Raw genomic sequence first — 55,191 nt, 5'->3', positions numbered from 1 at the left:
GTCGCCTCTCCGGTGGACTGCCCGCCGACGGCTGCGTCGGCGTTCGCGATCGACGCGGACACGTCGGGGTCGTCGACGCTCGCCGACACACCTGTTACGTCCATGTCGAGGTCGCCGGTGTTCTCGAAGGTCACCCGCGTCTCGGTGGTCTGGGTGTCGGCCTGCGACCGCGGCGTGTCGAAGACGTTCTCGGCGCCCTCACCCGACAGCGACTCGAGGTTCGGCGGGTAGAACACCTCGCCGGTGACGTCGATCGACTCGGTCGGGCTGTACTGGTCCTGCGGCGTCAACTCGACCTGCCAGTCGAGGTCGGCGTTCTGCACCCCGTCGGAGTCCGCTGAGACCTGGACCTCGATCGTGTCGCTCCCCCCGGGACCGGTACTCGCGAACCCGGCGCCCTCGACGGTGACGGCGCCATCGTCGCTGGTCCCGATGACGTTCACCTTCACGCCATCGACGCCGGAGAACCCGGCGACCTCCTCGATCGTGACATCGACGGTGTTGGACTCGCCGATGAGGACGCCGCCGACGTCGACGTCGTCGGCGGAGATGACGGGTGGTTTTCGGACCTCTATCTCCGCGTTGAACGACTCGGTGTTCCCGAGGCTGTCGGTGATGGTCCCCGAGATGGTGTAGTCACCCGCGCTGACCGACGGGTCCACGGAGACATCGAGCACGGCCGTCCCCGACCCCCCGCCGTCGACCTGGTTCGACAGCGAGGCGACCGAGACGTCGATCCCACTGGGCGTGCTATCGAGGTTGACCGAATCGAGCACCATCACGCCCGGCCCGTCGTTGTCGAACCCGATGTCGAGTTCCGTAGACGCGTCGTTGGTATCGGTGAAGATCAGCGTCTCGGTTGGGCTGTCGGTGGCGCCGAACCGGGGTTGGAGGTAGTCAACGTTGAGGTTGAGCGTCTCCGAGGCGCTTGTGGAACCGCCGCTGACCGTTGCGGTCCAGCTCTCGTCGTTGGCACCCGACGACACCTGCGCCTGATACGTGACTTCGTACTCGTTTCCGTTCTGTACGTCCCAACTGGGTGACGACCCCGACGCGCCGCTGTCGAGGTCGTCCCACCCCTCGAACTCGAAGTTCACGTTGCCGCCCTGGAAGCTCGGTCCGCTGTCGGCGGTCACGGTGTCGTTGCCGCTCGCGGTGAAGGTGAACGTGAACTCCGTGGCGCGCTGCTGGTCGTTGAGCGCCTCGTCGAGCTCGACGGTCTGTGTCGCCGCTGCTGCCGGCCCCGCAAACGCCGAAAGCGCCACCACCGCGGCCACGATGACCACCCCGACACGGCTCACAGTACGCTCACTCGCCGCCATCGGTGTACACCTCCCGTGGCATCGCCGAGAGGACTGACCCCACCGACGCGGCCCGCCTGTCGCGCGCCCACGCCGACATCCGGCTGGCGACGATCATCGTCGGGATCGCGAGCACGAACGCGTACGCGAACAGAAGCAGCGCCGACCCGATCGCCAGCGACAGCAGCGTGTCGGAGGCGTCGCTGGCGACTGTTTGCAGCTCCGTGGTGCGGTCGCCCAGGTTGTTCGCCTCTGCGATCCGGACCGCGTCGCTGCTCGCTGAACTCGCCGCCCGGGCGTCGGTGTACAGCCCGAACACGCCGAGCGTGTGGGTCGACACCGCGTTCACCGGGCTCCCGCAGGTGGCCCCACACCGGTCGAGGAACGACTGTGTGGCCGCCATCGACTCGTTGATCTCCTGGCTGTCGCGCGCCCACGCGCTCTCGAGCTGTTCGGCCTCGACCGACACTTCAGCGAACCGCTCGCTGGACCCGCCGAGGCGGTACGCCTCCCCGGCCCGCTGGAGCGCGTCGATCTGCTCGGGCGTGCTGATTCCGTCCGCCCGGGAGCGCTGCTCGAAGCGCTCGCCCAGCGACCGGAAGAACCGATCCAAGGCGACGCTCGCGAGCGAACTGTAGACGGTGCTCCCGGACGAATCGAGCCCCGAGACCGCTTCTCGGGTCGCTGTCGCCGACTCGAAACTCGTCGTCAGGCTGTCGTTCTGTGCGGCGGCGTACGCCGCGTCGAACCGAACCAGCGTGCGCAACACTCCGCGCATCCGCTCGCGGTCGGCGTCATCGAACGACCCCGACTGGACCGCGACGACCGCCTGGGTCCGGATCACCTCCAACTCGCTGTACGCCGACAGCGACTCCTGTCCCGATAGCCGCCGGAACGCCGCGAGGAAATCGTCGCCGGTCTGTGGCTCCTCGACGTCGATATCGACGTCTGCGTGCGCCGACGCCGCATCGAGGTCCGCCGGTGGCGTCCCGTCGGGCGCGTCCGCTGTGCTCCCCTGTGCCCCGCTCGTCGCCGCCGCGACGCCCGCGGTGGACGTCACCACGCAGACGACGACGACCATCCTGAGTAGTGTCCCCTTCATGTTCTGTCAGTAGCTCCCGCTGTTGAGCCGATCCACCAGACTGTCGTGGTCGAAGACCCCCTCGACCGCGTCCAACAGACAGACTCCGACGTACGTCCGTGCGACAAGTGTGAGTTCGTCGTCGATATCGCGGGTCTCCCGCGCCAGGTCTCCCACCCGGTCGTGGAGTTTTCGGGCCGGAGCGATCTCGTTGACCTCGCCCCATTTCCCGTCCAGGGTCTCGTCGACCGCCCTGAGCCGGTCGCGGAGCGCGCGCCGCTCGTGATCTCCGCCGTCGGCCACCCCGCCGAGGAACTCCTCCAAGGTCGCTGTCCCGGTCCACTCGACCGTCGCGGCGGGCAGCGCCTCACACGCGTCGAACAGCTTCACGTTCCGGCGTTCCGACATCGCCCCGTCGACCGCTCTGATTCCGGCTTCGGTCGCATCGAGCAGCGCATCCACCGTCGCATCGGGAGAGATCCCCGTCTCGACGGCGCGTTCCGGTGCCGACTCCACGCCCGCTGCGAGTTCGAGCACCGAGGTGAGCACTGTCCCGTAGTACCGCGGGATCGCCACGTCGCGGTTCGACGCCGCCGCCAACCCCTCGATCCGGTCTTCCAGCTCTCCGACCCTGTCGCGCTGTGCGGTCGACATCGTATACGAGATGCCAACCGGAAGCTCTACGCCGACGGTCCCGCCGTCCTCGACTGTGACGCGCTCGACCGCTGCGGTGGTCTCGACCGACTCGACCTGCGGGTGGGCGGTCACTTCGTACTCCCCGGTTGGGAGTCCCTCGATCGTCTGGTGCCCGTTCGACGTCGTTGTGACCGTCCCCTCCTCGGTGTACGCCTTGGCGTCCGCGCTGATCGGCGTGATCCCGACTTCGACGTTGGGCCACGCCCGGTCGCCGACCGTCGTCTCAACCCGCATCGACCCGCTCCCGTCGGCGATCCGCAGGCTCACGCCCTGCTCGGCCGCCTTCTCGACCCGGCGTTCCGACTCCGCCGGCGGGAGGGGTTCGTGTGTGGCGGTGAACGAGACGGTCGACGCCGACCGCGGCACCTCGAACCGGACTCTGCCCTCCGGATCGGTGGGCTTCTGTTGCGTCCACCTCCCGGCGTCCGCTGTCGCCTCAACGACCGTCCCCGACAACGGCTCCCGGTCGGGGCCGCCGGTCACCACCGCTTCCACGGCGTGTGGGTCGACTGAGAGTCCGATGTGATCGCTCTCGAAGCCGTACCCGACTTCGTGTTTCCGTTGTCCGATGGTCTCTCCCCGCCGTTTGATCTCGAAAATCCAGGTCCCGTACTCGAGTTCGATCTCGCCCTCGCCGGCCGTCAGATCGATTGAGTCGGCCCGGGTGGTGTTGACCCCGTCGAGCCCGGCGGCTGCAGTCCGGCCGGCAGATCCGGGGTGTCCAGTCGGCCCGGAGCGTCCGCTACTGCCCACCGCTCCGGCCGCTTGCGCCGAGCCGCTGCGGTTCTCCGGGCGCACGACCACCTCGTTCGCGTGGGGGTAGGTCGTGCCGATGGTCTCGTCGACCACCTCCACGGACACCTCGGCGGTCTCGCTCCCGGGTGACTCCCCGACCGGTGTCGACTTCGAGGAACCGAACGGGATGCTGAGGTTCGTGGTGCCGGACCCGAACCGATCGAGGAGTAAGAAGACCACGACAACACCGACAACGAACAGCAGCACCACAGCCACGGCGAACAGGATCGTCGTGAAGTCGATCGCGAGCCCGGTTTCGTCCCCGTTGCTGGGCTGTTCGGCGGCCGCTCCATCGCTGTCGGACTGCAGCGACACGGTGGCGTGCAGCGGCGTCGCGCCCTCGAACTGCACGAGGATGTCGGCCTCGTTCGTGTCCGCCCGCGGCAGCGATTCCGCGTTCGACAGTGTCAGCGTCCCCGTGGTGGCGTTCAGCCCGGCCTCGTACCGCTCAACGCCGCCTTGGGTTTCGACCCACACCGCGCTCACGTTGGCCCCGCTCCCGTCGGCTCCGCTGATTCCTCCGGGCAGGCTGTCGAACGTGATCGTCGCGCCGTCGACGGTCCCGTTCACCGTCCGGGTCTCGAATTCGACCGTCTGTCCGTTGAGAATCGTGTTCTCGTTCCGCTCGACGGTGAGGCTCACGCTCGACTCCGCGGCCACCGCCGCACTGTCGACTTCGACCGCGCGGTCGCCGGCCTCGATCGTCTGCAGGTACTGGGCTCCACCCGTGGCGACGTCGATCTCGTACGTCCCGCCGGCCTCGAACAGCGGGCTCTCGAACCGGACGGTGTCGTCGGACAGGCGCTCGCCGGTCGTCAGTGCCGCGCCCTTGCTGGCGACATCGACCGATACGGACCCACCGACGAACTGTTCCTGTCCGAAGATCGTGACCTCCTGCGGCCGTTCGAGCACCCCGAGGTCACTCAGGGTGGCACGATCCACCACCAGATACGACTCGTTGGTCGCTCCGTCCTGTCGATACGCGGCAGAGACGTCCTGCTCCTCGCTTCCGACCTCGACCCGAACTGCCACCGATCCGTCGGTCGCGATGCCGAAGCTCTGTACGATGCCAAACCGAAACGCCCCGTCGCCGGTGAACGTCCCGTCGCCGCCGAGCACGACGTGCTGGATGTCGACGGTCTCGTTGAAGCTCCCCGCCTCGCTGTGGGTGACTGTGACGGTCGTTCCCGCGCCGTCCTGCCCGTCGAGGCTGTCGAGACCGGCCAACTCGTCCGGCCCGACCATGTAGTTGTACGTCGAGGCGTTCCCGGGATCGGTGCGCTTCTGCACCGTCGCACCCCCGATATCGATCGTCACGTCCTCCGGGCTGCCGGTGAAGCTCCCGTTGGCCGCGTTCCGTCGGTCCACTGCGACTGTCAGTTCGCCGTTGTCCCCGTCGAACGCGACGTCGCCGTCGGGTTGCTGTTGCTGCGCGCCGACCGCTCCCGGCGCGACCGCGAGCCCCGAAACAACAACGACTAGACACGCCAGAACGGCAATCGTCGCGGTGCCGCGTCCGGGGGTATCCTGTCCCACAGTCACCCCTCCAGGTTATTCCGGTACTGCCGTAGGTTCTCTTCCAACTGACGGATTCGCTTCCCCCGATCGCCGGTACTGTTCTGTTCGCGGCGATCCCGCTCGCTCTCGTAGCGCTCCCACGAGCGCGACTCCTCCAAAAGCGGCGTGAGGTCGAACCCGGCGAGGAACACGAGCACGTCGAACGTGTTGCCGCCGCCGGGCTGTTTCGAGAGCGTATGCATTCCCACCACGCCACTGAGGTCCTGTTTCTCCCGCCAGTCGGCGAAGGCGCCCCGGACATCCCCTCCGGTGATCTTTCCGGCGTTGACCTTCCGCTGTGGCGCGCGCACGACCACGTACGCCGCCTCCGCGGTCGACGGGTCCAAGGGAACGAACGTGTTCCCGACGGCCTTTTCGATCGCCACCTCCAGCCCCAACCCGAGCGGCTTCTCGAGCGCGGTGCCGAACGTGCCGTGGTACGCCCCGCGGCTCTGCGGCTGGCGGGCGTAGTCTCTCACGTCGATCGTATCGCTGGCGGTTCGCCCGGCGCTGATGAACAGATCGAGCGCGGAGATGATCCGCCGGTTCACGAGGTCTTCCTCCCTGACGGCTTCCGCGCCGGCCACCGCCTCGGTGTCGTTGTTTTCCTCCGGGAGTTGCTTCAGCCGCGCGTTCGACGCGAGGAGCGTTATGTCGGCGTTGGGAGACCCTTCCTCCCGCATCAGAAGCCGCGAGAGGCCACACACGGCGTTGAAATACCGCTGGTCCAGTTCGCCCCTGAACGGCCACGCCGCGAGCACGAACTGCGGGATGTCGTTGAGCCACGTCGCTTCGCTGCTTGACCCCGCAACCGCGCCCCCCTCCGGCGCCTGTCTGAACTGGTCGATGATGTAGGGTGTCGACCCGTTTCCGGTCCCCCCACCGAGCGCAACCGTGTACATGAGGGCGTCGGACCGGGCGGTGTTGTTGATCGGCTGGTAGATCTCGTCGAACCCCTCCTCCGCGAACCGCTCCCCATCGAAGAAGTCGTTTCCGGTGCCGTCGGCAGGCCCGAAGAGCGCGACGTGCTCCCGGGAGATCATCTCCCGATCCATCGTCAACTGCGCGTCCACCCGATCAAGGCTCTCTTTGATGTCCGTGTCGTTGGTGTTGATGAGGACGATCCGGTCGTCGACCCCGGGATTGTCCGTCCGGGTGAAAAGCTGCGACGCGATCCGGCAGCCGCCCTGGCCAGACGCGATGATACCCCACCGTGTGGCGTCGCGGTCCGCCCCCGGTCCGGCCGCCATCACGCACTCACCACCTTGTCGTCAGTGAGTTCCACGTCGATACTCAACTCCGCCTGCGCGAGGATGTCGCGTATCAGTGCGTCGCTCGCCGGCGGTTTCAGGAACCGCTCGCGCATCGTCTCGTAGGCGAGCTCGCCGGCGTCGCCCACGCGCTGTTCTGTCAGATCTACCAACTGGTTCTGCATGCGCTGTCTGTCGTACACTAGTACTGAATCGGTTTCCACCTGAACGGACAGCCCGGCGTTGTCGGCCCACAGCGCGAGCACGCACTGTGTGTACTCGTCTTGGACACCGAGGTCCATGCCGTCGGTGAGATACTGTTCGGACTCGTAGCGTGCGGTTATGTCGTCTTCGACCTCCGTGAGGAGGAGTTCGGCGTTGGTCTCGACGCCTGCACACAGCCGTTCGATCGCGGTCTCCTCCGACAGTTGGAGGTTGACCGTTCGGTCGCGGTCGAGCGTCAGTTCGGTCTCACGGCTTCCGAACCGGTCGTCGTCGGCGCTGGCGGCCACCGTCGCCTGACCGCCCAGGATGCCGTCGAACCCGATTCGGCCCGACCCTTCGAGCGTCCGCGTCCGGCGGTGGGTCTCGTCTCTGATCGTCACCGCAACCGTGACGTCGCGGGTCTCTGGGGGGTCGAGCTGTACGTCGACTGCGAGGCCGAACTGCTGGCCGATCACCTCGGTGTCCTGTGTGAGGGCGGGACGCCCCGGCATGAACCCGACCTCGGGGTTCCGGTGGGCGTACAGCCGCATGATCGGCTCTGCGGGATCGTACGGCACGTCCGATTCCGTCACCTCCCCATCGGTTGCGAGGGCCCGCTCGACGATGTTGACCACGTCGTCGTACGCCCGGAGGGCGCCATCGCGCTCGCCGGCCGTGTCCAGGGCCGCCGCGAGGTCGTCGGCCATTCCGGTCCACAGCGTCCGGAACGCATCCAGATCTGACGCGCCGCGGAGTTCCGATTCGAGCGAGCGATCGAGCACCCCCGGCCGCTCGAAGAAGCCATCCGGGACGTTCGACCGGCTGAACTGCTCGATATACCCGGTCAGCTCCTCGCGCATATCGGTCAGGACCTCCGCGGACGCCCGGAGCGCACGCGGTCGCAGCCGCTCGTCGAGTTCGTCCACCTCATACGCCGAGTCGATCGCTTCGATCTCCCCCCGCACCTCCCCGAGCGTCTCGAACCGCGCGGGGTCGGCGTACTGCGCCGCGACCGACGACTCGACAGTGTCGATGAGCTCGAGCAGTTCCGCCTTCTTCGGCCCGGGATCTGGGGGTGTCGCACCGTCCGGGTCCAACACGTGTTCGGCGGCCGCCTCGTACTGCCCGGCGGCGATCCGCCCTTCGACCGCCGACCACTCGACGACCCGTTCGCCGGTCACGCTGTGAACCTTGCTCTCGGCGTCGTCGAGAAGGTCCTGAAACGTCTTCCGGCGGTCTCCAAGCACACCGGCCAGGCGTCCGGGGTCGGCCCCAACAGCGGGCGCGTCCGCGACCGCACCGGCGGCCGACGGATCGAGCAGGTTCCCGTCGATCAGCCGATCGATCTGATCGCTCATCGCTTCGATCTGGGCGTCGATGTCCGCCCGGTATTCCGACTCGAGGGCGTCGCGCGCGTCCCGGACGGCTGTCCGATGTTGTGAGAGCGCGCCCATCCCCATCGGGTAGTCGGTCACGGTCACGTCGACGGTGTCGCCCCCGGTGGTGATCTCGAACCCGCGGTTTTCGAGGTCCCGTTTGATCCCCTGGACCGAGTCCGCGTGCGCGGACGGATCCCAGGGGGTTTCGGTCTCAAGCCGCCGGTAGGTCACGAACAGTTCCTCGACGTCGTCAGCGAGGTCGTCGGTCATCGATTCGATCCGCGGCGACGTGGTCCCCGACGAACGCGTCTCCCGGCGGTGCCACGCGACCCCGCCGAGGATCAACACCACCGGCACCCCGGCGATGAAAAACAGGACCGCGTCACTCGACCCCGAAAACAGGAACACGGCGACGCCGGCGGCCGCAAGCGCGGTGACGACCCCACCGGCGGTGAGGGCATCGCGTCGTGTCGAGTTCATACGCCGATCACCGCCCGGATGACCGCGACAAGCGGGTCGAGCAGTCCCTGCGTCACCACGAGCGCGACGGCCCCGGCCACCAACACGACCGCGACCCCGAGTTGGACCGCGAGGTGTTTGGGCCGGAAGTCGACCGCAGAACTCCGCCGGCGGTCGATTTCCACCTGCGAGAGGATCCGATCCGTGAGCACGCGGCCGCCGATTCCGCCGACGACCGCACCGGCGAGCGCAACCCCGAGGAGGTCCCCGAGCACGCCGAGCGCAGTGGATCTGGCCTGCCGTTCGATCGCCCGGTTCGCGGTCTCGAGGCTGTCGCGAGTTTCGCCGAGCGCATCGTTGTGCTGCCGTTCGTACGCGTCGAGCGCGGCGACGGCCCCGGTGTCTCCGTTTGCGGCGGCATTGAACAGTCGCGACTGGATGGTGGAGTAGTTGGTTGTCACGGCTCGTGTCCGGTTGATCTGTGGCAGCCGCCGGTCGTCCGGTATGTCGGGGGCGGGGTCGAGCCGCCCAGCGTTCTCAGCGAGATCCGCGGCTGCCGTGCGCATCCCGTTGCGCGTCTCGGTGTAGGAGTTGTTCGCCCGTCGGAGTCGGTCGCGGTTGTCGGCTGCGACGGCGACACGGTACGTGCTACCGCCGACGCCGATCGTTGTCACGTTCCCCGGTGCGGCGGTCACAGTCGGGGTGGCCACGTCGCCCCGCTGGCCGATCGCCGGCGCGAACTCGACAGGGGTCGGTCCCTCGACGGCCTCGACCGTGACGGGGTAGCTGAACCGCTCGGACTCGCCCACAGTGACCCCGTTGATACCGCCGTCGACCGGCCACGCGGTGGTGCTGACCACCCCGCCATCGGAACAGAGCGCGATCTCGGCCTCGGTCCCGGGCAGCAGCGTCGCGTCGCCACCCGGACGCACGTAGGTGTCGCCGGGGAGCACCACGACAAGGCTGTCTCCCGACGTTCCGGGACAGATCTCGGCCTCGTCGGCCGGGTCGACCGTCTGTGCGGCCGCCGGTCCCGCTGCAACGACCGCGAGGAGCACCGACGCCACGACGATCCCGGCGCCGAGGTGGGGTCCCCGCATTCTACCGCCTCCACCGGACGTACGTCGCGACCGAACCGACCGCGATCCCGAGTCCGACCCCGGCGAGGCCGCCCACGCCCCGGACGACGTTCAGATTCGAGTCCCCGGCGGCGACCTGTACCGCGGCCAGCCGGCCCAGTCCGCGTTGCGTCCCGTCGACGAGCGCTGCGAGGGATGCGGCGTCACCCTGTGCGCCCACGCTTCCGACGGCCGCGAGCGCCGCGCCGACGGCGATGGCGGCGAGGAGAGGCTTCCTCACGCTGTCCCCTCCCGCTCGGCGATCCGTTCGATCTGGGCGATCCGGTCGATGTCCTCGCGGTCAAACCCGAACGCGGTCGTGACCGACGCGAGGTTCCGTTTGGTGACGGCCCACCCGGCGTTCACGTTCTTGCAGTAGTAGCCGAGTTCGCTCTCGACCGACCCGACCGAGACCTCCTTGTCGTCCCAGCACCACCCCGGTGCCTGTGCGACGGCGACCGCGCTCGTGGCGTCGCTCGGGGAGAACTCGTCGATTGTCTGCTTGTCGATGGAGTCGGCGATCAACCCGGTCTCTTGGATCGGCTGACGGCCGAACGGTCCGGGGAGGAGGTAGCCGAGAAGCGACTCCGTCTGCCGGACACCGCGGCCGAGCGTAGCGTACCCCGCGCGGAACCCGTCGCCGTCGATGTACCGGATAAGGTCTTGGAGGTCGACGTCCATCATCTGGACGTCGAGCGCGTCGTCCGTGCGCTCGCGCTCGGCCCCCAAGACGATATCCAAGAACGCGTCGGCGACGTACCGGTTGTAGTCGCTGTACTCGTTGCTCTCCGCGACGTCCAACGCGAGCCGCTGGTTGTCGACGAGCATGATGCTCTCGACTTCCTGTTCCAAGTTGTCCAGCCCGAACACCGTGTTCTCACACTGCTGGATCTGCTTTTCCACCGGGTTGTCCTCGTCGTTGTCCATCTGGGCGCCTTGGTTCACCAGCTTGGTATTGGGGAGCACGCCAACTGAGACGATGTCCATCTCCGAACTGGCGTACGACCGGATCTCCCGGGCGAGGTGCGGCGCGATCCCGCATCCCGTGCCGCCGCCGAACCCGAGGAAGACGAACGCGTATTGCAGCGTCGAGGGATCCGCTTCCAACCCCTCGTACACCTCATCGAGCACGCGGTGGACTTCTCCCTCGTTCCGGCGCATTACCCGGTCGGCTTTCGTCGGGGTCTGGCCGAAGCCACCCGTGACCCGTTCTTCGAACCCGCGGACGGTCCCGCTGACGAGCCCGTCGCTCTCGGAAACCCCATACCACCGGTCCTGCGGGATGTTGTCCAGGCGTTCGAGGTCCTGGATCGTGGAGTTGAACGCCAGCGCCTCCGCCCGAAGGTCGATGTTGTCGTGTGCGAAGATCTGGTCGACGATCTGCGTCCCTGCCTGGCCGGCCCCCACAAAGAGATATTGCATATGATAGCTGTTCTACCCTTTCCGAACCGGGCTAATATATTTGACGCCGTACGCCGCCGCGTCAGGCGCCGTGCTGTCGGGTGATTGTCAGCTGATACTCGTGACCGATCCCAGGCCCCCAACGGCCACCGGAGCGGTGGCGGTCCTCTACAGAATATCGAGGCGAGTGCCTCGGGGACTCCGAAGCAGTTCACCCAGCCGCGGGCGACCGGTCGTGCTTCGTTACTCGATTGCTGGCGAAAAAACGGCCGTCGGGCGGAAGTCCCGCGAGTGAATCGAGCGGGACATCGATGGACGCAGCCCTCTCGTGAACACGAACGACGCGCAGCGTCTTTCGAACGACAGCGAGCCCATCGGGTCGAGACCGCGGGGGTTTCGGAGGGTCTCACTCTCCGGTTTCCGCCGATTTCGCTCCCAACTACACAGCACTGGGCAACTATACACAAGATTTTTATTGGTTTCGTGAAAATCCGGCATACGGTTGCGAGCGGTCGTTCGGACGGGCGTCTCGGGTAGGGGTACACGAACGCACGGCCGGACGACCGCTGGACATTTTTCGAGCGCCACCCCGGTAGCGACGCACCCGTCGCCCGCTGCGGCTACTCCAGAGACCGAGGGCGGGACCGGCCACCGCCGCGACGGCTAGCGAGTGGGTCATCGACCGGTGGACGGCGTTTGCGGCGTTCCAGAACACGTCCGGTCGGACCGACCCACCGCCGAGGAACCGGCCGCCGTCGACCGCGATCACGGCGTAGGCCACGTCGACGTCGGGCAGCGCCGCGATCAGCCCCGCCGCTCCGCGGCGAGCACCGCGAGAGCGAACACCAACAGTCCGTGGCCCACAAACGCGTCTATGCTTCTCGCTCCCGTCGGGCATAGGCTCGCGCTCCGGCTTGCGCCGCAACCGGCGCACGCAGCACGCCTCTGTCCCCGTCTGAACGACGCTGTTGGCGCCCATCGGACGTTCTATATATTTCGGCACCGCACTCTGATACGATGCCCACGCCAGCAGACATCAGGGACTCCGTCCCGGTGTTCGAGGACGTCAGATACCTCAACACGGGCGCGAGCGGCCCCAGCCCTCGGTGGATCGTCGAAGCGGCCCAACGTGAGATCGAGGCCCACGAGTGGGGCGCAGCGAGCGACCCGGGACCGTACCCGCACGCGTTCGGATTCTACGAGGATGTGCGCGCGGACATCGCTGACTTTCTCGGCGCCGACGCCGGGGAGATCGCACTGACCCAGAGCACCGCCGACGGCATCACCCGGATCGCCGGCGGGATCGAGTGGGAATCCGGAGATACCATCGTCCGGACCGACCTCGAACACCCCGCGGGCGTCCTGCCCTGGAAGCGGTTGGAGCGACAGGGGTGTGCGGTGCGGGTTGTCCCGACCACCGACGGCCGGCTTGACCGCGAGGCGTACCGTGACGCCGTTGCCGACGCGAAACTCGTCTGCCTGAGCGCGCTGACCTGGAACTACGGGACCTATCTCCCGGTCTCCGAACTGGTCGCGGAGGCACACGACGCCGGCGCGTACGTCCTGGTTGACGCCGTCCAAGTTCCCGGGCAGACCCCGCTCGACGTGACCGAGTGGGGGGCGGACGCGGTCGCGATGGCCAGCCACAAGTGGTTGCTCGGCGTCTGGGGCGCGGGGTTTCTCTACGTCGACGGCGACGTGATCGACGAGTTCCACCCCGGGCGGATCGGCTACCGGAGCGTCCCGGACCCGGAAGCCGACGAGTACGACCTGAAACCCGGCGCGGCTCGGTTCGAGGTCGGCACCACGAACCTCGCGCCGTACGCCGCGCTCTCGGCGTCGATCGACCTACTGGAGGATGTCGGTCTCGACACCGTCGACGCGCATATCAACGACCTCGCGGAGCGGTTCGTCGATGGGGCCCCAGCGGATCGGCTATACAGCCCCGCAACGCCCGAGTCGGGGCTGGTGACCGTCCGCGTCGACGATGCCGAGTCGACGGTCGAACGTCTCCGCGAGGAGTACGGCGTCGTGGTCCGGTCGCTACCCGATCCCGCCGGCGCAGTTCGGGCTTCGTTACACGTCTACAACACCGCCGAGGATGTCGACCGGCTCCTGACCGGCCTCCGCGAGACCGGGTGGTGAGCGTCCCCGTCACGGCCGCGATCCGATTTTGTATATCGGAATATCATTTACGAGTTGCTCCCCCCGGCCTATGCCGGAGAAGTCATACGTTCCCCGGGTGTAGATCTTGGGAACGATGGCAGACTCACCCGACACCGCTCGGATCCCGCTGGAACCGCTCCGGAAGCGGGTCGCGGACGCGACCGGCCGCTCGACATCGTACGTCGATATCCAGGAGGTGGCTGTCGACGGAACGGCTCTGGAAGTCACGTTCTCAACACCCGACGGTGACGTCCCGGTGATCGAGATCGTCGTCGAAGGCCCGACGGGCCGAATCGACACGACTCCCGCCCGGCTTGACTCGCCGTTCGGACTCAACGTCTACGGGGAACTCCTCCGCGTGGAGTACGCGGGCCGCGACGCTGAGACTGACGAGATCATGGTGTCTGTCTCCAGACGCGACGGCGAGGAGTGGCGGACGGTGCTGGGGTGCGGTCGGATGTGGGCGATCGAGACCACCTACGACGGCGACCCGGTCACGATCACGTGCCACGCCAAGACGCCGTCCGCTCCGGAGGACGAAGCGGACGACGCCGAAGAGGAAGAGGAACCGGACACCGAGTCCGAAAGCGGCGGGCTCCTGGGCGGATTCGGCGGGTAGGGGCAGTTGTCCGTTTCGGCGGTATCTGGCAAATATAAACTAATACGCGCTATACAGAACGGCTGCCCGGGCGAGATCGGCCTTTTTTGCCGCGGACCACGAGTCACCGGTGCGCTACTCGCCGTCCACACGCTGGCCCCAGAATCCCGGATGTTTCGTCACCGCGATGTCGCCGTAGACGCGTGTCCGACACGCGAGCCTGAGCCCCGACTCGGGATCGTGTGGCGGAATCGACAGTCGCCCACGTTCCACGGTTCCGACGTCGGTCACTGGGGGTTCCGCGTCGTCGTCCTCACCGTTCGCCCGGATCTCGACCGCACAGGTCCCGCACGTCCCGTGGCCGCGGCAGTTGAGTGTGTCGGCGCTCCCGTTGTGTGGTGACACTCCGGCATCGAGCAGGACGCCCCGCAGGGTCGCACCCGCCTCGCAGTCGACCTCGTTCTCCCCGAACGTAACGGTCGGCATAGCCCGAGAGACGTCGGCCCCGGTAAAAGGCGTGACGGCCGTGCTCACCCGATCGCGTCCCGCAACCGCTCCTCGTACTCGGCGAACGCCTCGTCGGTCCGGGCCCGCGGGCGATCCAGGTCGACGTCGACAACCTCGTGGACGGAGCCGGGCGACCCGGTCAGAACGACCACCCGGTCGGCCAGGGTCACCGCCTCGTCGACGTCATGTGTGACGAACATCACGGTCTTGCCCGTCTCCCGCCAGATGTCGAGGAGTTCGGCGTGGAGCCGCTGTTTCGTCTGGGCGTCGACGCTCCCGAACGGCTCGTCCATGAGCAGGATCTCCGGGTTGACCGCGAGCGCGCGAGCGATCCCGACCCGCTGTTTCATGCCGCCGGATAGCTCCTTGGGGTAGCTGTCGACGAACTCCCCGAGCCCGACGAGGTCGATCATCCTCTCGGCGCGCTCCCGACGGGCCGGCTTGCTCATCTCCCGCTGTTCCAGCCCGAACGCGACGTTCCCGAGCACGGTCCGCCACGGGAACAGCCCGTACTCCTGAAACACCATCCCGCGGTCGGTCCCCGGGCCCTCGATGGGTTCGCCGTCGAGCCACACGGTTCCGTCGGTCGCCTCCTCCAGCCCGGCGATGATCCGGAACAGGGTGGTCTTCCCGGCGCCCGAGGAGCCGATGATGCAGACGAACTCTCCCTCCTGGACGCTGAAGTTCACGCCCCGGAGCGCCTCGACCGTCCCGGATCCCGACTGAAACCGCTTGCCGACCCCGTCGACGACGATTTTCCCGTCCACCGGTTGGGCGTCGGTCACTCCCGCCACACCAGTACCCTCCGTTCGACCCGGCGGAAGACCCCGTCGCTCACCAGGAACACCAGGCTGATCACGAACATGTACGCCACGCTCACGTCGAGCGAGAGGTTCTGGGCGGCGTTGATGATCTGGAAGCCGATCCCGGGGGCGCCGAACAGTTCGGCCGCGACCACGATCATCCACCCTTGACCGATACTGGTTCGGATCCCGGTCATGATCTCGGGGGTGGCGCTCGGGATCACCACCTTCCGGATCATGGTGAGGTCGTCGTCGACCCCAAGCGACGCGGCGACCTCCTTGGAGCTCTGGGTGACGCCCTCCACGCCCGCGTAGGCGTTGTAGAAGTTGACCCAGAACGCGCCGATCCCGACGATGAACGCCGCGCCGCTGTGGTTGACGCCCAGCCACACGATGGCGAACGCGATCCACGCCAGCGGCGGGATCGGGCGGAGCACCCGCTGGACCGGCGTTACGGCCTCGTTGAGTAGGTCGCTCCACCCCATGGCGATCCCGACGGCGATCCCGGCGGTGCCGCCGACGACGAGCCCCGGGATGTAGTGATACAGGCTGTCGATGAGGTTCACGAGCAGCCGCGTCAGCGGGATCTCCGCGCCGGTCAGCGGGACCTCGAAGGTCGCGGGCGCGGTCAGTTCGACCACGAACGCCCGCGCGACCTCGATCGGAGTCGGAAGCAGGAACGTCGGGACCGGCATCGCCGCGACCTGCCAGATCACAAGGAACGCCGCGGTCCCGACCGCGCCGCGGAGCCACCGTCTGGCCGCCCGATCGTCGTCGAGGAGGGTGTCGGCGACGAGTCCGGTCTCGGAGTCGGTGCTGGTGTCGACGCTCATGTCACGCGGTGTTGTCCCAGTGGCTGAACTCGAACAGCTGGTCGTTGGTCAGGGTCTGGTCGGTCCGGCCGAGCCTGTTGGCCCACTCCGCGAAGATCGGGGTGCCTTCCTCGATCTCGTGAGGGTTCGACACGAAGTTCGCAGCCCGGGAGTCCAGTGCGGCCCGCGCGTCCTCCACCGACAGCGACTCGGTCCCGATCACATTGCTCGTCGCCCGCGCCGCGCCGTCGGGGTCGTCGGCGACGAACTGGGTGGCCCGGCGGTGCTGCTCGACGAACGCCTCCGCCACGTCGGGGGCGCCGTCGTAGATCCGCTCGTGCATCAGCGCGACCGCCCCGGGTTGGCCGCCCGGGAAGAAGTCCCCGCTCCAGTCGAGGTCGGTGTACCCGGCGTCCCGCCGCTTCGCGATCGTCGGCACGGGCTCGATCATGCTCGTCCCGTCGATCTGACCGGACAAAAGCGCCTGCCGAACCGGGCCGGCGCCACCCAGCGAGGTGACGGTCACGTCGCTTCCGGGGTCCAGTCCCAGTTCCTCGATCAGCCAGTACCGGAGGGTGATGTCCGGCACCGACCCCGGCGGGAACGTGCCGAACTCGAACCGTTCGCCGGTCTCTTCCTCGAAGGCCGCGAAGGCCTCGGCGCCCTGTGAGTCGTACTGCGCAGCGAACTCCTCGGTCCCCATGATCAGCATCGGGTCGACGATGTTGGCGTTGGTGATCTTCGCGGGGATCCCTCGGTCGACGACGATCATGGCGGGGATGATCCCGAACAGCATCACGTCGAAGTCGCCGGTCGCCGACGCCTGGACGATGCTCGGACCGTCGGAGAAGAGCTTGGTCTCGACCTTGACCGGCAGCTCGTCGAAGTACCCCTCCTCCAGCATGATGTGCGACTGGATGTCGGGGTAGATGGGCATGTGCGCAACCCGCAACGTATCGATGTTCGGGCCGCTGAGCCCCGAACACCCCGCGAGTCCGGCGGCACTCGCCGCCGCGAAGCCACTGAGGTACCCGCGCCGCGTGACGTTCGAATCGGTGTCACTCATTAACTTCTGTACGCCTGCCACCCGCTTCACCCGCCTGCTACGAGCGATCGCTGCCGTCATCGCGGATCGTCACATCTGTCTCTTACCCACAAACCGAGTCGGTGCTAGGATCGATGAATCCGAACGAAAATCCTGTATCTACCCATCTGATACCTCTATGCGACGGTTTTTACCCATCTCGGTTATCCGAATTCAGTAACCCCCCACCGCAGATATCACCGCCCGAATCACTCATCACCTCGATCTTCCGATGACAGATTGGGTTCGACAGCGTCTAAAACGTCCGTTTGGGACTCGATTAACTTATGGGTAAGAGACAGATCGTCACATTCGGGCTGTGTTCCCGGATTCGGGAGGGACAGCCGATCACGTTCGGTTCCCCGCAACAAGCTGGATCGGAGATACAAGCAATATTGTCTTGTTCTCTGCGGTGGCGACTCCGGTCGCTCCCGAGCGGTCCGCGTCAGGACTCGGTGTCCACCGCACAGTCGCACTGCCCCCGCCGGATCAGGTCGGTGATCGGGTAGCTCGCGCCGCAGTCCTCACACAGCACCTGCACCTCAAGCAGAACGGTGAACTCCCCGATGGAGAGCTCGCCCGCCGTTCGGAGGTGGTCGAGGTTGTTCTCCGCGACTGCGACCAGTCGGCTCCGGAGCCGCTGGATCGTCTGTCGGGCGTTTCCGGGCCGGTCGATCACGGACCGCTCCTTCGAGGCATCCCGGAACTCCGTCAGGTAGGTGTGGATCGCTTGGTGGGAGACGAACTCCCGCCGAAGAGTCTCGGTGTCGATCCCGTACTCCTCAACTGTCGCTTCCGCGTCGACGCGGCTCCCCGCAGTGACATCGTCCTCGGAGAGCAGCCGGTAGAGGTTGGACACCTCGCCGTCGAGCGGGTCGTAGCCGGCCGTGACGAGCCGCCGGTGGAGGAGGCGTTCGTTGAACCAGTCGGCCAGCGACCGGAGGCTCTGTTCCTCGTGCCCGCGGCCGAGCCACCGGTCTTCGAGTTCCTGTCCGAGCCCCACCGTTCCGTGTTCGTCGATCAGCCGCCCGACCTTGCTCCGGGTCGGATCGGGTTTGTCGGCCATACCCGACGTTGACCGGTAACTCGGTTAACATCAGCGACTCCGAGCGTCACACCGGCAACGGGAGGCCCGCCCCGACGAACGGCGTGACCACGACCGCAAGGACCGCGCTGCCGACGAGCACGTACCGCGCCATCCGCCGGAGTGCGTCGGTGACCGGGATGTCGAGGTCGTCCGCGTCGCGCCTCCCGGGAAGCGTCGGCGCGTACGCCGTGAGCCACACGAGCCCCGCCGCCAGGAACTCCACAACGTTCGCGAACCCGTCGGCCACGACGCCCGATTCGAGGCCGAACCACACCGCGGCCGCCGGCCCCATCTCCCCGAGCGAGAGGAAGGCGTACGCCCCGAGCACCGCGGGGAGCACCACACCCACGTACAGCACGCGGTACTTTCCCGCGGGCGTCTCGAACCGGCGGACGACCGCGCCACCGATGGCCCCGATCAGGCCGGCGAACAACGCGAGTATCAGGAACGTGAAAAACGCCGACCCGAACTCCGACGACGCCTGGAGCGGGAGCGGAACCGGGAGCGCGAGCGGACGTGCGGCGGGGAGCATACCCTGAATGGCGCGGATCGAACATAAATTCGTGACGGCTCGCGGGTGCCCGCCCACCCCCCGAGGGACATCTTCATTCTCCCGGCGACCGAAACGGATGTATGAACCTGAAGACCGACACGGTCAACGGGATCGTCTCGCTTGTGATCAGCGTCGCCGCCACCTATCCGTTCATGAACGACGACGAGGACGGGTACTCCGGGACCGAACTCCTGCTGTCGGTCGCGCTCACGGCGTTTCTGTCCGGGTTTTTCACCAGCTTCTTCGCCGGGGAGTAGCCGTGGTCGGCCGCGGCGACCGCCCGGCGTGACCGACGCGGCGTTTCCTCCCGGCGCACGCAGATTCAAGGGCGTCCCGCGGAACACCCAGGTATGGCGGGTCCGAACCCCGAAGAGTTGCGCCGGGTCGTCGAGCGGTTCCCGACGCCGCCCGAAAGCGACTGGTTCGCCGATGTCGACGACGCGCTCGGCGGCACGTACAGTCGTCTCGCGGAAACGTGGTACCCCGAGTTGCGTCGGCGCACGTCGGCGTACGCCGACGGCGAGATCCTCCGCGAAGACGTGCTCGAACACGTCGAGGCAGTCCCCGCGTTCCGGCTGACCGACGGCGCCGCGCCGCTGCCCGACCGGCGGGCGGCGTTGGTGGACGCCGCTAACGGTGTCGACGGGGTCGCGGCGGTGTCGACGTGGTACAACGACCTCCGGGCGCTCCTGGTCGACAGCCCGGAGAACCGGTCGCTCCTCGAACGCGTCCTCCACGACTTCGGGTACGCGCTGGCGCACGGGCTGTTCCTCGGCGCGTCCTCGCCCGAGCAGGTGGTGCGGCGGCTCCGCGTCGCCTACCGGTCGGTCGGGGTTCGGATCGACGACACCCGTTCGGGGGACGGCGGCGAGCGCACCACGTTCACGTGCCCGTACCGGGACGTCGCCGCCGGCCGGTGCGGCGAGAAGTGGGTGTGTCACGAGAAGTTGGACCGCGTCGACGACGGCTACGTGACCTACCTCGAAGCGCGCGGGATCGACTACCAGCGCCCGCGTGACTGTCCCGGCTCCGAGCAGTGCTACTCGACCGTGACGTGGGACGGCGACGAACAGTGGTGGCCGAAGACGCCACCGTCGGCGGTGGCCGGATCGCTGTGACCCCGCCACCGTCGCGGACAGCCGACCGCGATCGCGCCGGCCGGATTCGGGAGAGCTACGGCCGGTGGGCCCGGATCTACGACTGGTTCGCCCGGGCGACCGCGTCGGTCGGGGGCGTCCGAAGCAGTTGTGTCGACGCGCTCGGCCTCGCGCCCGGCGACACGGTCGTCGAGTTCGGGTGTGGCCCGGGTGCCAACCTGCCCGTGCTCAGAGAGGCGGTCGGCCCCGGCGGCCGGGTCGTCGGCGTCGACATCACCGGGCCGATGCTGCGGCGCGCGCGGGGGCTCGTCGCCCGCCGCGGGTGGGAGAACGTGTCGCTGGCGCGGGGCGACGCCACCTGGCCGCCGGTCGCGGCGGCCGACGGCGTGCTCGCGACGTTCGTGACCTCGCTGTTCCCGGACGCGTACGACGTGGTCGGCCGGTGGTGCGACCGTGCCGACAGGGTCGTCGTCGCGAACTTCGTCCCGCGGGGACATCGGGCGGCGAACGCGGCACTGTGGGGGTTCGCCCGGGTGAACGCCAGGCTGTTCGACGCGGCGCAGGGGGACGTTCTAGCCCAGCTTGCGGCGCGGACTGACGCCTCCCGCGACGCGCTCGACGCGCGGATGGACACCGTCGAGACCACGCGGCACGTGTTCGGCACCATCGAGATCAACGCCGGTTTGCGGGAGTCGTAACCCTCCCCCCTCCAAGCAGGTCACTCAAGTACCCGGAAGCCGAACCCGGTCGCAATGCCAATAGTCGAAGTGACGCTCCCCGACGAACTGTTGAGCGAGTTCGAGCAGCTGGTGGACGAGGAGTTTGTCACCGAAGAGCAGGCGGTCGAGGAGCTTCTCACGATGGGGATCGACGCCTACAACGTCGACGTGATCGACGACAGCGAACCCGGCGACGACTTCATGGACGGCGCGGAGAACAACCTCTTCGATACGGCCTCCGACCCCGGCGACCTCGACGAGGACACGTTGTAGCGGGCGTCCGGCCGACGATCAGTCGTCGGCGGGCGTCGGTCCCCGCACCGACTCCGTCTGCCACGTCCCGCGGCGGTACCACACGTACGCGATGAGGGCGCCGGCGGCGTTCGAGACCGGAAACGCCACCCAGATCCCGCTTTCCCCCAGCGAGAGCGACGCGACGTACGCCACCGGAATCCGGACAACCCCGAGCATAATGATCGAGATGGTGGCGGCGACCAGCGTCTTGCCCGCGCCCCGGAAGCTCCCGGTGTAGGCGCGCATCACGCCGATGAACCCGAACGAAGGCGCCACCCACCGGAGGAACTCCACCCCCACGCGGACCACTTCGGGGTCGTTCGTGAAGGCGGCCACGATCGGTTGGGTAGCCAGGAGCGCCACCACGCCCAACCCCGAGAGCACCAGAAACGTCACCTTCGCCGCGAAGTCCGCGGCCGACCCGGCGCGGTCGGGTTTCTCGGCACCGATGTTCTGGCCGGTCATGGTTTCGACCCCGCGGGCGACCGCGATCGCGGGCAGAAAGATCACCGAGAACACCCGGACACCGATGCCGTAGGCGGCGACGACCGTTGTCGGGAACATCCCCACCACGAGCAAGAGGAGGTTCACCGACAGCGCTCGGCCGGTCCCCTCGATCGACGCGGGGACGCCGATATCGAGCAGTTTGCGCAGGTAGACGGGGTCGGGGCGCATCTGACTCGGCCGGATCCGGACCCCGCGGACTCCCTGGATCATGACCGCGATCCCGACCAGGAACGCCAGCGCTCGGGAGAACACCGTCGCGATTGCGGCGCCCTCGATCCCCGACCCGGTGTAGCCGGTGGCGGCGAACAGCGACGCCTCGACCCCGCGGAGTCCGACCATCCCGAACAGCGGGTTGTTCTCGAACCCGAAGATCAGGATCGGGTCGATCGCGATGTTGAGCACGACCGACCCGAACATCACGAGCATCGGGGTGACGGTGTCGCCGTAGCCGCGCATCAGCGCGATGAACACGAAGAAGCCGAACATGAACGGTAGTCCGGCGGAGATTACGCGCATATATCCCGCCGCGAGCGGCTGCACCTCGGGCGACGCCCCGAGGAACGTGATGAACGGCCCAACGGCGGCGTACCCCACCGCACCGAGGATCGCCGAGGCGACGAGCCCGTAGATGACCGTCTGTGACGCCGCGTACTCGGCCTCAGCCTCCTCGCCCGCGCCGATGTGTTGGGCGACCAGGACGCTGCCGGCGACGGAGATCCCCATCCCAAGCGCGATCAGGAGGAAGATCATCGGGAACCCGAAGCTGATCGCCGCCAGCGCTTCGGTGCTGTACTGGCCGAGCCAGAAGGTATCGGCCAGGTTGTACCCCACCTGGAGGAGGTTGGTGACGACGATGGGTAACGAGAGGTAAAACAGCGGCCACCCGATCCCGCCGCTGGTGAGCGAGAGTTCCTCTGGACCTTTGAACACCGACTCCAGCCGATCGAGGAGGCTCATCCGGACGCGCTCCCGGCGTCGTCTGTGTCGCTCCCGTCACCCGGTTCGTCCCGCGGCCGCAACGCGGTGTCGATGTAGGTGTGGAGCGTCGTCGCCGACTGCGCCGGCGGGTGGCCGACCCCGACGTGGCGGGTCTGTGCGCCGTTCACGAACGTGGTGAGCGCCGACGCCACGGTGTCGGGGTCGACGTCGTCACGGAACGTCCCGCGGGCGACGCCGTCTGCGACGAGGGTCCGGACCCTCGATGAAAAGGCGTTGTCGAACCGCCGGAGTCGGTCGCGGAACGCGTCGTCGTACGGCGCCTGCGCCTTGATCTCGAGGAGGGCGGTCCGGAACGCCGGATTTTCAGAGCCTTCGGTGAGGAGCGCATCGACCAGGGAGTGGAGACGCTCGGCCGGGGAATCGCCGTCGGGGTCGCCGATCCGCGCCTCGAATCGGTCGTAGAGGTGATCCAGAAACGCCACGAGCAGGTCGTGCTTGCAGTCGTAGTGGTAGTGGAGGGCGGCCTTGCTCAGGTCGGTCTTGTCGGCGATGTCCCGCATCGTCACCTCCGCGTAGCCGTGCTCGCGGAGCGCGCAGTGGGTGGCGTCCAGGATCTCGGTCGGTGCGTCGGTCACAGTGTGTGCCTCAAACTGACTGTCCGGTCAGTCAAAAGGAGTTCGAACCGCGGCTGAGCGGGAGTCCAGCGGGTGGAACGAGCGGGACTCCCGCCGGGGGCGGCTTTCCGGCCGGCTGTCTAGTACCTAACCACGACCGCGGGCATCCGCCGAAGATTGAATACTCGCGGCCACCGACCAATCCGTAGATGTCCGCCGACGACTCTTCGGCCACGGCGCGTGACTCCCTCGACGGCGGCGCAGCCACACTCACCACGCGACGACTCCGGTATCTCGGCGCCGCGCTCGCAACCCTCGTCGCCCTGTTGCACCTCCTGGACCCGAATCACGGCCTGCTCGAACTGTTCGCGTTGCTCTACGCCAACCCCCGGGTGCTCGTGTTCGATCCACGACCTGCCGCGTTCGTGGTGTCGGCGACGGCGCTCCTGGTCGGCGTCTCGCTCAGCCGCAACGCCCCGAACCGACGGCCCTACTACGTCGCGGGGATCGTGGTGGCGCTCACGTACGTGGTGGGGTACCTCGCGTGGCACCTGACCGGCCACGGCGGCTTCCTCCCCGGCCGGGAGCCGCTGCTCCACGGTGTCGCGCCCGTCGCGAACGTCGTCCGCCACCTCACCAGCGACCCGTGGGCGGCGGCGTCGATGGCGAGCGAACTCGGGCTGATCGCGACCCTCGTTGCGCTGCTCCGCCGGGAGTGATACGGACGCCTTCGCACTGCTGATGGAGGACGCGGGCTACGAGGGGTAGCCAGCCCCCGAACGCCTACGCAGGGTCGATTAGCAGTTCCGTCGACCGTGCCTCGTCCGTGGTCGTCCGGTTCGGCGTGTCACCCCCGACGACGAACCCGCAGACATCCCGTTCGACCCCGCCCTCGCCCAAGACACCGGCGGCGGGATGTGATGGGGCTAATCACCGACGGGAGTCGCGGCGTCTGGCACCTCCCGCGATTCCGATCCGGTGTGGAACGTGTCGGACGAGTCGCGTTCACCTGAACAGTACCGTCGGACAGTCCCGAACTATTATTTCGATTGATTCCAAAACGCCGGTTAATGCCGACGTGTGAGAACTGTGGTTCGTTCGTCACAAGGGAGTACGTCCGGGTGTTCGCCCCGAACGGCATGGACAGCCCGCGGGTCTGCCCCAACTGCGAGGACAAGGTTCGCGACGGCGCCGACGTCCGTGAGGCTCGCGCAACCAGACACTGACACCAGGTAACTCGTCCCGACAGTCCGTATCACGCGGCTTTTGACGCTTCGTGGTCTCGTGACCGTATGAGCAACCGCTCCACGTTCCTCGACGGCGAGCGCCACGACGATGTCGCGCTGTTTCTCACCGAGTCGTACCTCGACAGCGAGGGGAAGCTTCCGAAGATGGGCGAGACCGTCGACTCGGGGTACGTGCTCGTCGTCCCAGGTGACGACGGCCGGCGGGCGTTCGCCGCGGGCACGGGGATGGAGGCGATGGAGTTCGCCCGCGGCGCGATGGAGACCCGCGGCCACATCTCGCGGGACCTTGACGGCGGCGAGTGCCCGCAACGGGAGACCGACGCCGAGGCGTCCCACGAGGTCGAGTTCGTGTTCGCGTTCTCGGAGGAGCGCAACGACGAGGTCGGCGGCCTCTACGCCCGCGGCGACGTGATCCACGCCTACGCCCACTGCGCCTGCAGCGCAAGCTACTCAGACAAGTGGGTCGTCGGCGAGGAGACCGAGACCGGCGTCCAGCCGGGCGGGTCCGAGCCGGTCGAAGCGACCGAGTAACGCTGGCGAACCCGCCGCGACTGCCGACACGAGCGCGGCGCGACTGCCGACACGAACCCGCTGCGACTGCCGACACGAGCGCGGCGCGACTGCCGGCAGACTCACGTCCGACGCGACCCGACGCGAGGTATGAACAAGACGGTCGATGTCACAGTCCGCACCGGCGACGGCGAGGAGACAATCGCGGTCGAGCGGGGCCAAACCCTCAGAGACGCGCTCTTGGCCCACGACTTTCCGGTCTACGGGACGGTCTCCCGCCACGCCAACTGCGGGGGCCGGGGGGTGTGTGCCACCTGTACCGTCGAGGTTGACCCCGCGCCGGAGCCGACACACTGGCACGACGCCGCCGCCGTCCGGTTCGGGTACCCTCGGCTCTCGTGTCAGATCACGGTCGATGAACCGCTGACGGTCAAACTCCTCGACAAGTACGTCTGGGGACAGGTGCTGCCGCGGCGGGTGTCGGGCGGCGAGTGAGGTCGGGCGCCCGAAGACGCCCAGCGGGCGTCCGAACACCCCGCTACTCGTCGCCGGCGTCAGCGTCCCCGCCGTCGGCCGCCGCCGCTTCGACCTCCTCGGCAACCGCCTCGAACGCCCGGAGGATCACCCGCTTCGTTGTCGCCCCGCTCGTGGTCCAGTGGTTGGCGTAATCGAGCATGTCGTCGTAGATGTCGGGTTTACACCCCGCAGCGCGGGGGTGGCCGCCGCCGTTGACACGCCCCGCGACCTCGTGGGCGCGCTCGAAGGTCTCGGACCCCCGGATGCTCGCGCTGCCTGCGGGCTTGACCACGACCGCCGCGTCGGCGCCCTGTTCTCGCAACGCCTCCGCGACCTCGTTCTGTGAACACCGGCCGTAGGCCACGCCCACCGTCCAGGGGCCGACTTCCCTGAGTTCCGCCCGCGACACCGCCGCGTCGATCAGGTTCTCCTTCTCGACCCGCCGGCGGTCGATATACTCCGCGACGACGTCGGGGAGGTCGACGCCGAATGTCCCCACCACCGTCACGTACTCCTCGGGATCCGTCCAGTAGGCGTAATCCGCGAGGTCGTCGCTTCGTGGGTCCTCCTTCTCCCAGAGGTCGTGATCCCGGGTGACCGCGGCGAGTTCGGTCCATTGCTCGTCGAAGTCGTAGTCGAGCGACCGGAGCGTCACGTCGGTCGAACACTCCTCGTCGGATTCGCCGACCTCGAGGTCGACGCCGGCGTCGCGGACTGAGTCGGCCGTCTCCGCGTCCCACTGGTGGTGGTCGTACCACGCAACCGACGCCGCGAGGTCGACCGCGGCGGCGAGTTCGTCGGCGATCCAGTCGTACTCGTCGGGACACAGGTCACACACGTAGAGGTCGATCCCCCCGGGCGCGTACTCGACGACGTTCCGTAGGGACTCATCCAGGGAGTATGGGCCGGCGCCGACCAACGCGACCGTCGATCGGGGGTGCTCGGCTCCCTCCTCCTCGCCTTCGGTTTCGTCGTCGGCGCCGCCGGCCGGCTCGTCCCACCGGTCGACCCGGTCGGAGACGTCGTCCGCGAACGACGCCCACGACAGCGTCGCGTCGTAGACCTCCCGAAGCAGCGCCACACACCCCAACCCGTCGGCGTCGGTGTCGGCAACGACCACAGCCTCCGCGCCGTCGACCGCTTCGGCGACCCGTTCTTCGGTTCGGGACTCGTCGAGGGAGTCCGGATAGAAGAACCCCGTTCCGGGGAGTTGGGACTTTCGCGTGAGCGAGAGTCGCCCGCTGTCGATGAGTTCGTCGTTCATAGCGCGTCCGACGGCCGCCGGGGTGAAAACCGGCGCGGTTGGGGGCGACGAGGCTACACCGCCCGTATCACGTCGCCGTCGGGTTCGATCGCGTCGACATCGGCCTCGGACAGCGGCACCTCGACTTCGACCTCCACGAGGTAGTCCTCGTTGGCCAACTGGTCGTGGCCGAGCACGGTGTGACACGGGTACGGTTCGTCGAACGTCTCCCAGTAGACCCGTTTGTACCCGTCGTAGTAGTGCTCGGCTGGATCCACGATGTGTGTGGTGACCTTCGCTACGTCGCCGAACCCCTTCCCCACAGCGTCGAGCAAGGTCCCGGCGTTCTCGTAGGCCTTCCGCGCCTGCGTCTCGATGTCGTCGCCGACCACGTTCGAGTCGGCGTCCATAGCGACCTGTCCGGCCATATAGAACCGCCCGCCCTCGACGATTGCGTGGTTGTACCCGATCCCGCGGGCGTCCTTGAGTTCGGGTGGGTTGATCGCGTACCGGGGCATACCCCCCGTTTCGCCGACCCCTCACAAAAAGCCGGACCCTCCGAGCGGTGGGACGCCCCAACTCACTCCGCAAGCGCCCTGACGGTCTCGGCGAGTACGCCCGCCGCCGCCGCGCAGTCGTCCCAGTCGGTCCACTCCCGGGGCGAGTGGGAGGCGCCGTCGACCGACGGCGCGAACAGCAGCCCCACGTCGGTCGCCGCCGCCAGGTTCGCGGTGTCGTGGACCGCCGCGGAGTGGAGCCGGATCGCGTCGGTGCCGCGGGTCGCGGCCGCGTTGTCGGCGGCCGCGAGACACCGCTCGGCCATCGGTGTCGGCGGGTTGGTCCGGTACCGGTCGAGGCCGGTGTCGACACCGTTGGTCCGTTCCAGCCGCGCCAGACTGGACCGACACCGGTCGACCAACCGGTCCATCGTCTCCGAGTCGGTGTCGCGGAGGTCCAACTGATACCGGACCGCGCCGGGGACGATGTTCCGGGCGTTCGGTTCGATGGTGCCCTGTCCGACGGTCGCGACCGCCGACTCCCGGTCCGTGGCGACCTCCTCGGCGGCGCGCTCGACGTCGAGTACGAACTCGGCGCCCGCGGTCAGGGCGTCGGTCCGCTCGTACATCGGCGTCGACCCCGCGTGGTCGGCCTCGCCCGCGATCTCGACCTCGCAGTTGGTGATGCCGGTGATCGCCTCGACCACTCCGACGCCCGCGCCCGCCTCAGTCAACCGGGTTCCCTGCTCGATGTGGAGTTCCACCCACGCGTCCCACGCTCCGGGAGTGATCGCGTCGTCGCCACAGAACCCGATCGCGTCGAGGCGTTCCCGGAGAGTGACGTCCTCGTCGTCGACGAGTCCGAGCGCGTCGGCCGCGTCGCGGTGCCCCCCCGCCACCGACGACCCCAGCGTGCCGATCCCGAACCGGGCACCCTCCTCCTCGGTGAACGACACGACCTCGACCGGGCGGTCGGGGGTGACGCCGGCGTCCTGCATGGCGCGCACCCCCTCGAGCGCCGCGTATGTCCCGAGCGGCCCGTCGAAGATCCCGCCGCGGGGGACCGAGTCGAGGTGGCTGCCGAACGCCACGGGCGCGGCACCGGGGTCGCATTCGGGGGGCGCCCACCGGCCCGCGATGTTGCCGACGGCATCGACTCGCACGTCGAGGCCGGCGTCGCCGAGGCGGTCGACGAACCGTTCTCTCGCCCGTCGGTCGGCGTCGCTCCCCGTCAGGAGGGTCCGCCCCCGACCGTCCTCGGCGTCGACCGCGCCGAACGCCGCGTTCGCCTCAATGTCCTCCCGGAGTCGCTCCCGGTCGATGTCCATACCACGACGGTGCGCGGCCGGGGCAATAAATCCGCGACTGCGGCGCGTCGGCATCGGCCCGCCGGGCCCGCTTCACTCCACAGAACCGGGTTCCTGGGCGGCGACGTGCGCGCAGGCGACACGTGTGAACTGCCGGAACCGGAGCCGTTGGGACCGCGGGACTCCGGTCCGCGCCGTGGGCACGCCCCGCTCACTCCCCGCCCGGCGCCGCAACCGGGGCCTCGGTGTTTTCGTCGGCGGCGAGTTGGCGGACGGTCAACACCGGAACGGGACAGGTCCGGACCACGCGCTCGGCCACCGACCCTACCAGAAACCGGTTCTCGCCGTGGCGGCCGCGGGTTCCCATCGCAACCACATCCGCGTTGACCTCCCGGGCGTAGCCGTCGATGACCGACGCCGGCCGCCCCGCCCGGATCTCGGTCCGTACCTCGCGGTCGGCAGCCGCCCGGACGGTTGCGACCGCCTCCTGGCCGCGCTCTTCGAGTGCCGTCCGCATCTCATCCTGTAGCCGCTCCGGCGACGATGACACTTCCTCCTCGTCGACGACGTACAGGCACTCGACCGCGGCGTCGAACCGCGCCGCGAGGTCGAGCGCCGTGTCGACCGCGCGGCGTGCGCTCCCGGACCCGTCGGTGGCGACCACAATGGTCTCGAACATACGGTGGGGTGCGGTCGGCGGGACAATAAATACCGTCGGCGGTCCCCGCTTGGACCCGTCCGGCCCCGGTTCGCCTCGAGGCGGCGTCGGTCCGGCGCCCGGCACCGCCGCGTGACCCCGCCCGTCGTCGTCTCGGTCATACTGTCGGCTATAGTCGCGTGACGTATTTCGACACCCCGGGGTGTCGAAAATCTTCACGTAGTTATAGCCGACAGTATCAGGACCGGCGACCACCCTCCCGCGCGCCTCCCGCGTGCCTCCCGCGTGCCTCCCGCGTGCCTCCCGCGTGCCGACGGCGATCACGACGGGGATCGCAGCGTTTGCAACTGGTTGCTCAGCAGATCACACGACTACGTGCGATCAAGTGAGTACAGACCTGCAAACGCTACGATAGCCCGTGCCTCACGAGCACCTCTCGGGCGGCCGCAGTACTCGGTTTTCGCGTGCACCCGATGCCCGGCGAAGTGAGCTTTTTTGTCGCCCCGCGTCGGAAGAACGGATATGCCCCGCCGCCCGATCGGTGTCGACCTCGTGCTCGTCCCCGTTGATCGGAGCGAGGCGTCGTCCGGCGCGGTCGTGTCGGCCGCCGCCATCGCCGCCGAGTACGACGCGACGCTCCACGTCGTTCACGTGCTTGACGAGTCGGTTGTCCGCGCGATCAACGAGGGCGAGGTCGACGACGACCGGGTGGCCGCCGACGGGGAGGCGATCGTCGAAACCGCCCGCGAGATCGCCGCCGACGCGGCGGTCCCGGTGTCGACGTCGGTGGCGTACGGCTTCTCGCCCAGAATGAAGCTCAGACACCCCGGGAGTGTCGTGCTCGACACCGCAGACGACGTCGGCGCCGACTTCCTGGTGGTGCCTCGTGAGCCGCCCGACGCGCCCGACGCCGGTGTTCTGGCGAAGGCCGCCGAGTACGTCCTGCTGTACGCGAGTCAGCCCGTGCTATCAGTGTAGATCGGTTGATGCCCGGTCTCGTCCACCGCGTTGTGCTCAGTTATAACACTCAAGGAGAATACCCGCACTCTTAGGCGCGGGAGGAGGTCAATCCTCTGCCGAGATCCGTGCGCTCATCTCCATCTCGAAGCTCTCGGAGTTGCTGATCTCGAACCCGAGTTTCTCGTAGAGCCCGATCGCGGCCTTGTTCCACCGTTCGACGCTGAGCCACACCCGATCGACGCCGTTCTCGGCGCCGTAGCCGAGCAGGCCGCGCATCAGCCGGGTTCCGATCCCCGACTCCTGGTACGCCTGGAGCACGAAGATGGCGAGTTCGTAGGTGTCGTCGTCCGGGACCAGTGTGGCGTGGCCCGCCACCGTGCCGCCGTGCCACGCGACGACGTTGTACCCTCCTTTCTTTACGAGACCGTCGAGCCAGGTCCGGATCCGACCCTCGTCGCCGGGCGGGATCCCCTGTGCGCGGTCAGCGGGATCGAACGCGACGTACATCGACACGAGCGCCTCGAACTCGCCATCGCTTCCGTCGTACGGCCGGAGTTCGATCTCCCGGCTCTCGCGGTCATCGAACGCGAACGGTGCCGCCTCGAACGGCCCGGCGACCGTCGAGGGGTAGTTTCGGTCCGGGTTCATCGGACCAGCGAGACGGTGACGTGGGAGTTCAGGAGGACGAACTGCGCGGTGGTGCCCAGTTGGATCTTCCCCATTGGACTCGTGGTGCCACCGCCGAGTGCGACCCGGTCGAACCCCTCGGATTCGGCGATCCTGACCAGTTCGCTCCCCGCGTCGCCGTCGACGTGTCTGACCTCGGCGTCGACTCCCGCCTCCCCGAGCACCTCGTCGATCTCGGTTTCGATCTCGTCACCCGTGCGCCCGGTGCTGGAATCGTCGACGACCGCGACTGTCAGGTTGTCGCCCGCCTCGGCCGCACGCGACACGGTCCGCTCCAGCGCCCGACGGGAGTCGTCGCCGCCCCCGATTCCCAGGAGGACCTTCATTCTACGTCCGCTATCGATGCGGGGGTAAAAAAGCGCCGGGGTCTGTGGTAGGCACTGTTGTGGCCACTGTCCGCACGGTTCGACGATGTCCGGGGATCCGCGACGACGGTCCGTACGAGGGAACGCTTTTTGCCGTCCGGGCGACACCCCGGAGTATGGACGACGACGCCGACGCGTCGACGGAGGGCCTACAGCGGACTGCTGCCGGCGTGTCGGACGCGGACTCCGAGCCGGACGCCGAGTCGGACGCGGACTCCGAGCCGGACGCCGAGTCGGACGCGGACTCCGAGCCGGACGCCGAGTCGGGGACCGAAGCCCGATCGGAACCGGGACCGGAGACACGCCGTGAGGGCCCCGTAGACGGCTCGGACACCCCCACCGACGTCCAGAAGTACGCGCGGTTCAAGAAGGTCGACGGCGCTCAGTACGATCGCGTCAACGACTTCCTCCGGGATCGGACCTACGTCACCGCCCGGGAGTGGGCCATCGCCAGGCTGTGTGCGGATTTCCGCACCGAGACCGGCGTCGAGATGACCAAGATCGGCGAGAACCTCCCCGAACTGGTGCCATTCATGACCGACACCTACACGCCGCAGGCGGTGAACCAGGCGCGGTCGTCGTTCGAAGAGAAAGTTCGAATGTCGGGCGCAACGTTCCTCTACGGCGCGATGTCGGGATTTTTCACTGCCGAGGAACTCGACGAGTTGATGTATGAGGTGACCGAGATCGCGAAGTTCCTGCTGGAAGTCGAAGGCGTCGACCTCTCGGTCGAGGAGGAGATGGAGGCCGAAGAGCGGATCTCCAGCGTGATGCGGGAGGTCCGCGAGGCGAGTTCGGACCTCCGCGCCGACGAGCTCTCCGGGGACGGAAGCGACGACGGGTGACCGGGTTCGAGGGTATCACGCCCGACACCGCCAGTGGCAGTTGTCGGTCCGGATCAGATCAGGTCGTCGGGGTCGTGAGCGTCCCGCATCCGCTGAGCCTCGGCGGCGTACTGGTCCCGCCGGTCGGGGTCGTCGACCGCGCCGAGGTTGTCCGGAACCGTGTTGACGGCGGCTGTCGTGTCGCGAACGTCGGTGAAGGAGGTGAGCGCTCGCTCCTTCCGGAAGTACCGTTCGCCGTCGGGGGTCGCGTACGTGAGGATGATGAGGTTCTGCTCATCGTCGGAGTATGTGCGTTCGACGAGCCAGACACGAACCCGCTCCTCGCCGGGATCGGCCGTCATACGTGTCAGTTCCGCTCCGGCGAAAAATAGCTACTGCCGAGGCCAAGAGCGGCGGTCGCCCGCGCCGCCATCGCCGCCCGGCCGCACCGGCGTCCCGCGTCCCTGATACACACCGCCGCAGCCCGCTGGTTTCAGATGAACGCCAGCGGGAGCATCGCCACGATCCCGACCGCGATCCCGACGCCGAGTTCGCGCTTCCCGCTGCCGGGGAGGTCAGCGCCGGTTTCGAGCGCTTCGGGGACGAACTCGGTGAGCACGAGGTAGATCATCGCGCCGGCGGCGAACCCGAAGCCGTACGGGAGGAACTCCCGCGCCACCCGGACGAACGCGAAGGCGATCACCGCGCCGATCGGTTGCGGGAGGCTGGAGAAGACCGCCCACCACACCATCTTCCACGGGGGGACCCCCATCGACTGCAACGGGATCGAAATCGCGGTCCCCTCCGGGATGTTGTGGATCGAGATCGCGATCGTCATGAATATCGCCAAAAGCGGGACCGTCAGCCCCAACATCTGTGCTCCGCCGGCGAGTCCGAGGTCCGCAAACGAGACCCCGACAGCGATCCCCTCGGGGAAGCTGTGGACCGTCAGCACGCCCAAGATGAGCACGAGCCGCGCGAAGTTCGCCTCCTCGTACTGGCGGGGGTCGATCTCGGCGTCGAGCAGTACCTCGTGTGCCACCACCACCAGGAGGACCCCGGCACCCATCCCAACGAGGATCTCCAGCGGCGTCCCCGCCGTGAGCCCCTCCTCGATGAGGCCGAACAGCGACGCCGACACCATAATCCCCGACGCCACCCCCCACAGCAGGACGTTCTGTCTGTCCGTGACCGAATCGACGAAGACGAACGGCAGCGCGCCGACGCCGGTCGCGAGCGCCGTCACGAACCCGGCAACAAAGACGAACACCAGATTCTCCAGGAGCGCCATCGGATCCGGCTTCGCCGGCCCGGCACAAGACGCTGGCGGGGCGCGGGAGCGACCACTCCGCCCGAACCCCGCACCGAACCGACGAATCGAAACGTCCCGAGCCGGTACCACGGACGATGGACGTTCAGTTCCTCGGTGGCGCCCGCGAGGTCGGCCGGAGCGCGATCCTCGTCAACGACTCCCTCCTGTTGGATTACGGGATGCTCGCGGGGACGCCCCCGCGGTTCCCGGTCGCCGACCCCGACCCCGACGCCGTGGTGGTGAGCCACGGCCATCTTGACCACGCCGGCGCGGTCCCCGCGTTGCTGTCGGGGGAGACCCGGCCGCCGATCCACTGGACGCCGCCGACCCGGGAGCTCGCGGTCACCCTCGCGGAGGATACCCTGAAGCTCCACGGGGGGAGCCTTCAGTGCCCGTTCACCGAGACCGACCTTCGACGGGTGCGGGGGGTCTCGGAGCCCCACGGCTACCGGGAGTCCTTTACCGCCGCCGGCCACGAGGTCACGTTCTACAACGCCGGCCACATCCCCGGCAGCGCTCACGTGCTGGTGGACGACGGCGACACCCGGCTGCTCTACACCGGCGACTTCCACACTGCAAACCAACGGCTGGTCTCGGGGAGAACCGCCCACCCCGACGCCGACGCGGTGATCTGTGAGAGCACCTACTCCGATGTCGACCACGACCCCCGCTCGGAAGTCGAAGCCCGGTTCGCCCGCAGCGTCGAGGAGACGCTCTGGGAGGGCGGCACCGTGGTGGTCCCGGCGTTTGCGATCGGGCGGACGCAGGAGCTGTTGCTCGTGTGTGCGGCCCACGACATCCCGTGTTACGTCGACGGGATGGGCAAGCGGGTCACGCGGATGCTCCGGCAGTATCCCGACTTCGTCCGCGACGCCGATGCGCTCCGGCGGGCGATATCGCACGCCCGCTTCGTCACCGGGCGCGACGGCCAACGCAGACGGATCACCGACCAGCGGGCGGCGGTCGTCACCACGAGCGGGATGCTCTCCGGCGGCCCCGCGATGACCTACATCCCCGAGATACGGTCGAACCCGACGAACAAGATCACGCTGACCGGCTACCAGGTCCAGGGCACGCCGGGACGGAGCCTCCTGGAGACGGGCCGCGCCGAGATCGACGGCCGGGTGATGCCCGTGGCTGCACGGGTCGAACAGTACGACTTCTCCGCGCACGCCGACCGCGACGGGCTCCGGTCGTTTCTCGACTCGTATCCCGACGCGGAGGTCATCGTGAACCACGGCGACCGGTGCGTGGCGTTCGCGGCCGAACTCGACGCCGACGGGTTCTCGGCGACCGCGCCGGACGTTGGCGAGACGCTCACTGTCGGGTAGCGAGCGGGGCCACCCCGGATCCGCTACTCCTCGCGCGGGACCGCGCGGACCTCGAACTCGCGGTAGCCGCCGTACGCGGCGTCCAACGCGCCGAGCCACCAGTTCCACCGGTCTGCAACGCCGGACTCGTCGGGAGCGTCGGCGAGGTTCCGGACGACCTCCGCGACTGTGAGCGGCTCCCCGCGGTCTTCGGCTACGACCCCGGCGTCGGCGAGGTCCCGGGCCTGCCTTGCGACAACTCGGTGTTCGGCGTCGTCACCGTCGAACTCGGCGCGCAGCGCCTCGGTCAGGTCGTCGGCGCCGAACGCAGCAGTCTCAAGCGTGGTGTCCCCATCACTCGTTCCGTTCATACCCGCCCTTGACGGCCCAGGGTCAAGAGTCCGCCGGCGACGTGTGCGGGTGCCTCGAAACCGCCACGCGGGTGTGTGCGGGTGCCGACCCGCTACTCCCACCACGCGCTCCGGCGCTCCTCGTAGGAGGCGTCGCGGAACGGCGGGGGCTTTTCATGGTCGGGTTCGGCACCGAACCCGAACGCCAGCCAGTAGCCGACGTGCCACCCGACCGCGTCGGTGTCGAGGTCGACGAGCGAGATCCGGAACGTTGAGTAGGTCTCGACCGCGCCGTCGCCGTCGGGATCCCACCCCGTGGTGGCGCCACACGAGGCCGCTCCCGACCCACACGGCGAGGTTTCGACCGGTCGTACGACGATCTCCGCGTCGTCAGGGTCGTCGACGAGCGCGAACGTGAGGTTCGTGGGCACCCCCGGCGGGTCGTCCTCGTAGTACTCCAGCGCCCGCCGGACTTGCTCGCGGAACCCCTCGGGATCGCTCGCGCTCCCGCTGTCGACGTAGACGGCGAAGTCGGGGTCGTCCCACGCGAAATCGCGTTCGGTCGCGTTCGGCAGTGGTTCGGTGTTGAGTACCATCCGGCTGCCCATCACGTCGGCCGGGGCGTCGTTGTGCGTGAGTCCCAGGGTGTGGCCGAGTTCGTGCTTGATCACGGTTATCGTGGAACTGTCGGAGAACCCAGTCCGGATCGACACCGTCTCCGGTCGGTCGATCTGCCGGCTGTCGGTAACGAGCGGCGCACACCCCGCGGCGTCGCTCGCGCCGTCACACTCGGGGACGACGTCGACGAACTCGATCACGAAGTCCGGCTCGGCGGCGTCGGGGCGGACCTCGTAGTCGATGGCGTACCCCGCGAACCGCTCGGACTCGGCCGCCCAAAACGCCGCGGCCTCGCGAACCAGCGACGTCCACTCCCGGTCGGTCCCCGACGGACCGTCGACCGCGACGACCACCGGCTCCGACCCCCACGGGCTCTGCCGGTCCCCGGTTGCGGTGGGCGTCGGCGTCGACGTTCCGGGCGTCGCAGCCTCCGTTGTTCCCGGCTCGGTGGTCGGTGCGTCGCCGCCGGTCGTCCCGGGTGCCGGCTCCGTTTCCGGCGCGTCGAAGGCGGGGCCGACGCACCCCGCGAGGACGATTAGGGCGGCGAGCGCCACCGCGGCGGCGGCCGGCGGTGATCGGCTCGGCATACGAGGCCGGAGGTCGGAGACGGACAAGAAGGTTCGGACCCCGACCGACTCGGGCGGGCAGCGCTGCCGCTCGCGACGTGAGCGGCTGAGAGGAGTAAGCCCCCTTCTGTTCGGCTCGGCATTCGGCTGAGCAGCCGCGCCCTGTCCGGACTACCTTTGCGGCGCGGCCTTGCACCGGCGAGGATTCGCCGTTCCATCCGTTCTCGGCCGTCGGCGACCGGGCGAGTCGCCCGGTCGCATTCCGCGGCCGCGTTGCGGCCGCGCGGCCCTCGACGGGTTCGCTTCCTTCCCTCACGGGTCGGGTCGCGTGCGTTCGGGTCACCCCGCTCGCACCGGGCGGCGGTCGCCGCCCGCGCCTCATCGGTCGGGCCGAGGGGTTTCGTTTCTGTTCCAGAGCCAGCCGTCTCCGACTCCCGGCTTGCGCCGGGTCGCCTGTCCGGACGGTGGGGGGACTTTCCTCATCGGTCCGAGGGGACCGACGGGAGCCGAGCTCTCTCTGCCGGTCCGGTGGTGGTGAGACAGGTTGATAAGGCTTCGGTCGTCGCTCCGACGCGGCCACCTACTGCCGATTGCGTGGCCCGTACCCGACGTACGCCACCGCTACCGCCGGCTGACCGTATTTGTCCCGAACCCATCGTTACGGCCGTCTACCCCCCGAAATGGAAGGGAAGCGTTCAAGTCGTGTGAGCGTTTGACTACGTGTATGTCCGAGGCCCAGACCGTTCGTCTCACTTACAACGATGGGGCGAGGGCGGTCGAGCTAGCGCGCGAGTCGGTCGAATCGTACGTGTTACACGGCCAACGCGAACAGCCCGGCAGTATGCGGGACGCCTTCTACGCCCGCACCGGGGCGTTCGTCCGGATCCGATCCACGCGCGGACGCGGACGCCTCCGCGGATGCGCCGGCGCCTACCGCGGCAACGACCAGCTAGGCCACGCCGTCGTCGACGCCGCGATCCAGGCCGCCTCCGGCGACTCCTGCGGCTCCGAGATCGAACAGCCCGAGCTCTCGAACCTCACCGTATCGGTCTGTGTCGTCTGTGACTACGACGAGACCGACGCCCCGCTCAACGACGTCGAGTTGGGGAAACACGGCGTCGTGATCGACACCGACAGCAGCCACGGGTGGCTCTACCCCACGATCCCGATCGAAAACGGGTGGAACGAACAGCAGTTTCTCACCCACGCCTCCCGGAAGGCCGGGCTCTCGCCGCTGGCGTGGGAAGACGACGACACGACTGTCACGCTGTTTGACGGCCAGGTCTTCCGGGAGCGCGCCGACGGCGGCAGCGTCGAAGAGCTGTAGCCCGACCCCGCTTTCTCCCCGACTCACGCGACGCCTCAACCGGTACCGACACCGTTCCTACTCGACTCCGTACCCGCACAGCTCCGCGTCGCGGGCGGCGCGTTCGGCCGCCGCGTCGACCCCGAGGTCGAACCCGTCGACGACCTCGCCGCCCCGAAGCAGCGGCCGGAGCAGCGCTTCGCCGTTGTCGGGGCCCGCCTCGCTTGCGAGCCCGACGCGGTGGTCGCCGTCGGGCGTCCGGTAGACTTGCTTTCTGCCGGGGAGTTTCCCGCGCTTTGCTATCGGCTCGCCATCGATCTCGACGATATCGAGCGCGAAATCAATCGGGTCGGCGTTGGAGACGTAGCCACCGACCCCGAACCCGTCGGCGACGTCCCGGAGATCCCGAAGGTCCGACGGTCCGAGCCCGCCCGAGACGAAGATGTCGACGTCCTCCCGGCCGTGGGCGTCGAGCGTCCACCGGACCTCCCGGATGATGTGCCGGAAGTCGCCGCGCCGGGAGCCGGTGGTGTCGAGCCGGACGCTGTCGAGACGGTCGCCGAGTTCTGCCGCGGCCCGGCGCGCCTCGTCGGCCTCGTCGTCGAAGGTGTCACACAGCGCCACCCGCGGGACCGTTTCGCCGACTGCCTCGTCGAACGCCCGCCACGCCGCCTCCTGGTTACCGCGGCCGAAACAGAGCACCAGGGCGTGGGGCATCGTCCCGCCGGCCTCGCGACCGAGGACTTCACCGCCGGCCATGTGGGAGAAGCCGTCGAGCCCAGCGACGAGCGCGCCGCGTTCCACCACCGCCGCGATCGAGGGGTGGACGTGCCGGGCACCGAACGACAGCACCAGCGAGTCGGGCGCCGCCCGCCGCACGTCGAGCGCGGCGGTCGCGATGCCGGAGGCGTGAGAGAGAAACCCCAGAAGCGACGTTTCGAGCCGGGCGAACTCGAGGTAGTCGCCCTCGATCCGCAGCACGGGGCCGCCGTCGAACAGCCGTCCCGGGGGAATCGCGTCGACAGCGATGTCCCGGTCGGAAAGCAACGCCGCGGCGTCGCGGACTCCCGACAGCAACTCGTGGCTCCCGTCGGGGAACTGGTCGGCGGTCACCTCCGCGACCACCCTGGGGTTCCGCCCCGCGTGACGGAGCGTCGTCTCCGTCCGGTCGAAGTAGGCGTCGGTCGCCGCCCCCTCGCGGATGGCGTCGGGACCGACGATATCGAACTCCATACGCCCGCGTTCGCGGGGTAGATTGAAAAACGCACTCGTTCGCTGGAGAGATCCGAAAACGAATCGTCTTCAACCGCGCGCCCTGGTGTCGCCGGTGTTACGGGCCGACAGCGTCGTCGCCGCGGCCTGGGCGATCAGGACCGCCGCGGCCGGATGTCGTCGAGGTCGCCGGCTGTCGGACCGTTCACGATCGTCACCCGCGTTCCCGACCGGGTGACTCTGAAGGCGTCCGCGAACTCGCCGGTGGGGATCACGTAGGTGTTCTCGGCCCGCTGTTCGGCGTCTTGGGTGTCGAGGATCGCGCGGTAGGCCCGGCGGAACTCGCGGGCGTCCGCCTCGGTGTCCCACTCGGTCACCCACACGTAGCCGTACTCCGCGTTCGACCCGCTGCCCTGCTGGTAGGGGTACAGCCGGTCGTTACCCCACCCTGCGGAGGGTTCGGCGTCGTAGTTGTAGGTGTCGTACGGCCCCTCGGTGTCGCTCAGCGACCGTGGGTCGATGGTGTCGGCGCCGGTGGTTCGGGCTTGGTACCAGAACATCACGTACATCGACGCCTCGCCGACGGTGTCGGAGCCGCCCTCTCCCTGCTCGGGAAACGTCTCCCACCCGTTTTCGGCGCGGTCGCGGTACTCGATCGGAACGGGGTCGTCGTCGGTGCGGTGGATGACCTGCTCGGTCGACGCCGGCGGCGTCTCGAACTCCTCGTCGACGGTCTCCCACCCACCGCGGTCGACGAGGTCGCTGATGTAGACGGGCCCGTCGGAGTACGGCTGGAAGATGGTCAAGAGGATCCCCAGGTTGGGGCCGCCGCCGCCGCCACCGCCGCCGCCCGCGCTCTCGGGCGTCGCCACACAGTCCCACGCCGCGCCGCACTGTTGGGCGTAACGCCGCTCAACGTAGTTCGCGTCACCCTCGACCAGCCCGTCGACCGCGAGCTGCTCGTCCTGGGTGTCGCCGCCGTATTTCGGCTTCGAGAGGTCGTACTGCTGGTCCTGCAGCGCGTGGACGAGTTCGTGGATCAACGTGGCGTTGTTGATAGTCGGCGATTCTGGGGTACCGGTGATGACCTTGATCTCGTCGTCACCCGGCGCATAAAAGCCCGCGACTGCGGCGCTCCTGGTGTCGCTGATCGCCGATCCGCTGTCCTGGGATTCGCCGGTGACGAACAGCGCCTCCCACACCTGGTCGTTCCACCGCTGGTAGCCGCTTCGCTCACCGGAGCCGCCGGAGCCGCCGGAGCGGTTGCGGTACTCCTCGCGCGAGAGGACCTCGACCGGCACTCGCTTTCGGAACTCCGTTCCGCGGATGTACTCGACGCGGGCCATTGCCCGTGCGACGTACGTCCGGAGTTCCTCGTCGGAGAGGCCGTCGGACTGCTCAACCGAGATCGACTCGTTGTACCAGTAGCCATCCTCCCACCCGAGGACGTCGGTGTCGGGGTCGTTGAAGTCACCGTTCGGAATCGCGGCCGCTTCGCCGCCGCTGCTCGGCGCCGATGCCGTCGGCGGCTCTATCGCAGGGGCGCTACATCCGGCGACAACGAGGAGGGCGGCCACGGCGACGGCGACGAGTCCGCGTCGCTGCGTCATTGTCAGAGTGACGGGCCACACGGGCAAGTAGCTTTCCGCCGCCGGTCGGAGCCACGAGGAGAACTCACTTGTCGATCCGAGTCCGACCGTCGGTTATGAGTCCTGACCCGCTCGATCCAGACCGAACTGCAGTGGTCGTCGTCGACATGCAGAACGGCTTCTGCCACCCGGACGGCAGCCTCTACGCCCCGGGCAGCCAGGCGGCTGCCGACGACGTGGCCGCACTCCTCAAGCGGGCGCGGGCGGCGGGGGCACAGGTCGTCTTCACCCGCGACGTCCACCCGCCGGAGCAGTTCGACGACGCCCACTACTACGACGAGTTCGACCGCTGGGGCGAGCACGTTGTCGAAGGGTCGTGGGAGGCCGAGATCGTCGACGACCTCGCTGTCGAACCGTCGGATCACGTCGTCGAGAAGCACACCTACGACGCGTTCTACGAGACCGAACTCGACGGGTGGCTGTCGGCGCGTGGTGTCGACGAGCTGGTGATCTGCGGGACGCTCGCGAACGTCTGTGTCCTCCACACCGCCGGCAGTGCCGGACTCCGTGACTACCGACCGGTGCTCGTCGAGGACGCGATCGGCGCGATCGAACCCGACCACCGGGAGTACGCTTTAGACCACGCCGAGTGGCTGTTCGGCGAGGTCACGACGCGTGAGGAGCTCGCGTTCGAGTAGGGACCGTTCGGGTTTCGGAGTCGACGCCGTCAGCCCAACCGAATCGGATCGTCGCTGTCGCGGACGGTTACCCTGACTTCGTCGCCGACGGCGAACCTACGGTCGGGACAGACGAGTTTCGCGCCGAACTCCGGATCGAGCGCGGTAAAGAGCGACATCCCGGTTATCCGTTCACCGTTCGCGAGCACGTCGATATCGCGCCACGCCACGTTGCGGCCGGTGGCGTCGCCGACGTGGTGGCCGAGGAAGGTGACGGGCCCGGCGCCGGACTGGTCGGACTCCGGTGTGACCGCTCGCCCCGGCAGCCCGCCGCCGGCGTAGTGTGCGAGTCCGCCGTCGAAGACTATGCTCGTCCCGTCCTCCGCCTCGAACCGTCCGGCGATACCCGCGAATCGCTCGCCCGGTGCCGGGTGCGTCGGGGCATCGAGGACCGCGTACGTGTCACCGGTTTCGGTGACGGTCCCGACACCGTCCCACGCCAGCGGTTCGACATCGACGCCCGCCGTGAGCGGGAGCGACCCGCCCGCACGGAGGAGATTCTGGTCCGGCCGCCGGAACCCCAGGTGGACGTGGTTCCCGACCCACGGGGCGAAAAAGCCCGACCGCACCATCGGCCCGAGGTCGTCGCCGACGGCGACGGTGTCCCCCGGGGAAACGTGCGGTCGAACGTGCAACATCCGTGCAACGATTCCTTCGGTGTCCGGCCACTCCGCTTCGAGCCCCGTCCGGTCGGGATCGACGTCGACCAAGATCAGGAACTCCTCGTCGGCCGCGTAGGGTTTCGGCGGCGCGCGCACGGTCCGTGCCCGTATGACCTCGCCGGCGACGGGCGAAATCCCCCGGTTTCCAGACGGGTAGAGGTCGATCGCACACCCGCGGTCGTGTGCGGGGTACGGCGAGTTATACAGCGAGAACCGGCGGTACTGCCTGATCACCGACGTCGGGAGTCGGACCGTACGCTCGGCTCGGGCTGTCGTGCTCCGCGACTCGTGCCCGCCCGGATCCCCGTCGTGCGGCGTCACACCCGATCACCGACCATACCGACACCGCGAACCCGGGCCGCTTAGAGGCGTCGGCCCGTCGGTGACGGGCGTCTCACTCCGACCCGAACCGCCGCGTTTAGGTCGACCCGTGGCGACCCCAAGATATGTCGACACTCTTCGGTGACGCGCGGCTCGCCGACGGCCGCCGCCGCGACGTCCGGACCGACTCGGGGACGATCGTCGCGGTCGCCGACGTCGTCGACCCCGACCCGGCGGACCGTGTCGTCGACGCGGACGGCCGGCTGCTGCTGCCGGGGGCGATCGACGCGCACGTCCACTTCCGGGAACCCGGTGACGCACACAAAGAGACTTGGATGACCGGCTCGCGGAGCGCCGCGGCTGGGGGAGTCACGACTGTCGTCGACCAACCGAACACCACACCGCCGACGGTCACGGGCGAGGCGTTCGATCGGAAAGCCGAGCTGGCGACCGCCTCCTACGTCGACTACGGGATCAGCGGCGGCGTCACCGGCGAGTGGGACCCGGACTCCCTGTTCGACCGGCCGCTGTTCGCGCTCGGGGAGGTGTTCCTCGCGGACTCGACCGGCGGAATGGGGATCAACACCGACCGGTTTGCGGCGGCGGTCGACCGCGCCGCCGCCGCCGGCGTGACGGTGACCGTTCACGCCGAGGACGCGACCCGATTCGACGAGACCGCCCGCGACCACGACGCGGGGGGTGCCGGTCGCGACGCCGACGCCGCCTACTGGAGCCAGTACCGGCCCGCCGAGGCTGAGGCCGCGGCCGTAGAGCGAGCAGTCGAGATCGGCGCGGCGGCTGGGGCGACGATCCACATCGCCCACACCAGCACGCCCGAGGGCGTTGACGCCGCGGCCGCGGGTGGAGCGACCTGCGAGGCGACACCGCACCACCTGTTTCTCTCCCACAGGGACGCGACGGAGTTGGGCACCTACGGTCGGATGAACCCGCCGCTCCGGAGCGAACCCCGGCGTGAGGCGCTGTGGGACCGACTTGTCGAGGGAACGATCGACATCGTGGCCACAGATCACGCGCCGCACACGGCCGAAGAAAAAGCGACCGACCTCTGGGACGCACCGAGCGGCGTCCCCGGCGTGGAGACGATGCTGCCGCTCCTGCTCGAACGCGCTCGGCGGGGGGAGATCTCGTACGAGCGCGTCCGGGACGTCACGGCCGCGAACGTCGCAAGCGTGTTCGACCTCCCGACGAAAGGGCGGATCGAGACGGGGAACGACGCCGACCTCGTGCTCGCGAATCCGGAGCGGAGTCGGGAGATCCGCGGTGGCGACCTCCACTCGAACTGCGGGTGGACGCCGTTCGAGGGGATGTCCGGCGTCTTCCCGTCGCTGACGATGGTCGGGGGGACGGTCGTCTACGAGGACGGCGAGTTCGTCGGCGACGCGGTCGGGGAGAACGTCCGGGACTGAGCGGGATGGCGGCGCGGTGGTGCAGTCGGCCACGACCCGGTTAGGGGCGAACAGCCGGCACACCGGTGTCCCCGCGCCGACGTGCCGGACAATCGCTGCCCGGCGCGGGGTGCTCCTCAGCGCACACGGGGCGTGGTCCCGGTTTCGGTTATAAACCCCCGTGATGGCGTCCGTCGCGCTGTCCCCGCTCGTGTATCCACAGCCCACATCGTCGAAAGCTATCTACCCACAGCGGGCGCACACATGCTTATGTCCGACCCATTCGTGGTCGTCGGGGGGGACGCCGCCGGCCTCTCGGCCGCGAGTAAATGTCTCCGAACCGACCCCGACCGCGACGTGATCGTCTTCGAGAAGGGCTCGTGGGTCTCGTACGCCCACTGCGGCACGCCGTACTTCGTGAAGGGCGAGATCGAGCATCTCACCGATCTCCTGTCACTGTCGCCCGAGGAGGCGGCTGACCGGGGGATCGACCTCCGGCGCGGCCACGAGGTCGTCGCCGTCGACACCGACGCCCGGACCGTCACCGTCGCTCACGACGGGGAGACGACCGAACAACCGTACGGCGATCTGTTGGTTGCGACCGGCGCGCGTGCCGTCTCGGAGCCGATCGAGGGATCGACGCTTGACGGTGTGTTCACGCTTCACGGGTTGGACCACGCGGCCGACATCCGGTCGTATCTGACTCCTCCTGAAGCGTTCGACGTGGCCGATCTGGGCGGCGGCGACGCCCTTGACGAGGCGACCGCGGCCCGCTACGGCGGGATGGACCCCCCTGGGACTGTTGCGATTGTCGGCGCGGGGTACGTCGGCGTCGAGATGGCCGAGGCGTTCGCCGCGTGGGACCTTGACGTTCATCTGTTCCAACGCTCGGACCGTCCGGTTCCCGGGTTCGGCGACGCGGTCGGCGACGCGGTCACCGACCACCTCCGAGAGTCGGCGGTGGCGCTCCACCTCGGCGAGGAAGTGCGTCGACTCGATGGCGCTGGCGGCCGCGTCGACCGCGTCGTCTGTGCCGGCGGCACGGAACTGCGGGTCGACGCCGTCTTGGTCGGGATCGGGATCCGCCCGAACACCGGCTTCCTGGCGGATACGCCGGTGGCGATCGGCGAGTCGGGGGCGGTCGCCACCGACGAGCACGGCCGGACATCCCTCGAGGATGTCTACGCCGCGGGTGATGTCGCCGAGATGCCCCACACCGTCACCGGCGACCCGACTTGGAACCCGCTCGGACTTCCGGCAAACCGCGCCGGCCGGGCCATCGGTTCGACGGTCGGCGGCGACCCGGAGCCGGTCGGACGTGTCTCCGGTACTGCGATGGTGAAGGTGTTCGACCTGGAGTGCGGCCGAACCGGGCTGCTCGATCACGACCGCGCCCGGGGGGCGGGGTTCGATCCGGTCTCGGAGACGATCACCGCGGGGTCGCGGTCGGGCTACTACCCCGGCGCGGCGGAGACGACGGTCACGCTGACCGCCGACCGCGATTCCGGGCGGCTCCTCGGGGGGAGCATCGTGGGCACGGATCGGGCGGCAGTCCGGATCGACACGGTTGCGACCGCGCTCGGCGGGGAAATGACAGTCGCCGAACTGGAACGCCAGGACCTCGGGTACGCCCCGCCGTTCAGCCCGGTGTGGGACCCGGTGTTGGTCGCCGCGAAAGTCCTGAACGGGTCGCTGGAGTAACACGTCTGGGGGCGTCCGCGCCCCTCCGGCCGCGACAATTATTGCTTCCGAACCCCTATCATACGGTGTGGGCGCACACTCAAACTGTACCCGAACGCCGGAGCTGGAGTAGTTGATGGAACGAACCCGGCGCACTATACTCTACGCGGCCGTGGCGGCACTGGCGGGTCTCGCTGGCTGTTCAGCGGACGATCAGTCGACAACCACGGACGCCGGCAGCAACACCCCGCCGCCGACTGAGACACCCACCACAACCGAGACAGCCACACCGACCGCAGCACCCACCACAACCGAGACAGCCACACCGACCGCAGCACCCACCACAACTGAGACAGCCACACCGACTGCAACGCCTACGGCCACTCCAACCCCCACTGCGGCCCCGCCCGACGAGGTCACCCTACGAATCGACAGCGAGGGGATCAGTGCCTGGGTCGTCGTCAACGACGAGAGTGAGTCGGTCGCACCCACCGACAAGCGGAACCCGACGATGACCTTCGAGGTCGGCACCCAGTACGTGATCGACAACGACGCCCGGAGCGCACACCCCTTCGCGTTACGACGGTCTGACGACACACCGCTGCTCTCACAGTCCGCCGACGGCGAGTTTGAGGACAGCGACGCCGTCGATTGGCGCGACGACGGCGACACGCTCGCGTTCACGATGACCGCTGACCTTGCCGCCGGACTGGACTACTACATCTGTACGGTCCACCCCTCGATGCGTGGCGACGCAACGACGGGGTGACCGCCGGGTTGGCAGACGAACCGCCCGGGTCGGACCACCGCGTCACGACCGCGCTCGATCCGATTCCGACACGGCACGGGCGTTACCACCTCGATCAGCGGACCGTGAGACGAGCGAGGAGCGCCGTCACGACACCTCAGGGGTGACGTCGCACCACAACCGGAGTCGCTGGCTCCGGTCGGGAGCAGGTTCACACCAGTCGGGTGCGTACTGTCCCAGTATGGAGCTTCAGAGCCGATGAATGACGCGGATTATCCCATTGAGACGGTATCGACACCGGACCCATCGGACGGACCGGAGCGGGTCGTTGAGATTCAGCTGGCCGGACTAGCTGACAACGACGACCCGATACACAACGCCGGCATCAAGACGGCGTACAACTTTGCTTCCCCGGCCAACCGCCGGGCGACAGGCCCGCTCTCGCGGTTCGTCGCGATGGTGGAGGGTCGGACGTACGCACCGATGATCGATCACATCGAAGCCACCACGGGGTCGCTGGAACGGACCGACCGCCGGGCGACACAGCCGGTGACGCTGACTGGTCCACGTGGTCGAACGATGACCTACGAGTTCGGCCTCTCGAAACAGCAGCGTGGCCGTTTTGAGGGCTGCTGGTTGACTGACCGAGTCCTCGCCACGCGCCCCGTCGAGTAGTACACACAAACTGATATTTCGTGAACACTGAAGCCGGGCGCCCCGGATACCTCTCGATAAATAGTTAATTGTTATATTCAATAAAAATCCGCACCGAACCGGGAGCGTACACCGTGGTTGAGTGACCCGTGACACTGGTTATACCGGGGTATTCTTCCCTCTGTAGCCCGTAAACCGAAGTATGATCGAAACGGTATCGAGCCGGTGGTTCCGCTGAGTAAAAGTATACAAATACGAACACATTTCGAACAATATCCGTCGCTGTCGCGGTATCGGAACGCGGCGCTGTTCGTGTTGGCTGCCGTACTGTTCGGGTGTTCGTTCGTCGCGATCGAGACGGGGCTCCGAGAGCTCCCGCCGCTGCTCTTCGCGAGCCTTCGGTTCGACATCGCCGCCGTCGTGCTCGGGGGCTACGTCCTCGCTACGCGGCCCCGGTCGACGTGGCTACCGCGGACGCGGGGGGATCTGCTGGGGGTCGGGGTCGCCGGCGTGTTCCTGATCGCGCTGAACAACGCCCTGCTGTTCGTGGGTCAAGGGTCGACCACGCCGGCTATGGCGTCGATGATGTACGGGCTGAACCCGGTGTTGGCGCCGATCATCGCGTGGTGGCTCCTCGGCGATCGGCTGTCTGCCGCCGGCGTGCTCGGCATCGGAGTCGCGCTGACCGGTGTTATCGTCATCCTCCAACCGTCGCCGGCCACGCTCACGAGCGCCGGGACCGTCGGCCAGGGGTTCGTCCTCGGAGCGGCGGCCGCCGTCGCCATCGGGAGCGTACTGCTCAAGCGGGTCCAACCGAAGATGGGGAGTCTCCCGTTGACTGCGTGGGCGGCAGCCGTCGGTGCGACCGTTCTCCACGCGGCGAGTGCTCTCGTCGGGGAACCGCCGACCGCCGTCGTCGGCGTTGGCCTCCCGACGGTCGCGAGTCTGCTCGTGGTTGGGGTCCCGTCGACCGCGGTCGCGTACGCGATCCGGTTCGACCTCATTGACCGGATCGGTCCGGTCCGGACGAACCTCGTGGCGTACGTGGTCCCGATCGTCGCCGCCGTATTCGGGTGGCTGCTGTTCGGAACGGGGGTGTCTCCGGTGACGATCGCCGGGTTTGCCGTCGTGGTCGCGGGGTTCGCGCTGATCGAGCGCGGGGCTCTCCGCCGTGAGATCTGCCGGATCCGGTGTTACGGACGTCGCCGACACGAGACGGATCCGGCGGGCGCGGCCGAGTCGCCGTTTCCGTGCGACGACTGACCGGCTGTGGGGACTTCCGGTCGTTGACCGACAGGCCAGGCGGGAGTTGTCCCGACGCGAGACGGTCGCGCTCGCTTCGTTCGTCGGGTTCTCACGGGCCGGGAGGGAGTTGAACCCCCGACCGTCTGGTTAAAAGCCAGACGCTCTGCCGAACTGAGCTACCGGCCCACACACAACGGTAACTCGCCGGCGGGCATAAGCGTTTAGTCTCGGTGTCCGTCGCGGGCGGCGGTCACTCGTCGGTGAAGTACACCTCGAGCGCGTCGCCGACCAGGTCGCCGGGTGTTCTGTTCTCGACCGAGGCCCGGCGACGGAGTTCCCGGTAGACGTCGAGTGGAAGCGACAGCTTCGGGTGTCCCAGTTCGACCCCGTGTGCCCTGAGCGCGCCGGCCGCGGACGTATCGCCATCGACCTCGCCAGCGATCCGGCGCACCTGCCGCACGGTGAGGTCGGCGTCCACCACCGCCCACGCCAAGTCGTAACGGTCACCACCGGAGACCCGCGCGATGTGTTTCGCCGCCGTCGGGGCGATGTCGCCGCGGGCGACGTGCCGCCGGATCGCCTGTGGGAGGTCGTGGACGCGTGCCCACTTCCGGACGAACGAAACCGACACGTCGCCGCCGGCGCGTTCGACTGCCGTCTTGTACGACCCGACACCGCGAACAAGCGCCGCGCAGGCGGCCGCCCCGCGGAGCATGTACACGTTGTCCGGCCCCCCAACGGTGTTCTCGGCGAACGCCCGGACCGTCTCGGCGGCCTCGGCCACGCTCTCGGGGTCGTCGGGGCTGAACCCGACAGCACGCTCCGCGCGCTGCCCGGTGACTTCCGGGTCCGCGCGAACGACGGGCTCACCGACGGGTTGTTCGCGATCCACCGGGAACCGCCCCGGATCGTCGGTGGCATCGTCGTCTGCCATTCGAATTCAGATAACCGGGCGACGAATAAAAACCTCTCCCAGCCCACGGACCCTCGGCACGGCAGCTATCCCCCGTCGCGAGTCTCGGAGAGGTGCTCCCAGACCTCCGCACACCCCGCGCCGTCCGAGAGGCTGTCGAGGTGGGCGAACTCGTCTGACTCGGCGTCATCGCTCTCCGGCTCTGCGTCCGCGGCGTCGTCGGCCGCCGACTCCTCGGCCTCGGAGTCGTCGTTCGGGTCGGCGTCCATCCTGGTGGTCACCGCGGCTCCGCAGTCGGGCGCTCCCCCTGAACATCCGTCGATCCGTACAGTTCCGGCGCCACGTCCGCCGGGGCGTGCTGCCGCTGTCCGCCCGAGTCCTCGGTGAATGCGTCGTGCGTCGAAGCCGGGTCTGTCATCACAACACCACTGGACCTTGTCTCGTATAAGCGCCGCCTCCGGAGTAAATCGGGCCCCTACTCCCGGATACCGGAACGAACATCCGCCACCTGGGACGGCCTCGAACCGGTGAAACCGCACCACGGCGACCGAACTCGTTCGCGTCGGCGTGTCGTGGACGCCGTCGCGGTTTGTGGACGCCGTCAGAGCCGAGGGGGACCGGCACGTAGCCGGGAATATGACGACCCGACTCCGCGTGCTTGACGACGGCGCGTGGCTCTCTGTGGACGATACACGCCGGGTGAGCGTGAGCGAGCTCTGGCGGCTCGACGCGCCGGGGTTTTGTGAGTGCGACATCGCGGATCTGGTGGTCGAGAACTTCCTGAACGTGGGGGTAGACGGCCGGACGGTCACGGCGCGCGTCTACGGCCAGTGCATCGTCTGCGGCACGAAATCGACGGTCGAGTGGGTGCCTGTCGGTCGGATACTTAATGGGGAGTTCGCTGCTGTCGACCGCGACGGCGTCCTCAGCGTGCGCCCGAACGCCCCCGACGAGCCGGCCGCCGGCGAACCGGAAACAACATCCGGTTAACTGGAGCAGCGGGCAGGGTTGACGCCATACCACCTTCTTTCCAAACGGGGGGCGTGGACACGGTACCGATGCCATCCGACGTGGAAAACTGGAAGTCCGAGGTCTACGGCAACGAGATCCGCGAGCACCTCTTCGAGTTCGCCGAGCAGGGGTACGACTCGATTCCGGAAGACGAACACGACGCGTGGTTCGAGCGGTTCAAATGGTGGGGGCTGTACCACCAGCGGAACGGCCAGGAGGGGTACTTCATGATGCGGATCGGGACGCCGAACGGCGTGCTCGAACCCGGACAGCTCCGGGCCGTCGGCGAGATTGCCGACGAGTACGCCCGCGGCCCCGGCGCCAACCCCATCTTCGGCGAGTCGTACGCCGACTTCACCACGCGGCAGTCGATCCAGCTCCACTGGATCGAGCTCTCCGACGTGCCCGACATCTTCGAGAAACTGGAGGCAAACGGGCTCTCGACCCAGCAGGCCTGCGGCGACTCCTGGCGGAACATCGTTGGCAACCCCGTCGCCGGCAAAGATGGGCAAGAAGTCATCGACGCCTGGCCGGTCATCCGAAGCTTGAACGAGGAGTTCAAGGGCAACGACGACCACTCGAATCTCCCCCGGAAGTGGAAGGTTTCGGTCACCGGCTCGGCGGACGGCTCCGGCCAGGGTGACATCAACGACCTCGCGTTCGAGCCCGCGTACAAGCAGATCGACGGAGACGACGTCGTCGGGTTCAACGTCCGCGTCGGCGGCGGGCTCTCGCGGAACGAACCCCGGCTCGCACGCGACATCGACGTGTGGGTTCACCCCGACAACGTCGCCGAGGTCGCCGGTGGGCTCTCGGCGCTGTTCCGCGACAACGGCGACCGCGAGGACCGGTACAACGCCCGGATCAAGTTCCTCGTCGACGAATGGGGCGCCGACGCGGTCCGCGAGACCCTCCAAGACGAGTACGTCGACTTCGAGCTCCACACTGCGGGCCGGGATGTTCGCGACGAGTACACCTACAACACCGGCGGTGGCGAGCGCAACGATCTCGTGGGCGTCCACGACCAGAAGGACGGCACAAACTTCGTCGGGCTGAACGTCCTGGTCGGCCGGATGGGCGCCGACGACGTGCTCGAACTCGCCGACCTTGCCGAGGAATACGGCTCCGGCGAGGTCCGGCTGTCCCAGCGCCAGAATGTCATCGTGACCGACGTGCCGGACTCCGAACTCGACGACTTCCTCGCGGAGCCGCTACTCGAGCACTACTCGCCCGCCCCCTCGCCGTTCATGCGCGGGTCGGTCGCGTGTACCGGCACCGAGTTCTGTTCGCTTTCGATCGTCGAGACCAAGAACCGCCAGGTCCGGTACGCCCGGTGGCTGAAGCAGCACGTTGATCTCCCAGAAAACGTCGACGAGTTTCACATCCACCTCTCCGGGTGTACGGCGTCGTGTGCGCAGCCGCAGATCGCCGACGTGAGCCTCCGCGGTATGAAGACCCGGAAGAACGGCGAGGCGGTCGAGGCGCTCGACGTCGGGCTCGGCGGCGGACTCGGTGACGAGCCACAGTTCGCGCGGTGGGTCACTCAACGCGTCCCGGTTGACGAAGTGCCCGGCGCGATCGCGAACCTGATCGAGGGGTTCGCCGACCGACGCGCCGAAGGCGAGGGCTTCCGTGAGTTCGTTGCTCGCCACGACGACGAGGAACTCGGTGACCTCGTCGAACCCGAAGAGACCGACTACGAGGACCCGATGATGCACAACACCAAGATGACGTGGTACCCCTACGCCGCCGACGACGGGCTGGACGCTAGCCCGCCCGCGCCCGCCGACGACTGATACTGTCGGCTATAACTACGTGAAGATTTTCGACACCCCGGGGTGTCGAAATACGTCACGCGACTATAGCCGACAGTATGACGCCGCCGGGCCTCGGAGTCCGGCTTCGTCCCCCATCGAGAGCCGACACCCACTTGCCCCCCGACGCGCCACTATCACCAATGTCAAACCGACTACTCAAGGTGAACGCCTACACGACGCTGGATCTCGCCGACGCCACCGCCCGCGGCCACGACTTCGAGGAGTCGGGCCCCGCGGTGCTGAACGTCACCTCCCCGCGGAAGAACCCGGATCACGTGAAGTTCCAACTCGAGATCGACAACAGTCACCTCGACGAACTCCCTGCCCACGCCGACGAGGTGACACTGTCGGCCGACGAGGCGCGGACGCTCGGTGACGCGCTCCACTCGCACGCCGACACGGTCGACGCAGCGCAGGGAGCGGATGGCAGCAGCACGGACCGCGACGCGTAGGGGTCGCGTTCGACTGACACGGCCGATTCGACGGATGAACAGCGTTCACAGTGTGGAGCGCGGAAACGGAGTAGTCCGTTAGCCGAGCGTACTACGGCACTATTTTAGGGATACCGAGTCACACTGTAACACACAGCTGTCGAGTAGTACTTCGGATGGGGACGTGATCCGCGTATCCAGGAAGGGACAGGCGACGATTCCAAAGGATCTCCGCGAACGGTTCGGGATCGAAACGCCGGGAAAGGTGCTCATCCGCGAGGAAGGGGGAAAGATCGTGGTCGAACCGCTCCCATCGGTCGAGGACCGCGAGGAAGGGGGAAAGATCGTGGTCGAACCGCTCCCATCGGTCGAGGACCGCGAGGAAGGGGGAAAGATCGTGGTCGAACCGCTCCCCTCGGTCGAGGACCGCGAGGAAGGGGGAAAGATCGTGGTCGAACCGCTCCCCTCGGTCGAGGACCGCGAGGAAGGGGGAAAGATCGTGGTCGAACCGCTCCCATCGGTCGAGGAGATGCAGGGTGTCCACGCCGGTCGCTACGAGCGGGGTGAGGTGTTGGACCGCCTCCGGGGGATGAACGAGAAGGACAAACGGCTCGAACGTGAGCGGAACGAACGCCTCGACCGGGGCCGATGACAGAGTACGTCTTCGACACGGAGCCCCTTGTCGCCTATTTTTATGACGAACCCGGCGCCTCGGACGTAACCGAACGGCTTCAGTCGATCGAACGCGACGACGCGACGGGAGCGGTCTCCCACGCAACCGCGACGGAACTCGTCTCCAAGATCGCACGTCTCGAGACGGGCGAGCCGAACCGGATCTCACCCGGAGACGACGAGTTCGAAATTGGTGAGGGAGATCTGCGGGTTCTTCGTGGCTACGGGGTAACCATCGGGACGCCGCCCTGGAACACCGTCGCCCGAATCAAAGGCGCGGGTGGCATCTCCCTCGGCGATTCGTACGCCGCTGCGTTGGCGCTCAACGAGGGGGCGACACTCGTCGTCGGGGCGGATCCGGAGTTCGACGACTTGCCCGTGGATATCGACATCCGTCGGATCCGGAACGACTCGGTATGAGTATGCGCCCTCGACTACGTGCCTGTGGGCTAATATTGTTCGGCTGAATCGAATATTCACCTTCGAAACCAAACCGAAGCCGGAAGGGATTTTCACCGAGCGTCCCGAACGACCCGTATGCCCACGCTCGACGAGACCGACGTCCGCATCCTCGAACTCCTCGTCGCGGACGCGCGACGCCCCTACAGCGATATCGCCGACGAGGTCGACCTCTCGCCGCCGGCGGTCTCCGACCGGATCGAACGCCTCAGGGAGTCCGGCGTCATCCGACGGTTCACCGTCGACCTCGACCGCTCGCAACTCCGTGCCGGCGTCCCCGTCCTGGTGACGCTCGACCTCCCCGCCGCCGCCGTGGGCGACGTCCGCGCCGACGTCGTGGGCGTGGAGGCAGTCGAACACGTCTTCGTGACCGCCGAGGGCGATGTCGTGTTCCACGCGCGGTTCCGCGCCGACGCCGTCCGCGAGCAGCTCGGCCGGCTGGTGGACCTCTCGCGGGTCGACGACTACGAGGTGCGAATCGTCGACAGCGTTGAGTGGACCCCGTCGCTCGGCGGGTCGGAGTTCGCGCTGTCGTGTGCGGAGTGTGGCAACACCGTCACCAGCGAGGGGGAACACGAGCGGCTCGGCGGCGACCAGTACCACTTCTGCTGTCCGTCGTGTCTGGCCCAGTTCCGCGAGCGCTACGAGGAGTTCGAGGCCGGGGCGGAGTGAACCGCTCGGGAGCGTTCCCGGCCGCGGACTTTGTATTCGAACGTTCTGACCTCCAGCGAAGACGGCTTCGAACGTTCTGACCCCCGGCGAAGGCGGCTTCGAAAGGGACAACCGACCTAAAGGAAGAGAGCGTATCCCTATACACCCATGAGTAGACGAACAATCCACCTCGACGTCAGGGGGATGACCTGCACGAACTGCTCTCAGACGGTGCAGGACGCGCTCGACGCGCTCGACGGGGTCGAAGAGGCGTCGGTAAACGTCGCGACAGACGAGGCGACGGTGACGTACGACTCCGAGCACGCGTCGCTGTCGGCCGTGTACGACGCGGTCGAGGCGGCGGGGTACGACCCGGTCTCCGAGCGCGCCACGGTCGGTGTCTCCGACATGACGTGCGCCAACTGCGCGGAGACGAACCAGTCGCGGCTCGAGTCAACGCCAGGCGTCGTCCGCGCGGACGTGAACTTCGCGACCGACGAAGCGCACGTCGAGTACGTCCCTGGCGAGGTCACGATTGAGGATCTCTACGACGCGATCGAGGCGGCAGGGTACACGCCGGTTCGGGAGTCCGACAACGGGGGCGACGGCGACGACGGGGGCGACAACACGGGGGGCGATAGCGACGCGCGTGACGCCGCCCGGAACGACGAGATCAGACGCCAGAAGCGGCTGACACTGTTCGGGGCCGCGCTTTCGACGCCGCTGGTCGCGATGCTGGTGCTTCACCTGTTCGCACCCGGCGTCGTTCCGGAGACGGTCCCCGGGACCGCGCTCCCGTTCGGGTGGGTCGCGTTCGCCCTGGCGACGCCCGTCCAGGTCGTGCTCGGTCGGGGGTTCTACGAGAACAGCTACACGGCCGTGGTCCGGAACCGGACCGCGAACATGGACGTGTTGATCGCGCTCGGATCGACCACGGCGTACCTCTACTCGGTGGTCGCGTTGCTGGGGCTTCTCCCGGGCGCGGGGCTGTATTTCGACACCGCCGCCCTGATCCTCGTCTTCATCACGCTCGGCAACTACCTCGAAGCCCGCTCGAAGGGGCAGGCGTCGGAAGCGCTGCGATCCTTACTCGAGATGGAAGCCGACACCGCCACGCTGGTCGACGGAGAGGGCGAGACCCACGAGGTCCCGATCGACGAGGTTGAGGTCGGCGACCGGATGTGGGTCCGCCCGGGCGAACAGATTCCGACCGACGGCGTCGTTGTCGACGGCGACTCGGCGGTCGACGAGTCGATGGTGACCGGCGAGTCAGTGCCGGTTTCAAAAGCCGAGGGCGACGACGTGGTCGGCTCGACGCTCAACAAGAACGGCGTCCTGACCGTTGAGGCCACGAAGGTCGGCGCCGACACCGCGATCCAGCAGATCGTCCGCACCGTGAGGGAGGCCCAATCCCGCCAGCCTGAGATCCAGACCGTCGCCGACCGGATCTCGGCGTACTTCGTGCCCGCGGTGATCGCGAACGCGTTGCTGTGGGCGGCCGTCTGGCTGCTCGCGCCCGCAACGCTCGCTGGGTTCGTCGAGTCGCTCCCGCTGTGGGGCGTCATTGTCGGCGGCCCGGTCGTGGCCGGCGGGACGGTCTCGGCCGTCGAATTTTCGGTTCTGGTGTTCGCGTCCGCCGTCCTGATCGCGTGTCCGTGCGCGCTCGGACTCGCCACGCCCGCGGCC

59 protein-coding genes, 1 tRNA gene and 1 other RNA gene (2 of these 61 only partly in view) are annotated in these 55,191 nt (G+C 68.0%); 27 read left to right on the top strand and 34 right to left on the bottom strand.

The genetic code is table 11. The features are described from left to right. The 8 genes in view from IEX72_RS01715 to IEX72_RS01680 are tightly spaced (at most 7 nt apart) and all read right to left on the bottom strand, a layout consistent with a single transcriptional unit that may run on beyond the window. On the bottom strand, positions 1-1,301 hold the 5' end (the start) of the coding sequence (locus IEX72_RS01715; protein WP_188785647.1) for a COG1361 family protein. It extends 1,378 nt beyond the left edge of the window; 1,301 of the gene's 2,679 nt are visible here — the first part of the coding sequence; its start codon is at positions 1,299-1,301; the stop codon falls past the left edge of the window. A 7-nt stretch (positions 1,302-1,308) separates the two neighbouring features. Continuing rightward, positions 1,309-2,403, bottom strand: a complete 1,095-nt coding sequence (locus tag IEX72_RS01710; RefSeq protein WP_188785646.1) for a hypothetical protein — start codon at positions 2,401-2,403, stop codon at positions 1,309-1,311. A gap of 6 nt (positions 2,404-2,409) precedes the next feature. Further along, complete coding sequence (locus IEX72_RS01705) at positions 2,410-5,409, bottom strand: hypothetical protein (protein WP_188785645.1); 3,000 nt, start codon at positions 5,407-5,409, stop codon at positions 2,410-2,412. Positions 5,410-5,411: 2 nt separating this feature from the next. After that, complete coding sequence (locus IEX72_RS01700; protein WP_188785644.1) at positions 5,412-6,680, bottom strand: FtsZ/tubulin family protein; 1,269 nt, start codon at positions 6,678-6,680, stop codon at positions 5,412-5,414. Continuing rightward, positions 6,680-8,743, bottom strand: a complete 2,064-nt coding sequence (locus tag IEX72_RS01695) for a hypothetical protein (protein ID WP_188785643.1) — start codon at positions 8,741-8,743, stop codon at positions 6,680-6,682. Before IEX72_RS01695 ends, IEX72_RS01700 begins: the two co-directional genes overlap by 1 nt. Then, on the bottom strand, positions 8,740-9,822 hold the full coding sequence (locus tag IEX72_RS01690; RefSeq protein WP_188785642.1) for a hypothetical protein: 1,083 nt from the start codon (positions 9,820-9,822) through the stop codon (positions 8,740-8,742). Before IEX72_RS01690 ends, IEX72_RS01695 begins: the two co-directional genes overlap by 4 nt. 1 nt (position 9,823) lies before the next feature. Further along, positions 9,824-10,081, bottom strand: coding sequence for a hypothetical protein (locus tag IEX72_RS01685; protein ID WP_188785641.1), 258 nt, complete (start codon positions 10,079-10,081; stop codon positions 9,824-9,826). Then, complete coding sequence (locus IEX72_RS01680; RefSeq protein ID WP_188785640.1) at positions 10,078-11,262, bottom strand: FtsZ/tubulin family protein; 1,185 nt, start codon at positions 11,260-11,262, stop codon at positions 10,078-10,080. The genes IEX72_RS01685 and IEX72_RS01680 overlap by 4 nt, the downstream gene beginning before the upstream one ends. A 996-nt stretch (positions 11,263-12,258) precedes the next feature. Here IEX72_RS01680 and IEX72_RS01675 point away from each other — a divergent pair. After that, positions 12,259-13,386 (top strand): aminotransferase class V-fold PLP-dependent enzyme, encoded by a 1,128-nt coding sequence (locus tag IEX72_RS01675; protein WP_188785639.1) that lies wholly within the window; start codon positions 12,259-12,261, stop codon positions 13,384-13,386. Positions 13,387-13,501: 115 nt separating this feature from the next. Then, positions 13,502-14,026: a hypothetical protein gene (locus IEX72_RS01670; RefSeq protein WP_188785638.1), complete on the top strand. Its 525-nt coding sequence runs from the start codon at positions 13,502-13,504 to the stop codon at positions 14,024-14,026. A gap of 114 nt (positions 14,027-14,140) precedes the next feature. Here IEX72_RS01670 and IEX72_RS01665 read toward each other — a convergent pair whose 3' ends face one another. The 6 genes from IEX72_RS01665 to IEX72_RS01640 all read right to left on the bottom strand — a co-directional run bounded on the left by IEX72_RS01665 (position 14,141) and on the right by IEX72_RS01640 (position 18,830). After that, the gene (locus tag IEX72_RS01665) at positions 14,141-14,491 is read right to left on the bottom strand and encodes a 2Fe-2S iron-sulfur cluster-binding protein (RefSeq protein WP_188785637.1); all 351 of its coding nucleotides are present in this window, start codon (positions 14,489-14,491) and stop codon (positions 14,141-14,143) included. A 44-nt stretch (positions 14,492-14,535) separates the two neighbouring features. Beyond that, positions 14,536-15,306, bottom strand: coding sequence for an ABC transporter ATP-binding protein (locus IEX72_RS01660; RefSeq protein WP_188785636.1), 771 nt, complete (start codon positions 15,304-15,306; stop codon positions 14,536-14,538). Beyond that, positions 15,294-16,148 carry an ABC transporter permease gene (locus IEX72_RS01655; protein ID WP_188785635.1) on the bottom strand — a complete coding sequence of 285 codons (855 nt, stop codon included), beginning with the start codon at positions 16,146-16,148 and terminating at the stop codon, positions 15,294-15,296. The genes IEX72_RS01660 and IEX72_RS01655 overlap by 13 nt, the downstream gene beginning before the upstream one ends. Before the next feature lies 1 nt (position 16,149). Beyond that, positions 16,150-17,193 carry an ABC transporter substrate-binding protein gene (locus tag IEX72_RS01650; RefSeq protein WP_188785634.1) on the bottom strand — a complete coding sequence of 348 codons (1,044 nt, stop codon included), beginning with the start codon at positions 17,191-17,193 and terminating at the stop codon, positions 16,150-16,152. Between the two features lie 463 nt (positions 17,194-17,656). Next, positions 17,657-18,277: a rod-determining factor RdfA gene (gene rdfA / locus IEX72_RS01645; RefSeq protein ID WP_188785633.1), complete on the bottom strand. Its 621-nt coding sequence runs from the start codon at positions 18,275-18,277 to the stop codon at positions 17,657-17,659. A gap of 46 nt (positions 18,278-18,323) precedes the next feature. Continuing rightward, complete coding sequence (locus tag IEX72_RS01640) at positions 18,324-18,830, bottom strand: hypothetical protein (protein WP_188785632.1); 507 nt, start codon at positions 18,828-18,830, stop codon at positions 18,324-18,326. A gap of 101 nt (positions 18,831-18,931) precedes the next feature. Between IEX72_RS01640 and IEX72_RS01635 the strand changes: the two genes are divergently transcribed. The 4 genes from IEX72_RS01635 (at position 18,932) to IEX72_RS01620 (ending at position 20,940) form a co-directional block, all read left to right on the top strand. Next, complete coding sequence (locus tag IEX72_RS01635; protein WP_188785631.1) at positions 18,932-19,108, top strand: hypothetical protein; 177 nt, start codon at positions 18,932-18,934, stop codon at positions 19,106-19,108. Positions 19,109-19,201: 93 nt separating this feature from the next. After that, a complete protein-coding gene (locus tag IEX72_RS01630) occupies positions 19,202-19,969 on the top strand; it encodes a hypothetical protein (RefSeq protein ID WP_188785630.1) in 768 nt (255 codons plus the stop codon). Next, positions 19,927-20,646, top strand: coding sequence for a class I SAM-dependent methyltransferase (locus IEX72_RS01625; protein WP_188785629.1), 720 nt, complete (start codon positions 19,927-19,929; stop codon positions 20,644-20,646). Before IEX72_RS01630 ends, IEX72_RS01625 begins: the two co-directional genes overlap by 43 nt. Before the next feature lie 54 nt (positions 20,647-20,700). Then, positions 20,701-20,940, top strand: coding sequence for a DUF7120 family protein (locus IEX72_RS01620; protein WP_188785628.1), 240 nt, complete (start codon positions 20,701-20,703; stop codon positions 20,938-20,940). An 18-nt stretch (positions 20,941-20,958) separates the two neighbouring features. Here the strand turns inward: IEX72_RS01620 and IEX72_RS01615 are convergent, their stop codons facing one another. After that, positions 20,959-22,425, bottom strand: coding sequence for an MATE family efflux transporter (locus tag IEX72_RS01615; RefSeq protein ID WP_188785627.1), 1,467 nt, complete (start codon positions 22,423-22,425; stop codon positions 20,959-20,961). Then, positions 22,422-23,042, bottom strand: coding sequence for a TetR/AcrR family transcriptional regulator (locus tag IEX72_RS01610; RefSeq protein WP_229663699.1), 621 nt, complete (start codon positions 23,040-23,042; stop codon positions 22,422-22,424). The genes IEX72_RS01615 and IEX72_RS01610 overlap by 4 nt, the downstream gene beginning before the upstream one ends. 188 nt (positions 23,043-23,230) lie before the next feature. On the opposite strand from IEX72_RS01610, the gene IEX72_RS01605 reads away from it, so the two are divergent. From IEX72_RS01605 to IEX72_RS01590, 4 genes are all read left to right on the top strand, one after another. Continuing rightward, positions 23,231-23,740 (top strand): hypothetical protein, encoded by a 510-nt coding sequence (locus IEX72_RS01605; RefSeq protein ID WP_188785626.1) that lies wholly within the window; start codon positions 23,231-23,233, stop codon positions 23,738-23,740. A 351-nt stretch (positions 23,741-24,091) separates the two neighbouring features. Then, positions 24,092-24,247 carry a DUF7563 family protein gene (locus IEX72_RS01600; RefSeq protein WP_188785625.1) on the top strand — a complete coding sequence of 52 codons (156 nt, stop codon included), beginning with the start codon at positions 24,092-24,094 and terminating at the stop codon, positions 24,245-24,247. A 66-nt stretch (positions 24,248-24,313) separates the two neighbouring features. Further along, complete coding sequence (locus tag IEX72_RS01595) at positions 24,314-24,799, top strand: DUF5807 family protein (protein WP_188785624.1); 486 nt, start codon at positions 24,314-24,316, stop codon at positions 24,797-24,799. 129 nt (positions 24,800-24,928) lie between these two features. Continuing rightward, entirely contained in the window at positions 24,929-25,273 is a 345-nt protein-coding gene (locus IEX72_RS01590; protein ID WP_188785623.1) for a 2Fe-2S iron-sulfur cluster-binding protein, read from the top strand. A 43-nt stretch (positions 25,274-25,316) separates the two neighbouring features. Here IEX72_RS01590 and IEX72_RS01585 read toward each other — a convergent pair whose 3' ends face one another. The 4 genes from IEX72_RS01585 to IEX72_RS01570 form a co-directional block, all read right to left on the bottom strand. Continuing rightward, positions 25,317-26,558 carry a DHH family phosphoesterase gene (locus tag IEX72_RS01585; RefSeq protein WP_188785622.1) on the bottom strand — a complete coding sequence of 414 codons (1,242 nt, stop codon included), beginning with the start codon at positions 26,556-26,558 and terminating at the stop codon, positions 25,317-25,319. Positions 26,559-26,611: 53 nt separating this feature from the next. Further along, a complete protein-coding gene (locus tag IEX72_RS01580) occupies positions 26,612-27,055 on the bottom strand; it encodes a RidA family protein (protein WP_188785621.1) in 444 nt (147 codons plus the stop codon). Positions 27,056-27,117: 62 nt separating this feature from the next. Continuing rightward, on the bottom strand, positions 27,118-28,362 hold the full coding sequence (locus tag IEX72_RS01575) for a M20 family metallo-hydrolase (RefSeq protein ID WP_188785620.1): 1,245 nt from the start codon (positions 28,360-28,362) through the stop codon (positions 27,118-27,120). Positions 28,363-28,552: 190 nt separating this feature from the next. Then, complete coding sequence (locus IEX72_RS01570) at positions 28,553-29,020, bottom strand: universal stress protein (RefSeq protein ID WP_188785619.1); 468 nt, start codon at positions 29,018-29,020, stop codon at positions 28,553-28,555. A gap of 501 nt (positions 29,021-29,521) precedes the next feature. On the opposite strand from IEX72_RS01570, the gene IEX72_RS01565 reads away from it, so the two are divergent. Further along, on the top strand, positions 29,522-29,977 hold the full coding sequence (locus tag IEX72_RS01565) for a universal stress protein (protein WP_188785618.1): 456 nt from the start codon (positions 29,522-29,524) through the stop codon (positions 29,975-29,977). Between the two features lie 87 nt (positions 29,978-30,064). Here the strand turns inward: IEX72_RS01565 and IEX72_RS01560 are convergent, their stop codons facing one another. Then, entirely contained in the window at positions 30,065-30,607 is a 543-nt protein-coding gene (locus IEX72_RS01560) for a GNAT family N-acetyltransferase (RefSeq protein ID WP_188785617.1), read from the bottom strand. Next, positions 30,604-30,972, bottom strand: a complete 369-nt coding sequence (locus IEX72_RS01555; RefSeq protein WP_188785616.1) for a universal stress protein — start codon at positions 30,970-30,972, stop codon at positions 30,604-30,606. The genes IEX72_RS01560 and IEX72_RS01555 overlap by 4 nt, the downstream gene beginning before the upstream one ends. 155 nt (positions 30,973-31,127) lie before the next feature. On the opposite strand from IEX72_RS01555, the gene IEX72_RS01550 reads away from it, so the two are divergent. Further along, positions 31,128-31,856: a DUF5806 family protein gene (locus IEX72_RS01550; protein ID WP_188785615.1), complete on the top strand. Its 729-nt coding sequence runs from the start codon at positions 31,128-31,130 to the stop codon at positions 31,854-31,856. A 53-nt stretch (positions 31,857-31,909) separates the two neighbouring features. Here IEX72_RS01550 and IEX72_RS01545 read toward each other — a convergent pair whose 3' ends face one another. Together IEX72_RS01545 and IEX72_RS01540 are read right to left on the bottom strand one after the other, a co-directional pair. Beyond that, the gene (locus IEX72_RS01545; RefSeq protein WP_188785614.1) at positions 31,910-32,197 is read right to left on the bottom strand and encodes a hypothetical protein; all 288 of its coding nucleotides are present in this window, start codon (positions 32,195-32,197) and stop codon (positions 31,910-31,912) included. A gap of 131 nt (positions 32,198-32,328) precedes the next feature. Continuing rightward, complete coding sequence (locus tag IEX72_RS01540; protein WP_188785613.1) at positions 32,329-33,126, bottom strand: ZIP family metal transporter; 798 nt, start codon at positions 33,124-33,126, stop codon at positions 32,329-32,331. A gap of 116 nt (positions 33,127-33,242) precedes the next feature. Here IEX72_RS01540 and IEX72_RS01535 point away from each other — a divergent pair, with 116 nt between their 5' ends. Next, a complete protein-coding gene (locus tag IEX72_RS01535; protein WP_188785612.1) occupies positions 33,243-34,478 on the top strand; it encodes an MBL fold metallo-hydrolase in 1,236 nt (411 codons plus the stop codon). Between the two features lie 23 nt (positions 34,479-34,501). On the opposite strand, the gene IEX72_RS01530 is transcribed toward IEX72_RS01535, so the two are convergent. The 3 genes from IEX72_RS01530 to rnpB form a co-directional block, all read right to left on the bottom strand. Continuing rightward, positions 34,502-34,828, bottom strand: coding sequence for a hypothetical protein (locus IEX72_RS01530; protein WP_229663698.1), 327 nt, complete (start codon positions 34,826-34,828; stop codon positions 34,502-34,504). Positions 34,829-34,920: 92 nt separating this feature from the next. Then, positions 34,921-36,012 (bottom strand): zinc metalloprotease, encoded by a 1,092-nt coding sequence (locus IEX72_RS01525; RefSeq protein ID WP_188785611.1) that lies wholly within the window; start codon positions 36,010-36,012, stop codon positions 34,921-34,923. An 83-nt stretch (positions 36,013-36,095) separates the two neighbouring features. Beyond that, positions 36,096-36,513, bottom strand: an RNA gene (gene rnpB, locus IEX72_RS01520) — RNase P RNA component. Positions 36,514-36,715: 202 nt separating this feature from the next. Between rnpB and IEX72_RS01515 the strand changes: the two genes are divergently transcribed. After that, on the top strand, positions 36,716-37,318 hold the full coding sequence (locus IEX72_RS01515) for a TIGR00296 family protein (RefSeq protein ID WP_188785610.1): 603 nt from the start codon (positions 36,716-36,718) through the stop codon (positions 37,316-37,318). A gap of 57 nt (positions 37,319-37,375) precedes the next feature. On the opposite strand, the gene IEX72_RS01510 is transcribed toward IEX72_RS01515, so the two are convergent. Then, the gene (locus IEX72_RS01510; protein ID WP_188785609.1) at positions 37,376-38,530 is read right to left on the bottom strand and encodes a nicotinate phosphoribosyltransferase; all 1,155 of its coding nucleotides are present in this window, start codon (positions 38,528-38,530) and stop codon (positions 37,376-37,378) included. A 134-nt stretch (positions 38,531-38,664) separates the two neighbouring features. Further along, positions 38,665-40,119, bottom strand: coding sequence for an Hvo_1808 family surface protein (locus tag IEX72_RS01505; RefSeq protein WP_188785608.1), 1,455 nt, complete (start codon positions 40,117-40,119; stop codon positions 38,665-38,667). A 95-nt stretch (positions 40,120-40,214) separates the two neighbouring features. Between IEX72_RS01505 and IEX72_RS01500 the strand changes: the two genes are divergently transcribed. After that, positions 40,215-40,796: a cysteine hydrolase family protein gene (locus IEX72_RS01500; protein WP_188785607.1), complete on the top strand. Its 582-nt coding sequence runs from the start codon at positions 40,215-40,217 to the stop codon at positions 40,794-40,796. Between the two features lie 29 nt (positions 40,797-40,825). Here the strand turns inward: IEX72_RS01500 and IEX72_RS01495 are convergent, their stop codons facing one another. Further along, entirely contained in the window at positions 40,826-41,818 is a 993-nt protein-coding gene (locus IEX72_RS01495; protein WP_394354586.1) for a hypothetical protein, read from the bottom strand. Between the two features lie 125 nt (positions 41,819-41,943). Between IEX72_RS01495 and IEX72_RS01490 the strand changes: the two genes are divergently transcribed. The 5 genes from IEX72_RS01490 (at position 41,944) to IEX72_RS01470 (ending at position 47,569) form a co-directional block, all read left to right on the top strand. After that, on the top strand, positions 41,944-43,245 hold the full coding sequence (locus IEX72_RS01490; RefSeq protein WP_188785606.1) for a dihydroorotase: 1,302 nt from the start codon (positions 41,944-41,946) through the stop codon (positions 43,243-43,245). Positions 43,246-43,494: 249 nt separating this feature from the next. Further along, the gene (locus tag IEX72_RS01485) at positions 43,495-44,925 is read left to right on the top strand and encodes an FAD-dependent oxidoreductase (protein WP_188785605.1); all 1,431 of its coding nucleotides are present in this window, start codon (positions 43,495-43,497) and stop codon (positions 44,923-44,925) included. 115 nt (positions 44,926-45,040) lie between these two features. Further along, positions 45,041-45,673: a cupredoxin domain-containing protein gene (locus IEX72_RS01480; protein WP_188785604.1), complete on the top strand. Its 633-nt coding sequence runs from the start codon at positions 45,041-45,043 to the stop codon at positions 45,671-45,673. Positions 45,674-45,910: 237 nt separating this feature from the next. Next, positions 45,911-46,327 (top strand): DUF4864 domain-containing protein, encoded by a 417-nt coding sequence (locus IEX72_RS01475; RefSeq protein WP_188785603.1) that lies wholly within the window; start codon positions 45,911-45,913, stop codon positions 46,325-46,327. Between the two features lie 291 nt (positions 46,328-46,618). Further along, a complete protein-coding gene (locus IEX72_RS01470; RefSeq protein ID WP_229663697.1) occupies positions 46,619-47,569 on the top strand; it encodes a DMT family transporter in 951 nt (316 codons plus the stop codon). A gap of 94 nt (positions 47,570-47,663) precedes the next feature. On the opposite strand, the gene IEX72_RS01465 is transcribed toward IEX72_RS01470, so the two are convergent. The 4 genes from IEX72_RS01465 to IEX72_RS01450 form a co-directional block, all read right to left on the bottom strand. Further along, positions 47,664-47,737 (bottom strand) — tRNA-Lys (locus IEX72_RS01465). Positions 47,738-47,801: 64 nt separating this feature from the next. After that, on the bottom strand, positions 47,802-48,485 hold the full coding sequence (locus IEX72_RS01460) for a DUF7119 family protein (RefSeq protein ID WP_188785602.1): 684 nt from the start codon (positions 48,483-48,485) through the stop codon (positions 47,802-47,804). Positions 48,486-48,550: 65 nt separating this feature from the next. Then, positions 48,551-48,733 (bottom strand): hypothetical protein, encoded by a 183-nt coding sequence (locus IEX72_RS01455; protein ID WP_188785601.1) that lies wholly within the window; start codon positions 48,731-48,733, stop codon positions 48,551-48,553. Positions 48,734-48,741: 8 nt separating this feature from the next. After that, positions 48,742-48,882 carry a hypothetical protein gene (locus IEX72_RS01450; RefSeq protein WP_188785600.1) on the bottom strand — a complete coding sequence of 47 codons (141 nt, stop codon included), beginning with the start codon at positions 48,880-48,882 and terminating at the stop codon, positions 48,742-48,744. Between the two features lie 218 nt (positions 48,883-49,100). On the opposite strand from IEX72_RS01450, the gene IEX72_RS01445 reads away from it, so the two are divergent. The 7 genes from IEX72_RS01445 to IEX72_RS01415 all read left to right on the top strand — a co-directional run. Then, positions 49,101-49,454, top strand: a complete 354-nt coding sequence (locus IEX72_RS01445) for a hypothetical protein (protein WP_188785599.1) — start codon at positions 49,101-49,103, stop codon at positions 49,452-49,454. Positions 49,455-49,522: 68 nt separating this feature from the next. Continuing rightward, positions 49,523-51,271: a nitrite/sulfite reductase gene (locus IEX72_RS01440; protein WP_188785598.1), complete on the top strand. Its 1,749-nt coding sequence runs from the start codon at positions 49,523-49,525 to the stop codon at positions 51,269-51,271. A gap of 161 nt (positions 51,272-51,432) precedes the next feature. Next, positions 51,433-51,744 (top strand): DUF6360 family protein, encoded by a 312-nt coding sequence (locus IEX72_RS01435; protein ID WP_188785597.1) that lies wholly within the window; start codon positions 51,433-51,435, stop codon positions 51,742-51,744. 163 nt (positions 51,745-51,907) lie between these two features. After that, complete coding sequence (locus tag IEX72_RS15120; protein ID WP_229663696.1) at positions 51,908-52,375, top strand: AbrB/MazE/SpoVT family DNA-binding domain-containing protein; 468 nt, start codon at positions 51,908-51,910, stop codon at positions 52,373-52,375. Continuing rightward, positions 52,372-52,815, top strand: coding sequence for a type II toxin-antitoxin system VapC family toxin (locus IEX72_RS01425; RefSeq protein WP_188785596.1), 444 nt, complete (start codon positions 52,372-52,374; stop codon positions 52,813-52,815). Before IEX72_RS15120 ends, IEX72_RS01425 begins: the two co-directional genes overlap by 4 nt. Before the next feature lie 117 nt (positions 52,816-52,932). Next, entirely contained in the window at positions 52,933-53,526 is a 594-nt protein-coding gene (locus IEX72_RS01420) for an AsnC family transcriptional regulator (protein ID WP_188785595.1), read from the top strand. Positions 53,527-53,673: 147 nt separating this feature from the next. Further along, positions 53,674-55,191: the 5' portion of a heavy metal translocating P-type ATPase gene (locus tag IEX72_RS01415; RefSeq protein WP_188785594.1), read on the top strand. The gene runs 1,212 nt beyond the window's last position; 1,518 of the gene's 2,730 nt are visible here — the first part of the coding sequence; its start codon is at positions 53,674-53,676; its stop codon lies off the right edge, out of view.

This window comes from Halobellus salinus (assembly GCF_014646875.1).
Taxonomy (GTDB): Archaea; Halobacteriota; Halobacteria; order Halobacteriales; family Haloferacaceae; genus Haloquadratum; species Haloquadratum salinum.
The sequence above is the reverse complement of the archived record's forward strand: the minus strand, read 5'-3'. Positions and strand labels throughout refer to the sequence as shown.

Coding starts and splice junctions, on each gene's coding strand:
- IEX72_RS01490 (WP_188785606.1), top strand. CDS start 41,944: ATGTCGACACTCTTCGGTGACGCGCGGCTCGCCGACGGCCGCCGCCGC.
- IEX72_RS01440 (WP_188785598.1), top strand. CDS start 49,523: ATGCCATCCGACGTGGAAAACTGGAAGTCCGAGGTCTACGGCAACGAG.
- IEX72_RS01555 (WP_188785616.1), bottom strand. CDS start 30,972: ATGAAGGTCCTCCTGGGAATCGGGGGCGGCGACGACTCCCGTCGGGCG.
- IEX72_RS01695 (WP_188785643.1), bottom strand. CDS start 8,743: ATGAACTCGACACGACGCGATGCCCTCACCGCCGGTGGGGTCGTCACC.
- IEX72_RS01445 (WP_188785599.1), top strand. CDS start 49,101: ATGACGACCCGACTCCGCGTGCTTGACGACGGCGCGTGGCTCTCTGTG.
- IEX72_RS01475 (WP_188785603.1), top strand. CDS start 45,911: ATGAATGACGCGGATTATCCCATTGAGACGGTATCGACACCGGACCCA.
- IEX72_RS01570 (WP_188785619.1), bottom strand. CDS start 29,020: ATGTTCGAGACCATTGTGGTCGCCACCGACGGGTCCGGGAGCGCACGC.
- IEX72_RS01540 (WP_188785613.1), bottom strand. CDS start 33,126: ATGGCGCTCCTGGAGAATCTGGTGTTCGTCTTTGTTGCCGGGTTCGTG.
- IEX72_RS01460 (WP_188785602.1), bottom strand. CDS start 48,485: ATGGCAGACGACGATGCCACCGACGATCCGGGGCGGTTCCCGGTGGAT.
- IEX72_RS01585 (WP_188785622.1), bottom strand. CDS start 26,558: ATGAACGACGAACTCATCGACAGCGGGCGACTCTCGCTCACGCGAAAG.
- IEX72_RS01675 (WP_188785639.1), top strand. CDS start 12,259: ATGCCCACGCCAGCAGACATCAGGGACTCCGTCCCGGTGTTCGAGGAC.
- IEX72_RS01580 (WP_188785621.1), bottom strand. CDS start 27,055: ATGCCCCGGTACGCGATCAACCCACCCGAACTCAAGGACGCCCGCGGG.
- IEX72_RS01590 (WP_188785623.1), top strand. CDS start 24,929: ATGAACAAGACGGTCGATGTCACAGTCCGCACCGGCGACGGCGAGGAG.
- IEX72_RS01640 (WP_188785632.1), bottom strand. CDS start 18,830: ATGCTCCCCGCCGCACGTCCGCTCGCGCTCCCGGTTCCGCTCCCGCTC.
- IEX72_RS01690 (WP_188785642.1), bottom strand. CDS start 9,822: ATGCGGGGACCCCACCTCGGCGCCGGGATCGTCGTGGCGTCGGTGCTC.
- IEX72_RS01605 (WP_188785626.1), top strand. CDS start 23,231: ATGTCCGCCGACGACTCTTCGGCCACGGCGCGTGACTCCCTCGACGGC.
- rdfA (WP_188785633.1), bottom strand. CDS start 18,277: ATGGCCGACAAACCCGATCCGACCCGGAGCAAGGTCGGGCGGCTGATC.
- IEX72_RS01450 (WP_188785600.1), bottom strand. CDS start 48,882: ATGACAGACCCGGCTTCGACGCACGACGCATTCACCGAGGACTCGGGC.
- IEX72_RS01500 (WP_188785607.1), top strand. CDS start 40,215: ATGAGTCCTGACCCGCTCGATCCAGACCGAACTGCAGTGGTCGTCGTC.
- IEX72_RS01680 (WP_188785640.1), bottom strand. CDS start 11,262: ATGCAATATCTCTTTGTGGGGGCCGGCCAGGCAGGGACGCAGATCGTC.
- IEX72_RS01595 (WP_188785624.1), top strand. CDS start 24,314: ATGAGCAACCGCTCCACGTTCCTCGACGGCGAGCGCCACGACGATGTC.
- IEX72_RS01620 (WP_188785628.1), top strand. CDS start 20,701: ATGCCAATAGTCGAAGTGACGCTCCCCGACGAACTGTTGAGCGAGTTC.
- IEX72_RS01420 (WP_188785595.1), top strand. CDS start 52,933: ATGCCCACGCTCGACGAGACCGACGTCCGCATCCTCGAACTCCTCGTC.
- IEX72_RS01560 (WP_188785617.1), bottom strand. CDS start 30,607: ATGAACCCGGACCGAAACTACCCCTCGACGGTCGCCGGGCCGTTCGAG.
- IEX72_RS01615 (WP_188785627.1), bottom strand. CDS start 22,425: ATGAGCCTCCTCGATCGGCTGGAGTCGGTGTTCAAAGGTCCAGAGGAA.
- IEX72_RS01635 (WP_188785631.1), top strand. CDS start 18,932: ATGAACCTGAAGACCGACACGGTCAACGGGATCGTCTCGCTTGTGATC.
- IEX72_RS01575 (WP_188785620.1), bottom strand. CDS start 28,362: ATGGACATCGACCGGGAGCGACTCCGGGAGGACATTGAGGCGAACGCG.
- IEX72_RS01535 (WP_188785612.1), top strand. CDS start 33,243: ATGGACGTTCAGTTCCTCGGTGGCGCCCGCGAGGTCGGCCGGAGCGCG.
- IEX72_RS01665 (WP_188785637.1), bottom strand. CDS start 14,491: ATGCCGACCGTTACGTTCGGGGAGAACGAGGTCGACTGCGAGGCGGGT.
- IEX72_RS01545 (WP_188785614.1), bottom strand. CDS start 32,197: ATGACGGCCGATCCCGGCGAGGAGCGGGTTCGTGTCTGGCTCGTCGAA.
- IEX72_RS01515 (WP_188785610.1), top strand. CDS start 36,716: ATGTCCGAGGCCCAGACCGTTCGTCTCACTTACAACGATGGGGCGAGG.
- IEX72_RS01655 (WP_188785635.1), bottom strand. CDS start 16,148: ATGAGCGTCGACACCAGCACCGACTCCGAGACCGGACTCGTCGCCGAC.
- IEX72_RS01700 (WP_188785644.1), bottom strand. CDS start 6,680: ATGGCGGCCGGACCGGGGGCGGACCGCGACGCCACACGGTGGGGTATC.
- IEX72_RS01670 (WP_188785638.1), top strand. CDS start 13,502: ATGGCAGACTCACCCGACACCGCTCGGATCCCGCTGGAACCGCTCCGG.
- IEX72_RS01510 (WP_188785609.1), bottom strand. CDS start 38,530: ATGGAGTTCGATATCGTCGGTCCCGACGCCATCCGCGAGGGGGCGGCG.
- IEX72_RS01455 (WP_188785601.1), bottom strand. CDS start 48,733: ATGGACGCCGACCCGAACGACGACTCCGAGGCCGAGGAGTCGGCGGCC.
- IEX72_RS01435 (WP_188785597.1), top strand. CDS start 51,433: ATGTCAAACCGACTACTCAAGGTGAACGCCTACACGACGCTGGATCTC.
- IEX72_RS01530 (WP_229663698.1), bottom strand. CDS start 34,828: ATGAACGGAACGAGTGATGGGGACACCACGCTTGAGACTGCTGCGTTC.
- IEX72_RS01485 (WP_188785605.1), top strand. CDS start 43,495: ATGTCCGACCCATTCGTGGTCGTCGGGGGGGACGCCGCCGGCCTCTCG.
- IEX72_RS01710 (WP_188785646.1), bottom strand. CDS start 2,403: ATGAAGGGGACACTACTCAGGATGGTCGTCGTCGTCTGCGTGGTGACG.
- IEX72_RS01525 (WP_188785611.1), bottom strand. CDS start 36,012: ATGCCGAGCCGATCACCGCCGGCCGCCGCCGCGGTGGCGCTCGCCGCC.
- IEX72_RS01550 (WP_188785615.1), top strand. CDS start 31,128: ATGGACGACGACGCCGACGCGTCGACGGAGGGCCTACAGCGGACTGCT.
- IEX72_RS01425 (WP_188785596.1), top strand. CDS start 52,372: ATGACAGAGTACGTCTTCGACACGGAGCCCCTTGTCGCCTATTTTTAT.
- IEX72_RS01600 (WP_188785625.1), top strand. CDS start 24,092: ATGCCGACGTGTGAGAACTGTGGTTCGTTCGTCACAAGGGAGTACGTC.
- IEX72_RS01630 (WP_188785630.1), top strand. CDS start 19,202: ATGGCGGGTCCGAACCCCGAAGAGTTGCGCCGGGTCGTCGAGCGGTTC.
- IEX72_RS01505 (WP_188785608.1), bottom strand. CDS start 40,119: ATGACGCAGCGACGCGGACTCGTCGCCGTCGCCGTGGCCGCCCTCCTC.
- IEX72_RS01565 (WP_188785618.1), top strand. CDS start 29,522: ATGCCCCGCCGCCCGATCGGTGTCGACCTCGTGCTCGTCCCCGTTGAT.
- IEX72_RS01480 (WP_188785604.1), top strand. CDS start 45,041: ATGGAACGAACCCGGCGCACTATACTCTACGCGGCCGTGGCGGCACTG.
- IEX72_RS01650 (WP_188785634.1), bottom strand. CDS start 17,193: ATGAGTGACACCGATTCGAACGTCACGCGGCGCGGGTACCTCAGTGGC.